We start from the raw sequence: 56,237 nt of genomic DNA, 5'->3' as shown, positions 1-56,237 counted from the left end.
AGCCATCCGGACAGGGCCAGCATCAGGCCACCTCCCGCCGGCGGCGGCGCACTTCGCGCCGCCGCAGCAGCACGATCACCAGGCACAGCGTGAGCGCAGTGGCGATGCCCAGCCCCTGCATGATGTGGTGGATCACCAAGCTGTAGCGTCCGGTGCTGGGGTCGTAATTGCAGCACAACAGGATGAAGTGATCGACAATGTTGCCGATCTGGCCGCGCGAGGCATCGACCAGCGCCAAGCGCAGCGTCTCGGGCGCGAATTTCACGCCGAACAGGTACTGGGTCACGCGACCGCTGGGCGACAGAAGCACGATGCCGGCGTCATGGTCGTATTGGCCATTGCGGACATCGTGGAAATAACGAAAACCGATGCTTCGCATCACGGCCTCGATGGCCTGGCGGGAGCCGGTCAGGTAGTGCCAGTTTTCTGCCGAGGCACCCCGGTGGTTTTGCGTATCTTCGCGCTGCGCCATCCGTGCGGTGTCGACCGTGTCGGACGGATTGATGCTGACCAGCACCACGTTGAACTCCCGGCCGGGCGCCAAACCGCTTTTCGCGACCGCGTGCGCCACTCCCGCGCGCACCACACTGCACAAATTCGTGCAGCTGAAGTATCCGGGCACCAGCAGGGTGGGTTTGTCCTTCACCAGGTCGCCCAGGTGCACGAGGCGTCCACTTGTTTCCCGAAACGTCGTCTGCAGCGGAATTTGCGACCCGAGCTTCTGGTCGAATCCAACCTTGTCGAGCAGCCCCGGCGGTGCGCGCAAGGTGGTGGGCGCACCGGCCCGGGCCGAGGCGACGACGCATGCCAGCATCGCGATCGCAAGCAACATGCATGTCGATGGCTTCATGGCTGCGTCTCCGGCGTGCTGGTGGCGGCAGCGGGGCCTGGCCGGTGGTCCGGGGCATGGGATCGCGTGTAGAGCTGCATGGCGCGTGCAATCGGTATTCGCGCGAAGTCGTGCGAGCTATCGAGCCACGCGTATTGCGACAGCAGAAACTTCTTCTGTGCGCGCTCCGCCGCGATGTCGGCTTGCGGATGCGGTTGCAGTTGGGGCTCGGGCGGTACCAGACCCGGCTCGTCAACCACCTGCGCATGATGTGGCAGCACCCCATGATGGAGGACCACATGAAGGATGCCGATCGCGACCAGCACGAACAACGCGATGACTCCCATGGCGACAAGTATGCGACGCGTGTTCGCGGCCGAAGGTTCGTATCCGAACGGGCTTTCAGGCATGACCAACCTCCTCGCGCGCCAGGTTTGCGGCTGGCAGTCGTTGCACGCGCAACTGGCCCAGGTACAGGCAAAGCCAAAGTCCGCCGACTCCCACCGGCGCCAGCAGGTCAGTCCAGCGCAATGCGAACCCGGCGACGCGGAAACCGGGCACCACCAGCCACAGCGCATCGACCAGGTTGGCTGCCAGGAGCATGCCGGCGATCGTGCCCAGCCATGCCCGACTTCGCTTTGCCGGTTTCGACAGCAGGACCACGAAGGGAATCAGGAAATGGAACGCGATCAGGAACCACGCCACCACGCGCCAGCTGGTCAGGGTGCGCGGGATGTACCACACATTTTCGGCCGGCAGGTCGGCGATCCAGATCGTGAGGTATTGCATGAAGACCAGGTACGACCAGCCCAACACGAACATCAGCAGCAGGTTGCCCAGATCCGGCAGAAGTTGCGAGTGTGGCGCGTCCTTCGCATCCATCCCGAGCAGGGTGGCCAGCGTCGCCAGCGCCATCGCGGCCAGCATCCAGCCAGTGGCGACCAGCATGCCGAACGTGGTCGAGTGCCAGTGCGGCAACAGCGACGACAACCAGTCCGTGCTCGCCATCAGCGTGGTGAGCGCAAACACGATCAGGCCCGGCGCCGCGATGCGCGCGAGTCGCCGGTTGTCGCGCACGCCGCGCGTGAACAACCACAGGAACAGCAGCCAAAACAGGAAGTACACCACGCTACGGATGACGAAGAATGTGGCGTCGAGATACCAGCTCTGCTTGCGCAGCAGCTCGTCATGCGCCAGCGCTTCGGCATGGGTCCATGCGTAGAGCACGTGCATGCCCAGCAGAACGGGCAGCGCCAGCAGCGCCATCAAGGGGAGGGTGCGGGCCGCTGCGAGCACCTGCGGGCGAATGAAGAAACCCCACGCGCCGCCGCTCAGCGGATGCACCATCGCCAGCGCCAGGCTACCCACCGACAACCCGGTGAAGAAAACGAAGGCGAACAGATAGGACAGCAAGGCCTGCTGCGGTGCGGCCTGTCCCAGCCACAGGCATGCCAGCAACGCCAGCACGCCCACGATCGGCGCCAGCCATTCCTTTCCGCGCGGCATCCAGGGCTTCATCGGGTGGCCTCGCCAAGCATCTGCAAGTCGCGCGGGGTCAGCTTCGACGCCGGCGCGTGCTGGCTAAGTTGCAGCGCACGGATGTAGGCGACGATGGCCCAGCGGTCGTGCGGTGATACCCGATCGGCATACGGGTACATGACGCCGTAACCATGGGTGATCACCTGGTAGAAGTGGCTGTCCGGTGCATTGCGCAGGCGTGCGGTATGGTAGCTGGGCGGTGCGGGAAACCCGCGCCGCGCGATCATCCCGTCGCCATCGCCCGCACGGCTGTGGCACGGCGCGCAATAGATGTTGAAACGGTCGTGCCCGCGCTGGAGCAAGGCAGGCGTGATCGGCAAGGGATTCGCAAAGCCCGGTGCTGCCGTCGCGCCACCTTGGGCCAGCGGCTTGCCCTGCGTGTCCACACCGCTGACCGGACCGGCAGGCGGTACCAGCGCCACGACGCCACGCTGTCCACTGCTTGCTCCCGCCCACGCGCCAGCGGAGTAGGCCACGGTGCCGCGCACCTGCGGCCTCGACGCACTGCCGTCAGGGAACAGCGAACTGGCGGTATGCGGCTTCTGCTTGGGCTGGTCATACATCTCATGCATGCCGCTCTCGCAGCCCGCCAGCAGCAACGCGAGAAGCACGGCCAAGGTCGGCGCGAGCCGGCCGGCGGGGAGCATCCACAGGCGCACGTTCACGACGCCACCTCGCTGATGGACACCGGGCCCAGTGACTCGAGGAAGGCGCGGCAGCCCAGCAAGTGGAAGCGCGGATCGTCCGCATGGATCAGCAGGAAGAAACGGTCGCTGCTGGCGCGTTCGAAGGCAGGCACGCCGAACAGCGGGTGGTGTAATCGCGGCAAACCATTGCCCAGCAGCATCGCACCCACCCCGAAGATGGCCGCCCACAGAATGGTCATTTCCAGTGCTGGCGGAATGAACGCCGGCCAGCTGAAGTTGGGGCGACCGCCCACATTGATCGGATAGTCGATCACCGCCGAATACCATTCCAGCAGGTAAGTGCCGGCGCCCCCCAGGATGCCGCCCAGCAGGGTCCAGAACGGTACATGCACGCGAGGTTTGTCCAGCGCTTCGGCCAAGCCGTCAATCGGGTACGGCGAATAGGCGTCCACGCGCGTGTACTTGCCCTCATGGCGAGAGCGCAGGGCGGCGCCGCGCAGTTGCTCCGCGTCGGTGAATTCCGCCAGCAGGCCGACCATGTGCCCTTCGCTCATGAAGACACCTCGTTACGCCGATGCGCCAGCTTGCGCAGTTCATGCATCGACAACATCGGCATCAAGCGCGAGAACGCCAGGTAGAGCGAAAGGAACAGACCCACCGAGCCGAGCAGGAAACCGATGTCCCACAAGGTCGGGTAGAACATGCCCCACGACGAGGGGACGAAGTCCTCGTACAGGCTGCTGACGATGAGCATGAAGCGTTCCAGCCACATGCCGTACAACACGCCCAGCGCGATGACGAATACCGCCACGTGATTGCGGCGGATGCGCTCGAACCACAAGAGCTGGATCTGCAGCACGTTGAATACCATCGTGCTCCAGAAGACCCATGCGTACGGCCCGAAGAAGCGGTTGAGCTCCATCGTCACCTCGTACTTGTCCATGCTGTAGAACGCGGTGAATATCTCCGACGCGTAGCTGTAGTCGACCCACAGGCCAGCTGCCAGCATCAGCTTGGCAACGTTGACGATGTGGCGGTCGTTCACGTAGGCCTGCAAACTGAACAGGCGGCGCATGGGAATGGCCAGCACCAGCACCATGGCGAAGCCGGAGAGCAGGGCGCCGGCGATGAAGAACGGCGGGAAGATCGTCGAATGCCAGCCCGGCAGCAGCCCCTCGGAGAAGTCCAGCGCCACCATCGAGTGCACCGAAAACACCAGCGGCACCGACAGGCCCGCCAGCATCAGTGTCACGCTTTCCATGCGACGCCAGTGCTGCGCCTCGCCGCGCCAACCCAGCGCGAACAAGCCGTAGAAGATCGCCCGCGCACGCGTGGCCGCGCGATCGCGCAGCGTCGCCAGGTCCGGGATCAGGCCCACGTACAGGAACAGGATCGATACCAGCAGGTAGGCAATGATCGCCCAGAAATCCCATTCCAGCGCACTGCGCCACTGCGGCCACACGTTCATCTTGTCCGGATATGGAAACAGCCAGTAGAAGAACCACGGCCGGCCCAGGTGCAGGATGGGGAAGATGCCTGACACCGCAACCGCGAACACCGTCATCGACTCGGCCAGCCGGTTGATCGAGCCGCGCCACGGCTGGCGCGTCACGTACATCGCGGCGGAGACGAAGGTGCCGCCCATGCCGATGGCGATCCACCAGACGTAGTCGGTGATCGCGAACGCCCACGCCACCGGAATATTGAGTCCCCAGATGCCCACGCCCCTGTACAGCAGCCAGATGATGCCGACCAGCAGCACACCGGACAGAAGCAGCGAGGCGGCAAAGCTGGACAACCAGCGCCAACCCAGCGGCAACTCCAGCACCACCGCGCTGATCCGTCGGCTGACGGACGCCGGAGTTTCGCCCGGTGCAATCACCGGGGGCAGGGCGGGGTGGTCGCTGCGCGTGCTCATGCCGACTCGTCCTCCAGCGCCGGATTCGGATTGCGCACCCGCGCCAGATACGTGGTGCGCGGACGCGTGCCCAGTTCGTTGAGCATCGCGTAGTTGCGCGGGGAAGCCTTGGCCCGGGCTACCCGGGACTGTTTGTCGCTGATGTCGCCGAAGCGGATCGCCTGCGCCGGGCACACCGCTTGGCACGCCGTGACCACCTCGCCGTCGCGGATGCGCCGACCTTCCTTGTCAGCCTGGACGTGCGCGTTTTCCACGCGCTGGATGCAGTAGGTGCATTTTTCCATCACGCCGCGCCGGCGCACGCTGACTTCCGGATTGCGCTGCGCCTTCAGCGATTCGGTGGTCTTGTCCGCGTATTGCAGGAAATTGAAGCGCCGTACCTTGTACGGACAATTATTGGAACAGAAGCGCGTGCCCACGCAGCGGTTGTAGACCTGCAGGTTGAGCCCTTCGCTGTCGTGGACCGTGGCGCCGACCGGGCACACCACCTCGCACGGGGCGTGTTCGCACATCATGCAAGGCACGGGCTGGGCGTAACTGCGCGGGTCGTCCGCACCACCCTCGAAATACCTGTCGACACGTATCCACTGCATCTCGCGACCGCGCTGCACCTGGTCCTTGCCGACGACAGGAATGTTGTTCTCCGCCTGGCAGGCAATCGTGCAGGCGTTGCAGCCGATGCAGGAGTTGAGATCGATGCTCATGCCCCACGCGTACTCGCCGGGCGGGTAGTCCTTGTACAGGCTCGGTGGTGGCTCGGGGTAGCGGTCTTTGGCGGTTGCAAAGGCGGGGTCGCGCAGGTAGTCGTCCAGCGCGCCCACGCGCAACAGGTCGCGGCCTTCCATGTTGAAATGATGCTGCGTACTGGCCAGCGCATGGCGCTCGCCGGTCTTGCGCAGGCGCAACCCGCTGGCATTCCATGGCGATGTCGAGGTGCGCAGCCGGTACGCGTTGAAGCCCTGGTTATCGCCGACATGGCCTGCGGCACGACGTCCGTAGCCAAGATGCAAGGTAACACTGCGCGCAGCCTGGCCCGGCATGATCCACACCGGCACCCGCAGCTTGCGGCCGCCCAGTTCCAGTTCGACCATATCGCCGTTGGCCAGCGCCTTGCGTTCGGCCAGCGCGGGACTGATCAGCGCCGCGTTGTCCCACGTGAGGAGGGTCATCGGCTTGGGCAATTCCTGCAGCCAGCCGTTGTTGGCCCAGCGCCCGTCGCCGATGGTGGGGTCAGGACGGAACAGGAGTTCCAGCGCTTCGGGATCCTGGTGGATGCTGGCCGGCCTGTCCGGGCGCGCCGGCGATGTCGGCGCAGAGCCTGTGTTGCCGGTAGATTGCGAGATCACGCCCGCCTGCAATGCCTGCTCCCATGTCTTGCGTTCCGGCAACACGTCTTGCCACTGGCGACGCACCAGTGCGTGGCCGTCGCTGAGATCATCGCCCACCAGCATGGCCAGCAACTCGTGTGCGCTGCGCCCGCCGTACAGCGGCGAAATCAGCGGTTGCGCGAGGCTCGGCGTGCCGTCGAAAGCGCGCGCGTCGCTCCACGACTCCAGCGCGTGCGCCATGGGCAGGTGCCATTCGGCGAGTCGGCCGGTCTCGTCGCGATACAGGCCCAGGTGTAGCAAGTGCGGCACCTTGGCCAGGGCTTGATCGAACGCGAAGTCGACCGGCGCGTCGTATGCCGGATTGGCGTCGAGCACCACCAGGGTGTCCACGATGCCGGACTGCATCGCCGCCACCAGGTCGCCGAGGCTGCCTTCGGGTCCGGGCGATTTCTCCACCGGGTCGAGGTAATCGATGGTGCGACCGATGTTGCCCAGCGCGCTGTTCATCGCGTGGCCAAGCGCATGCATCCATGCCGGCTGGGTGGCGCCCACCACCACCAGTGACGCCCCGAGCTGTGCCCGCAGGTCGACGACCAATGCATCAAGCCAGCGTCTTTGCTGCTTGTCCAACGGCATCGCCGATTGCGCGGTTTGTCCGCCCGCGTCAGCATCGAGTCGGCTGGCGAGCGCCTGCGCGAACCCTTGCAGCCTGGCCGACTCCAGCGCGAGGCGGTGATCGGCCATGCTGCCGGTGAGCGTCGGCGTGGATTCGATCGCGTAGAGCCGGGCCATGTGCTTGCCGGTATCCTCCGGTGAGCGAGCGGCGGCGTAGTCGCGCGCATAACGCACCCCTGCGGCCGGGTCGACGAGGAAGTCCGCGTCCAGCGCCAGCACGACGCGGGCGCGATCCAGGTGCAGGCGCGCGCTGCTGCCTAGCGCATCCGCGGGCCCCGCTGGTTCGTGTACATGCCAGCGGGCGGCGGGAAATTTCTTCAGCAGGGCATCGAGTTGCGCCGACAAGGTCGGCGAGGTCACGGTGCCGGTGAGCAGCCGGAGGCCTGCGCCGCCATCAACGTCGAGATGGTTGGCGCGCGCCATCCATGCCGCCGCGAAATCGTCCCAGGTGGCGGTGACCTTGCGGTGCATCACCGCTTGCGAACGGTCGGGGTCCCACAATTGCAAGACGGCGGCCTGGGCGAAAATGTCGGTGGCACCCAGGCTGGCGGGATGGCGGGGATTGCCTTCGATCTTGGTGGGACGTCCGGAGTTGTTCTCCACCAGCAGGCCTTGCCCGTACCCCTGACGGGTCAGCGTGGTGGCGAAAAAGCGAGGCAGGCCGCCGACCTGTCCGGGTTGGCCATGCACGAAAGGCACGATTTCGGTCTGCGGCGGCCGGCTGCACGCCGCCAGTCCGGCCAGCGCCAGCGACGCGCCCAAAAGCTTCAGGAAACCGCGTCGATCGAGCTCCAACGTCTGCGCCAACTGCGGATGCTGGTTGCGCAGCCAATGCTGGAATCCCTCGTTGTCCGACAGCTCCTCCAGCGAGCGCCAGAATACCGGGCCACGCGCATTCGCCAGCCGCTTCCGCGCGGCTTCGGCATCGAATGCAGGCCGCGGCGGACCCAGCCGGGCGGCGTCGGCGGCTTGGCGGGCGAGCTTGTCTAGCGGTGACATAGGGAGCAGTCCGTCATGCGTCGTGTGTCGATGTGGTACTCCTTCACCAGCCTCTGTCCGAGCGCCGCCTGGTCTTTCGCGTGCCAATGCAGGTTGAACACCTCGCTCTTCGGACGCAGTTGCTTCGCGGGGTCGCGGTGGCAATCCAGACACCACTGCATGGTCAGCGGCGCGGCTTGCCGGGTCAGCGGCATGGTGTCGATCTGGCCATGGCAACTGGCGCAGCCCACGCCTTTGGCAATGTGGATGCTGTGGTTGAAGTACACGAAGTCAGGCAATTTGTAGATGCGTTTCCAATGCAGCGGTACCCCGCTGCGAAATGCGCTGACCAGGGGTTGCAGGGCAGGCTGGTCGGTGTACAGCTGCGAATGGCAGGTCATGCACGTCGACAGCGCCGGGATGCCGGCGAAGGACGATGTCTCGACACTCGTGTGGCAATACACGCAGTTGATCCCGTCGTCACCCACATGATGCTTGTGGCTGAACGGCACTGGCTGTTCCAGCACATGACCGGTGGTGGGCGCAGCAACCACTGCTCGCCAGATCATCACTCCGACGAAGACGGACCCTGCGACCACCAGCAGCCACAATTGCAGATAGAAGCCGAAACGCGAATGAAATAGCTGAGCCACGGTCCCTGTCCGTGATGATTCCGCCGCATATTTATCCCGGCCGCGTGCATCGCGCGTCAAGAAACCACAACGGGGAACGGCCGACATTCGACTGCCGCCGTGCCGGATGCGGGGTATCGGCGAAAACGATCAGCAGTATGCAGTTGGTGTCACCGGTCGACGCTGCGCGCGCGTGCGGAGCTCAAATCAATGTCACCGTTGCACCGCTACGCATCGGCACGGGTCGCCTGCGACTGCCCGGCACCCGGCGTGTCACGCCGCTCGGCAATACGCTGATTCAGCGCTTCGCCTCATTGTCCTTGTCATGCTCACACATCGCATGCCCACACTTGCAGCCCGCGTCGGAATCGGAAAGGGGCGACTCGACGCGCTTTCGGCAGTACTCGCTGCAATAAGCTTCGTCGTGTGACACTTTGCAGCGACAAACTGGATGCGCGCATTGCGGATTGGTTGAGTCATTCATGGCAGCTCTCCGGCGATGGATGTGCCCGTGAATGAGAGCCCAGCGAGAGCGAAGCGCATGTGACGGGCCTCCGGGGACAGCATGAGGCATGGACCCTTGCCGTGGTGCTTGAGCCCATCAGTCCGGAAAAGCTCTCAGAACACGCTGGAGCGCTGAACAGGTCCGCCGCTCTGCCGAATGGACTTCCGAAGTCCGGCATTCTCCCGTGCTGCCCTCGTGATGCTGAAAGCCGCAAGCGCGAGGTCTCGTTTGCGGCACATCAAGCTGGACCCGCTGATACGTGCCACCGCTGCTTCGAGAAAACCGTTCCCGGAACCCGGGCGCGACCTTAAGACAATCGCGGATGGCAAACCGCCTTCGCTCGAGTATCGAAGCGCGACGCAAGATCCGCCTGGGTTCCACGCGAGTTTCATGTCACCAGGGTTAGGTTCGTTGACCCCAACGTTGTGGAGAACCCGATGGACGCCATCACCTTGCTCAAAAGCGATCATGACACCGTGGAGGCGCTGCTGGATGATCTGTCCAGCACCACCACCCGCGCCTTGAAGAAGCGCGCCGAGCTGCTCGACAAGATCCGGATCGAGTTGAAGGCGCACACCACGATCGAAGAGGAGATTTTCTATCCGGCATTCAAGGACAAGGGCGACAAGTCGGACGATGACCAGATGTACTTCGAGGCGCTGGAAGAACACCGTGCGGCAGGCGACCTGGTGTTGCCGGATCTGCTGGGAACGGCTGTCGGAAGCGAGAAGTTTTCAGGCCGCGCAAAGGTCTTGAAGGAACTCGTCAAGCACCATGCCGACGAGGAAGAGAAGGAAATGTTTCCGCGCGCCAGAAAGTTGATGAGCAAGGCGGAGCTGTCGGCGCTGGGCGAGAAGATGACGGCCCGAAAGGAGGAACTGGTCAGGAAGCTGAAGAAGGCCGACTGAGCAGACATTCGGGATCTTGCCGAGCGTGATCCGCAGGCAAGGCCAGACAGCGCTGCTTCGGTTCCCCCGAAGGGCTCGAAGCGGGCGACGCCCGGGAACATTGCCAGGCCACGCGAAGCGTGCGTCAGCAAACCGCGCAGGATGGTTTTGCGCGGCCCTTCACGTCAGGTCGGCGCGCGCCATGGGACCCGTCGATTCGCCTTGCCGCGCACGCGGAATGCCAGGCTGATTCGCGGTCCCACCGGCGTTCGCTGCTTGGGAATGGCGTGATCGTAGTGCAGCTGCGTGTCCCAGCTCATCAGCAACACGCTGCCTGCCTCCAGTTCGAGTTGAAGGACGCGGCGCGGTGGCCGTTTGGCGCGTATCGTCATGAGACGGGTGGCGCCGAGCGAGAGCAGAGCGATCGGCTGGCCGCGCACGATTTCGGACAGCTTGTCGTTGTGTGGCGCCACGCTGTCTCGTTGATCGCGGTAGAGATTGAGGCCGATGCTGTCAAACGGAGCGTTCGCCACCGCCCTCACTACGTCCAGCGCGTCACGCAGCACCGGCGGCAGCGTGGGATCGGTAATGCTGAAGGCGGCCCGCAACCTCGGCACTTCGACCTCGCGTTCGTACATCTGCCGTGTGCCGCCTTGCCAGGCGACGCCAGCATGCAGCTCACCGAACCAGCGAGTCGCGTCGTCGGCGGCAATCACGTCGGACGTGAGCGTGATGCGCCCGCTTGCGTCATCGAGCAGGCACTGCGATCCGCGGCCGAACAAGTTCAACTGGGCCATGCCGGAGCACCACCGCTCATGTGAACAAATGCAGTCGCCACGTTCAAGAATTCAGTTCCCTGGCACTGGCTTCCAGTTCCATGCGTCGGGCCCGCCAAGCCTCGGCGGTTTGTGCCTTGATGAACAGTGAGATGATCTCCGGATGTGCTTGCCGGGCCTGCCTCTCGATACGGTCGATGCAGGCTTCGATCTGGGGAGTGGTCAGCGCGTCCTCGAACTCCGCGCTCAGCGCGGCAACCACTTGGCTCGGTCCCATCTGCACCGTCAGCACACCATTGGCGCAGCGCACGCCGGCATCGGCGGCAGCGACGGCGAGGATCGCTTCGCTTACCACGGGATGGGCTGTTTCACCGATCAGAAGACCTTTGGTTTCCCGCGCCAGCAACATCGCGGACACAGCCAGCACGCCGGCAATGCCGATCGAGGCGACACCGTCCAGGACTGGCTGGTCGAGCAGTTGCGCACCGATGAGACCGGCCAGCGCGATCAACAGGCCCAGCAGCGCCGCGCTGTCTTCCAGCAACACGGTGAACGTGGTCGGGTCCTTGCTCAGGCGGAACGCCTCGAAATAGCCCAAGCGCCCCTTGCGCACACGAAATTCGCGCAGTGCCACGAACCAGGACGCTCCTTCGAAGATGAACGACACCGCCAGCACCAGGTAATTGATCAGCGATCGTTCGATTGCCTCGGGATGGCGAATATGCACGACGCCCTGGTAGAACGACACGCCCGCGCCCATCGCCAGCACCAGCAGGGCAACGATAAAGCTCCAGAAATAGAGTTCGCGACCGTGCCCGAATGGGTGGGTTCGATCCGGCGGCAAGCCGGCGCGGCGCAAACCGTACAGCAGCAGCAGTTCGTTGACCGTGTCGACCAGCGAATGCACGCCTTCGCTGATCATGGCCGAGCTGCCAGAGACTCCGGCGGCCACGAATTTGGCAATGGCGATCAACAGATTTCCGGCCAGTGCGGCGTATACCACTTTGTGCGACGCGGACGCAGGCATCGGTCAATCCTTCACGTACAGTTTCTGGCAGCGCGGGCAGAAGAAGCTGCGCCGGTGGGTCCTGCCCAGGTGCGCGCGTTGCAGCGGAATATCGTGGCGCGGGCAGCGGCCCCGGTTGTGCACAAGCCAGTGCCTGGCCAACACATGGGCTTTTCGCCACGCCAGGAATTCGAACGCGTAGACACGCGCCTGCGCCACCAACTCGCGCAGCTTGTACGGCGACAGCGCACCGATTGTCGATAGTGGATGAATGCGGGTCCGGAACAACACCTCGTTCTTGATGATGTTCCCTACGCCGGCGAACACACCCTGGTCGAGCAGCGCGTCGCAAACGAGCGAGTCCGGCATGCGGCGCAGCTTTGCGAGTGCCAGCCTCGGCTCCCAGCGATCCGACATCACATCTCCGCGCCAGTCGTACAGGACATCGAGGTTACCCTCGAGCAGTCGCACCGAACAGTTGTAGAAGTTCAATTCGCCAGCGTCGAAACCGAGATGGAGCCGCGGCGTGATTCCCCGCGCCTCGTCGATACGGTAGCTGCCGAACATCAGCAGGTGGATGCGGATGGCCAGTTCATCCGGGAGCTCGATGAGAAATTGCTTGCCAAAGCTGCGTAATGCCAACAGACGCTGGCCGAATAGTCGTCGCATGTCGATTCTCGCATTGCCTTCGGCGTGAAGGATGGTGCGTCCGGCAAACGAAGCGGTTGCTTCGCGCAGGATGACGATGGAAGGGCCTTCCGGCATCGATGGTTTCCATGCAGCGACGGTTAGCTATTTTGCAATGCAGGACGACGACAAGGAGTGAAGCGGATCAGCTTGCGACCAGGTCGAGCCGTTCGATCAGGTCGAGGCCGTTCTCAGCGGCGTGGCCCCTGGCCGTGTTGTCGAAGATGCACCAACGCTGGACATCGTGGGCGGGGCGCGTCAGTCGGCGCGCGAGGCATCGCAGCGCGGCGTCGGGATAGGCGTCATGGTAAACGCGTGGAGAACCATGCAGACGGAAGTATTCGACACCGCGCGCGCCGGCCGGAACAGCTGCGCGCGGACAACATGCCGGGTCGGCGGCTACCCGCGTGATACCGCGTTCACGCAGCGCGCGCCCCACCGCCGCGCAAAACCAGGACGGATGGCGCGGTTCGCAGACCACCTTGCCCGGGTGCAGCTGTGCCAGCTTGTCAAAAAATGTCAGTGCTCGCGTGGGTGCATAGGCCAGACTGGGCGGTAGTTGCAGCAAGAGGCATCCCAGTTTCGCCTGCAGCTCCTCGACCTGATCCAGAAACCGCGGCAGCAGCTGGTCATCGGGGCAAAGGCGGGCGTCGTGGCTGATCGCACGCGGCATCTTCACGGCGAAGCGGAATTCGGGCGGCACGCTGGCGGCCCAGCGCCGCCACGTGGCCGCCCGGTGCGGGCGGTAGAAGGAGGAGTTGACCTCGACGCAATTGAACCGCCCGGCGTAGCGCTCCAGATGATTGTTTCCAGCGGGGAAGCGCGAGGTTACCGCAGCGGGAATGGACCAGCCCGCGCAACCTACGAACACGGATCCGCGCAAGACTTTCGGAGTCATGGGCAACCTGATCGGGCCACGGAACTCCATGCAGAATGGCGACGTCGTGGTGAGACAGTCGTGAACCTGGTCACCGGAGCCCGTGTCACGCAACTGATCGAACGGCCGCGAATCTTGACGGAATCCTCATCGTCATTTCACCCGGCGCACCGCACGCTTTCCCCCGACCACCCCAGTTGGAGAAATCCTATGTCCGCCCACGACCGCAAAGATTCCGCGCATCCGGATCGCAAAGACGACGTCGCCCCACAGGAGACCCCGGAGAAGCGCCATCAACGCAAGGAGAAGGAGAGCGAAAACCAGGACGAGGCGCTGGAAGAGACTTTCCCGGCGAGTGATCCGGTTTCGCCGTTCATTCCGGCCAAGGTTCCGGAAGCCGACTAGACGATCGCGTCGAGCCGGTCGCACGCACGACTCTCGTTAGAAGGGGCGACAGTGTCAGGGCTGAAGCTTGCTGCGAAGTTTGACCGCGTCGAAGGGAGCCTTCACCTTGACGTCGTTGTCGAAATAGCAGTAGATGTCACGCGATTTGCGAGGCGGCGGCCGGTGGCGGCTGGCGCGACGGACGTTGCTTCGCGGTTGCATGCCGCGCGCCCAGAGCCGGATCCGTTGCGCCCAGTCGCCGAGCGCCTGATCAGTGTAGCCACTCGCGTAGAGTTGCCTGTCGCCGTGCAGCCGCATGTAGACAAAGCCGGCCGTGATGTCGTGCATTTGCGGCCACCGGGACGCGGCGTCCGAGATGACCAGCGCGACTCCGTGTCGGCGCAGGAGACTGACGAACTCGGGATTCTGGAAACTTTCGTGACGGATCTCGACGGCGTGCCGAAGCCTGCGGTTTCGCCCTGACGCGAGGTCACCGACACGTTTGAGGTGATCGTCGTGGGCGCCGGCCATGGCGAATGCAGCCGCGCTGTTCTTGGGCAGGGAACTCAGGAACGCCTCGAACAACCCCTGGTCGTATTTCAGGGATGGAGGAAATTGCCACAGGATCGGGCCGAGCTTCCGGCGCAGCTCGAGTACGCCCGATGCGAGGAAATTGGCCAGCGGCTTTTCGACGTCGCGCAGGCGTCGGATGTGGGTAATGAAGCGCGGTGCCTTCACAGCAAAGACAAAGTCGCTCGGTGTATCGCGATACCACTGGCGCCAGCTTTCGGGGCGTTGCAGTGAATAGAACGAACCGTTGATCTCGATGCCGTTGAGCTGACGCGATGCGTAATGCAATTCCAGCCGTTGCGGCAGGTCCTGGGGGTAGAACTTGCCGCGCCACGGCGGATAGCGCCAGCCAGAGATGCCAATGCGCAATTTGGCCATGCATTCACCACATCTGCCGATCGGTCGCGCTCGACCCTACCGACCTGGTTGTCGCCTGAAGATGAAGGATGGCGCCGGCGACGACCGGGGCCACGGTCGAAGGCGCGGACGCGTTCTGCGCGGGGGCCCTTCAATCGGCAGGTTCGGCCTGGCGTTCCGGCTTCGGCGGTTCGCCGCGCGCGACCGACAGGGCATGCGTGAGCTCCGCCCCCACCAGCACGATTATCGATGCGTAGTACACCCAGGTGAGCAGCACCACCAACGCGCCAGCGGGCCCGTAGGCACCTCCCACGCTGGCATGCTGGAAATGCAGGTCGATCGCGTACCTGCCCCCCATGAACAACGCAGTGGTCAGCAACGCGCCGCGCCAGGCATCCTTCCACGCGATCTGCGCATCCGGCAGTACCCGATACATCGTGCCGAACGCGATGACAAATACCACCGCCGTGATGGTCCTCTCGACGGCGCTCCAGATCCACGAGTCGGCCGGTACGAAGATTCCGATCAGTGTACTCACCACGAACGACACGATCAGCAAGAACGTGACGCCGATCAGCAGGGCGATGGCGCGTGCGCGGGCCCACAGCCACGCCGTGACCGCCTTGCCCGGCTTGGCTTCGACATCCCAGATGACGTTGAGCGCGTGCTGCAACTGGGCGAAGACGACCGACGCGCTGAAAACCGTGATCAGCAAACCCGCGACACCCGCAACGTTGCCGGCCGTTGGCGTCGATTTTGCGTTGTCCACTACCAGGTTGATTGCACCAGCAGCCTTCTCGCCCAGTACCCGGGCCAGTCCGTCGGTCAATTGCTGCTGCCACTCCGGCCGTAGCGCCGCCAAGAGCCACAGCATCAACACGATCAGCGGCGCAAACGACAAGGCAGAATAGAAAGCGATGGCAGCGGCGCGGGTCAGTAGTGCATCGTCGCCCACGCCGCTGATCGCCTTGCGGACTGCAACGGCAATTTGCGGCACTTGCATGGACTTTCCTCGGTGATCAATCGCCCCATCAGATCGAATCCATCGTGAACACAACGTCCGCGGACATCAGAGAGCCGGGACCGCCCCGGGTTCTTCTTGAGCACGCTGAACGTTCCGTTTCCTTGCAGATGCATCGCCCCGACTTCGGCGAGCCTGGTCACTTCGGACGAGCGCCGCTTGCCTCTGAATTCCTTCTCGGCGATGTGTTCGCGGCGCATGCTTCTTGTTTGCACGTCCGTCGCCCGTCATCGGTACCGGTGGCGCGTCGGTCAATCGGAAGACCAAGGCAAGCGATAGGTAGTCAAGCAGGTAATTCCAGCACACCAGCGTTGCGCTCAGGGCTCCGGCAATATCCCGGATCGCGTGTCGCCGGCATGAGGAATGTTCGAGCTTTGAGCCGAGATTCTCACGCGCCGGGTGGCGGACTCGTGAACAGCCGCGGTTCGCGGTGCGTTCGTTTCCCGTACACCACCGTTTGGCCCTCCCGGCTGCCGGGCACCTCCTGACACGACGATGTCGTAGCGGGTTGCGCTGGTCTGCCGGGGCAGCGGGGGTGCCGGGGCGCGGATTCTACAGCGTCGGCGGATAGGGATGTTGTTTCAGGAGTTTCGCCAGATGCGCAGCATTGCCTGCCAGTGTCTTGATCGTGTCTGCCAGCGGTTTGGGTGTTCGCTCAAGGTCGATATAATTGACGTCACTCATGGCTTCACCGACCCAGTATGCAGAGCTGCCTGCCGGTATGGTGAAGCCAACGTCGGCAAGCCCCTGATAGAGCTCGGCGGTGACATGATGCGCGCCGTCCTCGTTGCCGACCACGGCGACGATCGCCACGCGGCCAAAGGTCGGGTAGCGTCCCTGCTTGTCGATTTCGCCGAGAAACGCATCCATTCGCTCCAGTATCCGCTGCGCCAGACTCGACGCGTGCCCCATCCAGATCGGGGTGGCGAGCACGAGGATATCGGCATTCAGGATGCTTTCGCGCAGCGCCGGCCACTGGTCACCCTTGCCCTCGTCGGCCTTCACCCCCGGCTTGATTTCGTGATCGACTGCCCGTGTGCTCGAGGTCTCGATATCGTGCTTGTGCAAGGCGCGCAAAAGTTGGTCCAGAAGCTTCTGGGTGGACGACTTCTGTTCACCCGGCTTCAGCGTGCAATTGACGCCGAATGCTTTCAGGCGAAGGTTCCCGGTTGCCGCATGCTTGCTCATGTGGATCCTCCGAAGAATTGTCCATCGTCGCTTCTTCGCCGTCATGGTCAGATGAAACATGGGCAGCACGGTTATCGGGCAGGGCGACCGGACACCGGTTGCCCCCACCGGCTGCGCCATCGTGCGCCTGTTCGTCGAGCTTGCCGGTGCCGAGCAGCCCTGTTTCTATTGCCACTGAAAGCGGATCGACGCCACTGCCTGTGGCGGCATCTCGACCTCGATCACCGTTTGGCCATCCTTTTCGCTGGCCTTGATCGCCTCGGTCTTCAATTCTGATACTTCCTGTAGTTCGGCCACTTTGGCGGCATCGAGGTATTCCGGCTTGCCCATCTGCTCCCAGCGACGCTTCGCGTTGGCGTGTTCCAGGTCGATGCGCTGGATGGTGGCGGAGGTCACCGTTTTCGCCCCCTTGATCGTGAACGTCACTGTTTCGGTGGCGATCGGATGACGGGGCAGGGCGAAGTTGTTCAGGATGACGGTGGCGTTGTTCCCGTCGCGCACCAGCCACGCATCCACGGTTTCATGGGTGCCTTCGACCGGCATCGACTCGGTACCCAGCGCGTGCAGTATTTCGTAGGTGCGATAGGCCGGTTTGGCGATGCCGTGGATGTTCATCAGCCCGAAGCCGCCCTGGAACGGTACCGACGGAAAATAGTTTTCCTCGAAGATGTCGGAGAACGTCCAGTAGCTGTAGCCCTGCACCAGGCCATTCTGTTCAAGCACGGTTTTCATGATGAATGCGGCGGCATAGGGATCGTCGTGCATGAAGTCGCGCGGATTGGACGAGGTGCACCACTCGGTGTAGTAGACCGGCAGGTCGCCAGCCTGCTTGCGTACTTCGCGTGCCTCGTCACGCAGCGCGCTGCGTTTGCTTGCGGCCAGTTGGGCTTCGGTGTCGTCACCGGGCTTGCCGAAGTCGTCGGTGGGGTAGTGGTGCGTGCTTATGAAGTCCACCGGCAGGTCGTTGTTCTTGCAGAACGCCAGAAAATCTTCCACCCAGGCGTTGTCCGCCGTAGCCGGGCCGCCGACCTTGAGCTGGTCGTCGATGTTCTTGATCGCCTCGACGGTATAGCGATAAAGGGGAAAGTAGTCTTCCTGCTTGCCGCTGCCAAAGGCAGTGAGGTTCGGTTCGTTCCAGACTTCGAAGAACCACCGGCGCACTTCGTCCACGCCGTAGCGCTCGACCCAGTGGGTGACGAGCTTTTCGATGAGCACGGACCATTGCGACAGATCCCGTGGCGGACTCACGTTGGCGCGATAGTGGAACTGCAGCTGTCCGGACGACGACAGGCACGACGGCATGAAGCTCAGTTCGACGAAGGGCTTCATGCCGATCGAGAGCAGGAAGTCGATGATCTGATCGGCGTTGAAGAACGAGTAGATGAACTTGCCGCCCTGTTCGATCAGGGTCCCCATGTCGTCGCACAGGATGCCGTGGAAGCGTACGTGACGCATGCCCAGTTCATCGTGTGCACGCTTCAGTTGCGCCTGCCAGTCGGCGCGCAGCGCCAGGGTGGCGTGGCCGCTGCCGACGGTGTGTTCCCAGAAATGGGGAAGATCAGTGACCTGACCGGCGAGATTGCCGCTGAAGCTTGCAGCCATGGTGAGGAATCCTGTTGCACTGACGGAAAGGCAATCGCTGCAATGGATGTCATCTGGCAAGCGAGGTACACGCACTCACCGTGGCACGGGCGGGACCACACACCGCAGCGCAAAGACGAAGTATGTGCGCGTCCGCGTCTAGAACGGGTGAGCGCAGAAACTTGCGCTTGCCGGTTGCGGCGGCGGTGTCCGGTCAGCCCTCCAGGTGCCCCTGTTCGCCAAGGTCGCGGGGTTCGTCGTCCAGCATGCCGCGCGCAAAATCGAAGGCTCGTGCAACGAAATTGTCGGCAGCCTCCCACCAGGCGGCATCACGCACGCGAATGCGCAGCACCATCAGGTTGGGGTCGTGGCGACCTTCCGGGAAGAAAATCTTCTGTGCCGGCGTCCACAGCTCCTCGATGGTGTCGTCGTCACGGTCCATGCGCGCGCGGCCGCGCACCGAGACATAACGATGCTCGCCGGGATGGGCGTAGGCGAGATTGGCCGCGGCGTCGTCGGTGAGGTCCTCGACCTTGTGGCTCTTGGCGGCGGTGAAGAACAGCAGTTCCCCGTTGGCATCCAGTTTCAGAGTCTGGATGGGCCGGCTGAGCAGTGAACCGTCGCTGGTGCGGGTGGTGAGCATCGCCACCTCGATGTCCTTGATCAGTTCGCCCAGCTTGTGCAGGTCGGTGTTATCCGGCGCCTGATTTTTCATCGGTGTGCTCCAGTCGTTGAAAGCCGCAGGATCGCGCGCGGCACCTCAAGACCGGATGAACTCGTGGCGTTTTCGCACAACCGTGACTGAATCAGCCGGCTTGCTTCCACTCGCGCACCGCCTCGGCGAAAGCAAGGCAATCGGCGAAACGGTTGTACAGCGGCGCGGGCGAGATGCGGATCACATCGGGTTCGCGCCAATCGCCGATGATGCCGTGGGCCATCAGGTAGTCGAACAGTGCGCGGCCGCGTTCGCGGCCCTCGATCACGCGTATCGAAAGCTGCGCGCCGCGGCGTGCAGGCTCGGCTGGCGTGACTACCTGGAGGACCTCGGCCAACTCGGTCTGCACCAGGTAATCGAGATAGCCGGTGAGCTTCAGCGACTTCTGGTGCAAGGCGTCCATGCCGGCGCGACGAAAGACCTCCAGCGACACGCGCAGCGGTGCCAGCGCCAGGATCGGCGGGTTGGACAACTGCCAGCCATCGGCGCCGGGCGTGGGCTGGAACTGCGGGCCCATCTGGAAACGGGTGGTCTTGTCGTGGCCCCACCAACCGGCAAAGCGCGGCAGCATGGCCGTGGCATGGCGTTCGTGCACGAAGGCGCCGCCCACGGCGCCGGGGCCGCTGTTGAGGTATTTGTAGCTGCACCAGATGGCGAAATCGGCATCGCTGTCGTGCAGTTGCAGTGGCAGGTTGCCGACCGCGTGGGCGAGGTCGAAGCCAACCACGCAGCCATGCTGGTGGCCGAGTGCCGTGATCGCCTTCAGGTCGAAGGCCTGGCCGGTGCGATATTGCACGCCGGGCAGCATCACCAGCGCGATACGCGAGCCGTGCTCGGCCAGTGCACGCTCGATGGCTGCCATCGACACCACGCCGTTCGGTTCGTCCGCTTCAAGCTCGATCAGCGCACTGGCCGGATCGAACCCGTGGAAGCGCACCTGCGATTCCACCGCATAGCGGTCGGTGGGGAACGCGCCGGCCTCGATCAGGATCGCCGGACGCTCGGCCGTGGGACGGTAGAAGCTCACCATCATCAGGTGCAGGTTCACGCCCAGCGTGTTCATCGCCACCACTTCGGCAGGCTGCGCGCCGACCACGGCGGCGAGATCGTCGCGTACGAACTCGTGGTAATCCATCCACGGCAGGCGACCTTTGAAGTGACCTTCCACCCCCAGTTCGCCCCAGTAATCCAGTTCGGCGTTGACCGCCTCGCGCACCGCACGCGGCTGCAGGCCCAGCGAGTTGCCGCAGAAATACACGCTGTCGTGGCCTTCGTGCGGCGGGATCAGGAACTCGTCGCGGAATGCACGCAGCGGATCGGCGGCGTCCTGGGCGGTGGCCCAGGCGGAAGTGGCTTCAAAATTTGCGGACATCGGATTTCCCTTCGTGCTGGTCGGCCATCATTCCGTGCCGGGGTGGGCCATGCGGAAGAGCCGGCGGGCAGAGCCCGCCCTACGATTGCGGTGTAGGGCAGGCTCTGCCCGCCGGCCTTTTGCGCGGCACGCAACGCCGGCGCTGGAGCGAGCGGACGGCGGCCTATTTCAGTTGTGCGGCGAGCGCGGCGCAGCCCTTGTCGAACGCCGCCTGCCATGCAGCGCCGGCCAGGCTCTTGCTGGGTCGCATGCAGCGCAGCTGGATCGCGTAACCGAGCTTGAACCAGTAGTGCTCGGTGTAGTTGAACTCCGTGCCGTTTTCCTGCGCCGTGTAGATATTGCTGTTCGGCTCGGGAGGCACTGGCGATTCCTTGTAGCCGGGCAAGGCCAGCCCCTTGGCGGTACCTTCGGCCATGAATTGATGGAAGCTGCTGATGTCGGGCACCTGCTTCACGGTCACGGTGACGCGGGCCAGGCTGGTCTTGCCGGTGGGCGAGGGGTCGGGCACCTGGAACACCTGCGCCTCCGGATCGCCCTGGGTCTGCATGATCGGCAGCCAGGTGCTCGGCGTGTCGAAGGTGATGGTGCCGCCGGCCATGCTGACTTCGGCGGCGTGTGCTGCGCCGGCCAGGGCCACGGCGGCAAAGGCGACCGTGAGGATGGTCTTGCGAACGAAATTCATGCGGACTCCGGTGCAGAAGGGTCAGGGGCGAAGCGATGTTTGGGAAGGCCCAGCCATTCCAGCGCCGTGCCGTGGAACAGGCGTGCACGCCCTGTGTCATCCAGGCCCAGGGCCTCGATGCCGCTACCGGGTTCCTGCTCGCCCAGCGGGAAAGGATAGTCGGTGCCGAGCATGACCTGTTCGACGCCGGTCACATCCAGCAGATAGCGCAGCGCGTCGTCGTCGTGCACGCAGGAATCGAAATAGAAGCGCTTGAGGTATTCGCGCGGGTTGCGCGGGTTGTCGGTGGCGACCAGATCCGGGCGCATCTTGAAGCCGTGCTCGATGCGCCCGATGGTGAACGGGAAGCTGCCGCCGCCGTGGGCCAGCATCACGCGCAGCTTCGGCAACCGCTCCATGACGCCGCCGAAGGCCAGGCAACAGGCAGCGCGCGATTGTTCGGCGGGCATGCCGACCAGCCAGGGCATCCAGTACTTGGGCATGCTGGCCATGCCCATCATGTCCCACGGGTGCACCAGGATCGCCGCGCCGAGGTCAGCCGCAGCCTCGAAAAACGGGAACAGCTCGGGCGCGTCCAGGTTCCAGTCGCCGCAATGCGAGCCGATCTGAACGCCTTGCAGGCCCAGCTCGTCGATGCAGCGTTCGAGTTCGCGGATCGCCAGCTGCGGTGCCTGCAGCGGTACCGTGCCGATGCCGGCGTAGTGGCGGGGAAAGTCGCGACACATGCCGGCCATGTGGTCGTTCAGGTGGCGGTGCAGTTCCAGCGCCTGATGGCCCGGCGCCCAGTAGGAGAACAGCACCGGCACGGTGGAGATCACCTGCACGTCGACGCCGAATCGGGCGTAGTCGTCGATCCGTGTCTGAGCGTCGAATGCCGAATCCCAGACTTCACGGAAGAACTTGCTGTCCTTGTAGATCCGGTGGCGACCGTCGCTGTGGGTCATCACCGGAAAGCGGTCGTCACCGTATTTTGCCGCCAGATTCGGCCAGTCGCGGGGCAGGATGTGCGCGTGTGTATCGATCTTGAGCATCCGTGCAGTGTAAAACCTCCGGGCGCAGACGTCGCCTGTGGTCGCAAACGGTCAATTGCGGTCAGGCCGCCTGCAAAGCGGAGTCCGCGCGGAGTTCCTCTTCGCTGCGCCGCAACACGTGGGCGAGTGTGTCGACATTGTCGACCAGACGATCGCTCAGGCGAGCCAGCAGCTCGACCGCGGATGCGTCCGCCGTCTCTTGTGCCCGACTCACCAGCAGCCGCTGCCGCGCGCGCAGGTCGGGGATCGGGGCAAGCGGTTTGCGCGTGCGCAGCGCGATCGCGATCGCCTGCAGGGCGCTGGAGCAGTCTTCGATGAAATCGCAAAAGCCGGTTTGCCTGGACAGGTCGGCAAGCTCGTCGAGCGTGGCCTCCAGGGTCATCGCGGTACGCGCCAACCGATTGCCGTTGGCAAACAGGTTGCGCGAAAGTTTCAGCAAGGCCATCGGCGTGGCCGGTTCGCTGCGCATGCGCTCGATCGAAGCCTGCGCATTGATGCGCGCGGTTCGTGCCGCGCTGCGGGCATGGCGGCGGTCATCGCCGGCCGGGTCGATCAGGGTGCGCAGATACGCCGCATAGGCGTCGAGCATCTCGCCCAGCGCACTGCGCACATGGCTGCGCTCCCACGTGGGCCATGCCACGTAAGCCAGCATGGCCACGCCGCATCCCATGGCGGTGTTGATCACGCGGTCGAGCACGGCAGCCCCGGAATCGACCCCTTCGAACGAAAGCAGGATCACCACGGTACCGGTGAGCGCAGCCACCGCGATGCCGTAGTGCGCGGTCGCCAGGTAGCGGAACGCCATGCACAGGAGCGCCATCAGCGCCAGATGCGCCCAAGGTTGGTCGGGAGTGACGTAGAGCAGGATCGTGGTGAGCACCAGGCCGAGCACCGTGCCGAGGACGCGCAGCAAGCCGATGTTGAACGTGGCCGCGAAATCCGCGCGGAGCACGATGGCGGCGGTCATGGGCAGCCAGTAGCCATGCGGCAATTCCAGGAGTCGCGATATCAGCAGTGAAGCGCTGAGGCATACCGCCATGCGCACGGCATGCCGAAAGGCGACCGATCGCGGCGTGAGGCTGGCGCGCAAGGTTGCCCGGATGGCAGTGCTGCGCAGCACCGGCGGCAGCCGGGTTTCCGCGGCGCTGGCGCGCAGCTCGCCGCGGCTGCCGGCCCAGTCGGCATTGCGAACCGCGGCGGCGAGTTGGCCGATCAAGGCGTGGATGTGCGTGGGGCGAATGGCCGCCGCTTCCGCATGCGGGGCGGGTGCGCCATGTTGCTCCCGGAGCGAGGCCAGCAGTGCGGCAGCACGCTCCGGCGCGTCTCCACTTTCCAGTGCGTCGGCGATGGCTTCGAGCACGCCGCCGACAGCGTTGCGGAATTGGGACTGGCTGTCTCGCGCGCCCTCCAGTTCGGTCATGGCCGTCAATGCCAGCCGAATGCGTTCGGCCAGTTCCAGCAACACGCCAAATGCCTCCATGGCGCGGCCGTGGGCATGGTGGCGTCCCAGCAGGGTTTGTTGCAGGCCGGTCATCGCCTCGCTCATGGCAGGCGCCTCGGCTGCGTCATCGGTAGTTTTCCGCCCCAAGGTCGCCAGCCCGCGGTACACCTCGGCCAGCGCACGGCGCTCGGGCAGGAAGCGTTGCAGCGGCCACGCCGCCAGCGAAAAACTGGCCAGCAGCAGGCCGCCACAGAAAATCAGGGTGGCCGCGCCGAGCGCGCCGGTCAGGTTGGTCGGAGTGGAGGCCGTCACCACCAGCAGAATCATGCTGGTCATGCCGACCCGGGCGGTATCCGTGCCGAACACCACCAGCAGGCCACCGAAGAAACCGCAGGCCATCGTCGCTGCCAGCATGGGCAGCATCTGTCCGCCAATCAGGAACCCGACCAGCGAGGCCAATGCGGCGGCCAGTGACGTCAGCAGCAATTGCCGCAGGCGCTGTCGATATGGTCCCGGTTGATCGGCGAACATCGTGTTCAACGCGCCAGCGGCCACCCCCAGCCCGATTGCTGTATGGTCCATCGCCAGCCCGACCCCCAGCGGCAGCACCACCGCGGCGCTGTTGCGCATGACCACCCGCCACGGCACGTCCGGCCGCTTGATGCGGATCAGGCTCTCGATCGCATGGCTGCGCAGCGAATAGCTGTCGTTGGAGGGCATGCTGCTTGGCTACCTCGCGCGGGCTGCGCGCTCCTGCCTGTCCAGGTCAGGCGCGCCCGGCAAACTCGCCCGTCAGCGTGTTCACCCACACCTTTTCGTCGTTGCTGATGTACTCGGGCACCTGCACCTCGATCCCGGTGTTGAGTTTGGCCGGCTTGTTGCGCTTGGTGGCGCTGGAACCCTTCATTTCCGGCGCAGTGTCGACCACGGTCAGCATCACGCTGGTGGGCACCTGCAGTCCGACCGGGGCATCGTCGATCAACTGCACGTAGTAGCCCTCGAGGTCTTCCACGATGTAGCCGGCGTTGTCGCCGACCAGTTCGGGCGACAGCGGATACTGCGTGTAATCCTCCGCGTCCATGAAGATGAAGCTGTCGCCGTCCATGTACGAGAAGTTCGCGGCGCGGCGCACCAGATCCATTTCGCGCAGGTCATCGTCAGCGCGCAGGCTGAGATCGAACTTGCGCCCGCCGGGAATCGAATACAGGGTGAAACGGAACGTGACATTGCCGCCGCGCGCACTGGGCGAGCTGCGCTCGATATCGCGCACCTGGTAGACGGTGCCGTCGTGTTCGACCACGTTACCTTTCTTGATGTCGGAAGCTTTCATAGGCCAGGGGTGAGAAGTGAGAAGTGAGAAGTGAGAGAGGAGGCGTGACGTGAAGCGGCATGAGGCGAGTTTTCTCTCACTTCTCACTCCTCTCCACTCATTCCTCGTTATTTCGCCGCCAACCGCACCGCGCCATCCAGCCGGATCGTCTCTCCGTTGATGTAACGGTTGCCGAGGATGAAGGCCACGGTGCTGGCGTACTCGCCAGGCTGGCCGAGTCGCGACGGGAACGGGATCGAGGAGGACAGCGACTCCTGCACGGCCTCCGGCATGCCGTCGACCATCGGGGTCCAGAAAATGCCCGGCGCGATGGTGGCTACGCGGATGCCGAAGCGGGCCAGTTCGCGCGCCATCGGCAAGGTCATGCCGACCACGCCGCCCTTGGAGGCGGAATAGGCAGCCTGGCCAATCTGGCCTTCGTACGCAGCGACCGAGGCGGTGTTGATGATCACGCCGCGCTCGCCGTCCTCACCGGCCTCGTTGTTCTGCATCAGTGCGGCGCCGGCCTTGGCGACGTTGAAGCTGCCGACCAGGTTCACCATCACGGTGCCGGAGAAGGTGGCCAGTGGCATCGGACCCTGCTTGCCCAGCACGCGACCGGCGCCGAGGATGCCGGCGCAGTTGATCACCACGTTGAGGCCGCCCATCCCGTGATGCGCAGCGGCGACGTTGGTGGTTACACCATCTTCGGAAGTCACGTCGGTGCGGAGGAAGCGCGCGGCATCGCCCAGTTCCTTCGCGGCGGCTTGACCTTTTTCGTCGTTGACGTCGAACAGCGTGACCTGGCCGCCGTGGGCGACAAAATGCTGTGCCACCGCGTGGCCGAGACCGGAGGCGCCGCCGGTGATGATCGCCTTGACCTGGTTGAGCTGCATGGAGAGTCCTCGGAAAGTCGGTGCAGAAAGGCCGCCATGTTAGCTGACCGGCGCAGCAGGTGGTTGCCGGATGAGCCTGGCAACCGTCGTTGCGGCCGATTCACGTGGTGTTCGGGCGGGAGCGGTCAAGTTGTCGTCGGATCGTCGGACGGCCGGATCTTCCGGCCTGGCCTTGACGGGTTGGCTCATCCATCCACTTGGAGGGGACATGGCATGAAGAGATTTCTGGGTATTGCTGTTTCGTGTGGCGTGACCCTGATGCTTGCCAGCGGCGCAGTGCTGGCGAAAGACCATGATCAGGATCATGACCATGACCATGGCCGTCATGCGCAGAGCCGTGATCACCGGGACGAGGGGCATGATCGTGATCATGACCGTGATTGGTATGTGCGTAGCGATGAGAGACACGGCAAAGGCCACGGCCATTACAAGAATTGGCACGATCGCGGAAGGCACGAAGGTTGGTACCGGCGCGGCGGTTACCTGCCGGTGGAGTATCGGACCCGGTACGTGGTGACCGATTGGCGCTATCGCCATCTGCGCGAGCCGCCACGCGGCTATCACTGGGTGCGCAGCGACAATGGTGACTTCCTGCTGGTGGCGATCACCACCGGGCTCATCGTCGACTTGCTGCTCAACCAGTAGGCGAGCCTCGGGCCTGGTTTGAGTCGGCGTGCGCCGTCCGCTCAGCGCAGCAAGGCGCGCATCGCCGGGGTGTCGGCCAACTCCGGAAACGGCGTTACCCTCGGCGGCGGTGTCGTGGCTGGCTGCAGCGTTTTTTGCCACACGCCGACATCCCACCATTGCCCCAGCTTGTAGCCACACTGGCGCCACACGCCGGCGGGGCTGAAACCCATGGTTTCATGCATCGCGACGCTGACCGTGCCGGGCAGGGTGATCACGCCGACGGCCTGGGTGATGCCTTGCAGCTGCATTGCATCAAGCAGTGCGCCATAAAGCCGGCGCGCGATGCCGCGGCGATGTGCGTCGGCACGCACGTAGATCGAGGTTTCGGCGATCCAGTCGTAGGCGGCGCGTTCGCGGAAGCGGCCGGCGTAGGCGTAAGCCAATACCTCGCCGGACTCCTCCCACACCAGCCAGGGGTAGTGTTGCAGGCGGGCACGGATGCGCTCGCGCATGGCGGGGGCGCCGGGCAGGACCGTTTCGAAGGTGGCCGTGCCGTGGCTCACCGCCGGGGCGTAGATCGCGTGGATGGCTTCGGCATCATCGAGGCTGGCGGTGCGGATCATGGGTGGCGGGGCCTCAACATGTTTCGTACTTCCAGTTGCGTTTCTTGCCTTCGGCCAGCCATTCCAGCGTGGTGGCGAGGCGTTTCCGGCGGGTGGCGTCGGTCTTCGCTTCGGTGATCCAGTCGACGTATTCACGTTGTGCGCCGGGCGGGAATCCGGCCCACGTCTTGCGCGCGGCGGCGTGCATCCGTTTGGCCAGCAGTGCGGAAAGGTCGTCGGGTAGCGCCGGTGCGGGTTTCGCATCAGCCTTGCCGCGAACCTTTTTCACGCCGGCTTCGTTCAGGGCCATGGCCTTCTTCAGGTACACCGCGAGCTGCTTGTCCGAAGGCAGATCCTTCAGCGTGGCGAGCTTGCCGAACTGGCCCATGCCGTCCTCGTCGCTGCCGCCGGTGACCTCCCGCGACAGCCAGAAGCCGAAACTGCAGTGCTGCCTGAACGCCGCCATCATGCACATCGGCGCGGCCCTGTAGCTGAAGAAAGGCATGCCCCACTTGATGCCTTCCTCGACGTCGGGACAGGCCTGGTGCACCCGTGCCCGCAGGTGCTCCAGGATCGGTTGCGCGAACTCGGCGGATTTTGCGATATACGCGTCGATACGGGGATCGTGGCCGGGCATGGCGTAGCCTCACAGGTCGCGGATGAAATAACGGTCGCAGCCATGATGGCCGGTACCGCCCATCGCGCTGCACAAGGCGGTGAACCCGCTGCGTTTGTAGAGTGTCTGTGCGGCGTCCATGCCGGTCAGCGTTTCCAGGTAGCAGCGCTTGAAGCCGTGCGCGCGGGCGGCATCGAGGCAACGCTGGATCATGGCATTGCCTGCGCCGATACCGCGCGCGACCGGCAGGAAGTACATCTTGCGCAGCTCGCAGACATCGGCCTCGCCGCCCTCAAGCGGAGCGACCCCGCCGCCACCCACCACCACGCCGTCGCGCTCGACCACGAAGTAGCTGCTGGCGGGCCGCGCATACGCCTGGAACATTGCGTCCACCTCGGTGTCGTGGATCGCGAAGCCGGGGCCATCGGCGCCGAACTCGGGCATCACGGTGCGGATGATCCTGGCGACGGTTTCATTGTCGCGAGGCTCGATCGGGCGGATCAGGAAGGCTGCTGGCATGGATGGAGAGTGGTGGGGTGGGGCGACTGATTATTCCATCCCGCGATCTGCGCGCCAGTGACTTTCGGCAGGCTGCAGTCGCTGATGTCAGGGCGCGCCGATCAGGCTGCCGTGCGCGCGCGGGTGACCCGGCTGGCAGTTTCCTTGTGCAACTGGGCCGCCAGCCAGGCGCCGGTGGCAATCAGCAGGTCGAGGTCGACGCCGGTTTGCATGCCCATGCCGTGCAGCATGTAGACCACGTCCTCACTGGCCACGTTGCCGGTAGCGCCCTTGGCATACGGGCAGCCGCCGGTGCCGGAGACGGAACTGTCGATCACGCGCACGCCTTCCTCCAGGCAGGCGAGGATGTTCGCCAGCGCCTGGCCATAGGTGTCGTGGAAGTGCACAGCCAGCGCGTCCATCGGTACTTCCTGCGCCACCGCGTGCAGCATCGCGCGCGCCTTGGCCGGGGTACCGACGCCGATGGTGTCGCCCAGCGAGACTTCGTAGCAGCCGATCTCATGCAGGCGTCGGGCCACGCGCACCACATCGCTCAGCGGCACCGCGCCCTGGTAGGGGCAACCCAGCACGGTGGAGACGTAACCGCGTACGCGCACGCCATCGGCCTTCGCCTGTTCCATCACCGGGACAAAGCGCTCGATCGACTCATCGATCGAGGCGTTGATGTTCTTGCGGTTGAACGCTTCGGAGGCGGCGCTGAATACGGCGATGTCGGTCGCGCCCACCTCGCGTGCACGCTGGTAGCCCTGCAGATTCGGCACCAGCACCGGGTAGCTCACGCCGGGCAGCTTGCGGATGCCGCGGAACACCTCGGCCGCATCGGCCAGTTGCGGCACCCACTTCGGGCTGACGAAGCTGGTTGCCTCGATGGTTTGCAGGCCGGCGGCGGACAGCCGGTCGATCAGCGCGATTTTCACCTCGGCAGGCAGCAGCGCTTTCTCGTTCTGCAGGCCGTCGCGGGCGCCGACTTCGACGATGCGAACGTGGTTGGAGAGGGTCATCAGGAGCTCCGGCAGGGAGGTGGCGCGACGTAGGGCGGGCTTCGCCCGCCGGGTGTTCACGATCCATCGTGGCGTAGGGCGGGCTTTGCCCGCCGGCTTTTCAACGAACCATCCCGTCAAGCGCGGCGGGCAGAGCCCGCCCTACGCATCCGAGGTGAACTTCACCAGCACGGCATCGGCTTCGACAAAATCGCCTTGCGTGGCGTTGATGCTTTCGATGGTGCCGGCGCGCGGTGCCTTCAAGGCCAGCTCCATTTTCATCGCTTCCATCACCAGCAGCTCCTGGCCTTGTTCGACGCTGTCGCCGACCTTGGCCTTGACCAGCACGATGCGGCCGGGCATGGGCGCAGCCAGCTGGTTGCCACCGGCGGCGTCGCTGGATTCCCAGGCAAATGCGATCGCGCGGGCGAAGCTGTAGCGCTGGCCGCTGGCATCGTGCAGCAGGACATGGGCGGCGTCGCTGCGCAAGGCGATGCGGCGTGCCTCGCCGCCAAAGCGCGCGCTCAGGTTGTCGTCGCGCAGGCGCGCGCCCGCCACGTCGCATTCGGTTTCGCCGTGGCGCAGTCGATAGTTGCCGGCGTGACCGCGAGCCTCGACTTCGAAGCGTTGCTCGCGCCAGGTGAGCGCCACGATGCGCTTGCCGGGGTGACCGATGCGCCACGCGTCGGCGCGGGCCCACGGTGAGTGCGGGTCGGAGGAGTTGCTGGCGACATGTGCTTCGTCGTTCAGCAGTGCCGCCGTGGCCGCCGCGAACAACACGTCGTCGGTCGGCTCGGCGTCGCCGATGAGGAATTCGTCGAGATGGCGGTCCAGGTAGCCGGTGTCGATGCGTGCCTCGACGATGGCCGGGTGCCGAGCCAGCCTTTCGAGGAATCCGATGTTCGATTTCGGCCCGATGATTTCGCTGGCGGCCAGCGCTTTGCGCAAGCGTTGCAGGGCCTGCACGCGATCCACGTCCCACACGATCAGCTTGGCGATCATCGGGTCGTAGAAGATCGTCACGGTGTCGCCCTCGATCACGCCGCCGTCCAGGCGCACGTGCTCCGACGCGGGCGGCAACCGCAAGGTCTGCAGCTTGCCGGAGCCGGGCAGGAAGTTCTGGTCGGGGTCCTCGGCGTACAGGCGCACCTCGATCGCGTGGCCATGCGCGCGCACCTGATCCTGCCGCAGCGGCAAGGGCTGGCCTGCGGCAATGCGCAGCTGCCATTCGACCAGATCCAGCCCCAGCGTCATTTCGGTGACTGGATGTTCCACCTGCAGGCGTGTGTTCATCTCCATGAAGAAGAACTCGCCATCCTGCGCGACGATGAACTCGACCGTGCCGGCACCGACGTAATCGACCGCCTTGGCGGCCGCCACCGCCGCTTCGCCCATGGTCTTGCGGCGGCCCTCGTCGAGGAACGGCGAGGGCGTTTCCTCCAGCACTTTCTGGTAGCGGCGCTGTGACGAGCATTCGCGCTCGTTGAGATGGATCACGTTGCCGCGGGAGTCGCCGAATACCTGGAACTCGATGTGGCGGGGATGTTCGACGTAGCGCTCCAGGATCATCCGCGCGTCGCCGAAGGAACTGGTCGCCTCGCGTTGGGCCGAAGCAAGCGCCTCGGCGAACTCGGCGGCGGCGCGAACGATGCGCATGCCCTTGCCACCGCCACCGGCTGCCGGTTTGATCATCAGCGGGAAGCCGGTCTTGCCGGCCTGTTCGGCGAGGAAGGCAGCGTCCTGGTTTTCGCCGTGATAGCCAGGCACCAGCGGCACCGCATGCTTTTCCATCAAGGCCTTGGCTTCGGCCTTGGAACCCATCGCCTCGATGCTTTCCGGTTTCGGCCCGATGAAGGTGATGCCGGCATCGGTGCAGGCGCGCGCGAAGCCGGTGTTCTCGGAGAGGAAGCCGTAGCCGGGATGGATCGCCTGCGCACCGGCCTTTTTCGCTACCTCCAGGATCGCGTCGCCGCGCAAGTAGGAGTCGGCCGGCCGCGGGCCGCCGATCGGCCAGGCCTCGTCGGCCAGCCGCACGTGCTGCGCGTCACGGTCGGCCTCGGAGTACACCGCGATGGTGTGGATGCCGAGGCGGCGACAGGTGCGGATCACGCGGCAGGCGATTTCTCCACGGTTGGCTATCAGTACGCGTTCGAACATGGAAATCCTTGAAACCGTTCATGCCGATGGATATCGGCCAAAGCTAGCAGATCACGCGGCAGGTGCCGCTCATTCGCCGCCGCCGACCCACCGTGGTGCGCGCTTGTCGAGAAACGCGGCCAGGCCATGCTGACCTTCCGGTGACACGCGCAGGCGGGCGATCAGCTGCGCGTTGATCTGGTCGATGCGCTCGGCCTGCTCCACGTCGGTACCCGCGACGCGCAACGCCAGTTGCTTGGCTTCGCGCTGGGCCAGCGGGCCAGCCTTGCCGAGCAGATGCAACTGGCGTTCGACAGCGTCGTCCAACGCATCGGCGGCCAGCGCCGCGTGCAACAGGCCGATGCGCGCCGCGGTGGCAGCATCGAACACTTCGCCGCTGATGAACAGTCGCCGTGCTTCGCGCAGGCCGATGGCGGCGACGACGTAAGGCGAGATCACCGCCGGCACCAGCCCCAGCTTCACTTCGGACAGCGCGAACTTGGCGGTGTCGACACCGAAGGCGACGTCGCAGCAGGCGATCAACCCGACGCCACCGCCATAGGCGGCACCGTTGACGCGTGCGATGGTGGGCTTGGACACGAACTGCAGGGTGCGCATCAACCGCGCCAGACGCAGCGAATCCTCACGGTTTTCCCGCTCACTGGCGCCGGCCATGCCGCGCATCCAGTTCAGGTCGGCGCCGGCCGAGAAGCAACTGCCGTTGCCAGTGAGCACCACGGCGCGCACGTCGGGGTCGGCATCGGCTTGCAGCAGCGCGTCGGTGAGGGCGGCGATCAAGGCGTCGTCGAACGCGTTGTGGATCTTCGGTCGGTTCAGGCTGAGCCAGGCAACGGGGCCGCGGCGTTCGCTGAGGATGGAATCGGTCATGGGCTGTGCTCGGAAGTCGCTGTCAACGCACCATCATAACGGTGACCTCGGGAACCGAGGCGTCGCGGCGACGACTGTTCGTTGCGAAGAGGCCCTTGCGCCAGGCCGGGCAAAGCGGGGATGATGCAGGGATAGGAATCGTTCTCAATTGGAGTCAATCATGTCCCGCCGTTTGATCGAGTTGTTTGCCATTGTCGGAGTTGCCGCTGCGGCAGTTGCCGGGAGCACCTTCGCCATGGCGGCGCAGTCGTCCTCGTCAGCGGACAGCCAGCAGGCCGCGTTGCTCAAGGAGGTCACCGCGCTGAAGGCGCAGGTTGCCCAATTGCAGCAGCAACACCCGGCGCCGGAGCTGGGCCAGCAAATGCTGGAATTGCAGATCCGCCACGACCGGTTGTGGTGGGCGGGCGAGTCGGGCAACTGGACCCTGGCCTACTTCATGGTGGGTGAACTGGGCGAAGCCTTGCGTGGCATAGAGCAGACCAATGGCGATGCGGCGGAGATGCAGCCGGACAAATTGTCCGAAGTCATGCCCTCGATCATGAATCCGGCGATCAAGGAGGTGCAGGCGGCGCTGGCCAAGCAGGACAAGGCAGCCTTCGCCAAGGCCTACGACAGATTGTCCGCATCGTGCACCGCTTGTCATCAAGTGGCCGGCAACACCTTTCTGATCATGCAGCGGCCACGCACCCGTTTGCTGGACAACCTGCGCTATGCGCCGGCGGGCAAGTAAGCGATACCGCGGATGAACCACCGGGATGGTCGCGCTTGTTGACACAAATGCGAACCATTACTATTCACAAACCTGATCCGGATGTCGCCATGAAACGTTTGCTGATTGCGGCCCTGTTCGCCCTGCCCATGGTGGTACTGGCGAGCGAAGTGCCGACATACACCTTGACCATAAAAAACCACCGCTATGAGCCGACCACGCTGCGGGTGCCGGCCGATACCAAGATCAAGATCAAGGTGGTGAACCAGGATTCGACGCCGGAGGAGTTCGAGAGCAATGACTTCAATCGCGAGAAGATCGTCATGCCTCACGGCACCATCACCGTGTTCGTCGGCCCCTTGAAGGCCGGCGAGTACAAGTTTTTCGGCGATTTCCACCAGGACACCGCCCAGGGCATCTTGATAGCGGAGTAGGTCCATGTGGGGTATCGCGCTACTGGTCTTTCGTGAAGTTCTCGAGGCGGCATTGATCGTCACCGTGGTCGCGGCTGCGACGCGCGGCGTCGCCAGGCGCGGCTGGTTCATCGGCGGCGGCATCGGACTGGGCGTGCTCGGCGCCGTGCTGGTGGCCATGTTTGCCGGGGTGATTTCCGCCGCGGCCAGTGGCGTGGGTCAGGAATTGTTCAACGCCTGCGTGCTGTTTGCCGCGGTGCTGATGATCGGTTGGCACGTGATCTGGATGTCCAGCCACGGCCGCGAACTGGCGCAGCACATGAAGGCGGTGGGCGGCGCGGTGCAGACCGGCGCCAGCTCGCTGACCCTGCTGCTGGCGGTGGTGGCGCTGGCGGTGCTGCGCGAAGGCTCGGAAATCGTGTTGTTCCTGTACGGCATGGTGGCGGGCGGCGCCGACGGCCTGGTTCGGGGTCTGGCCATCGGCCTGGCTGGTGGCACCACGGTGGGCTTTCTGCTGTATTTCGGCTTGCTGCGCATTCCGCTGCGCTATTTCTTCACGGCCACCAACTGGATGCTGGTGCTGCTGGCCGCCGGGCTTGCTTCCAGCGCGGCGCGCTACCTGGTCCAGGCCAACCTTCTGCCCGAACTCGGCGGCCAGGTGTGGGACAGCTCGTGGTTGCTTTCCGACGGATCGGTATTCGGCAAGATCCTGCACATCCTGATCGGCTACGATGCGCAGCCGTCCGGTATCCAGCTGGTGTTCTACGCGGTGGTGGTAATCGCCCTGGTGCTCGGCATGCGGCTGTTCGGGGGCGCGTCACGGCGCGCTTCCGGGCACAAGGCAGGCGGGGCCTCCGCGATCAAGCTCGACGCAGCTGCCTGATTCGACCAGGAACGCAGGCGTAGCCCACCGGGGCGGCGTCGAATACCAAAACCCCGGCCCGCAGGAGCGGGCGCCTTGGAAGCGGCGTCTCGTCAAAGGACGGCGGCGCGGTCAGTGCAGTTCTGGGTTTGCTGGTGGATTCGTGGGTTGGTTGGACGATTTCGACGTCGCCTTGGCATTCCCCTTTCCAGCCGGCGTCAACGTACCCACCGTCACGGTTCGATGGCCGGGACGCCAGGCAAACTTGGGGTCGTAGGGATTTTTGCTTGAGACCAGTTGGCGGTAGGCGATGGAGCCATCGACCGAGCCGGCGCCAAGGATCTCGTCGGCACCGGTGGCGACGTGTCGGAGCGCCGAGCCCGCGGTATTGGCCGGGCTGGCCGATACTGACCCGATCTGTGTACCGCCGACTCGGAGGTTGCCGGCCAGTGAACCCACGCGGGTTCCGGTCTTGCCGGCCCGTACCATCGCCCAGCGTGCCTTGGCGCGCACCAGGGCGGTTTCATCGCCGTAGACCGGTCGCAACTGACCGAAGATCGCGTTGGCCTGCTTGAACTGGGCATCAGTCAGTTTCGAGTTGATCAGGTTGCCTGCCGCCGCGTAAGTCTTGTCGCCTCGTTCGGCTGCCAGCACGAACCACGCGAGCGCTCGCGGCATGTCGACAGGCACGCCCTGGCCGCGGGCATACATCACGCCCAGATTGTATTCCGCGGGTTTGTAGGCCCACGACGCCGAGACCTTGTACATCTCGACCGCGAAACGGTATTCCTTTTTCTGGAAGGCTCGTACTGCCACCGCAAAGAAATGCTCGCCCGGGCGCGCGTCGTCCTCGACCGAGGTGAACTGGTGTTTGGTCATGCGATTGAAGTTGTGCGCCGAATCGTAGATGGGCGCCTCCGGCGCGGCGGGTGCTACCGGGGAGGATGCTGACTCGGTCTGCGCCATGCCGGCGCATGGCATGGCGAGCAGCAGGCACGCAAGCGCAAACGGGGTGAGAGCAGGACGAGCAATCATGGGATTCTCCTCTAGCAACTGCATCGCCAATGCCCTGAAACCTACGCCTCGCTGGCCTGGCGGGTCAACGGCGGTTGCCAGCGGGTGGATCCGTTAGGCGGTCTTGCGTACAAGCGTGAATTGCCGCGCTTCGGGGCCCGCCGCGCACGAAAAAGGCCGGCTTGCGCCGGCCTTTCCCTTCAACCCGGATCGCGTGAGCGGCTTACGCCAGCTCGCGGATCTTCGCGTTGAGGCGGCTCTTGTGACGAGCGGCCTTGTTCTTGTGGATCAGACCACGGGCGGCGTAGCGATCCATCACCGGCTGGGCGGCGGTGAAGGCGGCAACGGCGGCTGCCTTGTCCTTGGCCTCGATGGCCTTGACGACCTTCTTCAGGGCGGTGCGGACCATGGAACGTGCGCTGATGTTGCGCAGGCGGCGCTGTTCGGACTGGCGCGCGCGCTTCTTCGCGGACTTGATGTTGGCCAAGGTAGAACTCCGGAATGCAGTGTTGTGGGTGGAAAAAGACGCCAATTATGCGGTCGATTCACCGCTGCGTCAATCATTTAGGGCCTTGTTTCGGGTCTGGTCGCCGCGGGCGGGAGATCGCGACGGCGGCGAGGTCCTCATTCTGCCACATTGCGGGCTGTCCTCCTGCCCGTGGCGACTGTCAAACTATGCGCCGTACCCGATTGCCGGCCGCCAAGGTAACCCGTTCCCGATGAAGTCCCCCAGCATGTTCCGCGGGCTGCTCTCGTTCAGCAGCATGACCATGGTTTCACGCGTGCTTGGGCTGATTCGTGACATGTCGATAAACATCGTGTTCGGCGCCACCGGCGCCACCGATGCGTTCTGGGTGGCATTCCGAATCCCCAATTTCATGCGTCGGCTGTTTGCCGAGGGCTCGTTCACCACGGCGTTCGTGCCGGTATTCACCGAGGTGAAGGAAACCGGCACGCACGAGGACCTGCGGCGGCTGATGTCTCGCGTCTCCGGCACCCTCGGCGCGGTGTTGCTGGTGATCACCGCGCTGGGGCTGATCTTTGCGCCGCAGCTGGCCACCGTGTTCGAGCCCGGCGCCCTGGACCAGCCCCACAAGTTCGACCTCACCATCGACCTGTTGCGTCTGACCTTCCCGTTCCTGCTGTTCGTCTCGCTGACCGCGCTGGCGGCCGGCGCGCTGAACAGCTTCCATCGCTTCGCCTTGCCGGCATTGGTACCGGTGATCCTCAACCTGTGCATGATTGCCGGCGCGTTGTGGCTGGCGCCCCGCCTGCAGGTGCCGATCATGGCGATGGGCTGGGCCGTGCTGCTGGCGGGCGTGCTGCAGCTGGCGTTCCTGTTGCCCGCGCTGCGCAAGCTCGATCTGCTGGTCTGGCCGCGCTGGGGTTGGACTCACCCTCCGGTGCGCCGGATCCTGCGCTTGATGGTGCCGACCCTGTTCGGTTCGTCGGTGATGCAGGTGAACCTGCTGCTCGATACGGTGATCCTTTCGCTGCTGGTGACCGGGTCGCAGAGCTGGTTCTCGTTGTCGACGCGCTTCCTCGAGTTGCCGCTGGGCGTCTTCGGCGTGGCGCTGGGCACGGTGATCCTGCCGTCGCTGTCGCGCCACCATGTGGGTACCGACCATCTTGGTTTCTCGAAGGCGCTGGATTGGGGCTTGCGCGTCACCTGGCTGATCGCGCTGCCCGCGATGCTGGCCATGCTGTTGCTGGCCGGGCCGATCGTGTCCACCTTGTTCCAGCACGGCCGCTTCAACGCGTTCGACACGCACATGTCCACCTTGTCGATCCTGGCCCTGTGCTGCGGACTGCCGGCCTACGCGCTGGTCAAGGTGCTGTTGCCGGCCTTCTACGCGAGGCAGGACACCAAAACGCCGGTGCGGGCGGGCGTGATAGCGATGATTGCCAGCATGGTGTTCAATGGCATCTTCATCGTGTTGCTGTTCGAGCTGTGGGCGCCGCCCGCGCTGCAACAGCAAGCTTGGCTGCAAGCCATCGGACAGGTGCCGGGTCTGCACCTGGGTCTGGCCATCGCCAGCGCCTTGTCCAGCTATGTCAATTTCCTGCTGCTGTGGCACTGGCTGAAAAAGGCCGGGGTCTACGAGCGTCAGCCCGGCTGGGCGAGGCATTGGGGCCGGTTGTTGCTGGCCTGCGCCGCGATGGTGCTGGTGCTGGGGTTCGGGCGCTGGTTGTGGCCGGATTGGTCCGGCGTGCCGGTCGCCACCCGGGTGTGGCGGCTGGCCGTGCTGGTGCTGGCCGGTGGTTTGAGCTACGCCGCGACCTTGTTCGCCGCAGGCTTGCGGCCGCGTGACCTGCGTGGCGGATGAGCGTGCGCAAGCCGCTTTGGCATGGCCGCTCGCCCGTTATACTCAGGCGATGATGAGACTTTCCAGGGATGTTGCCGGCCCCTGTCTGGCGCCGCGCGGCAGCGTGATTGCGATCGGCGCATTCGACGGCCTGCATCGGGGGCACCAGGCGTTGCTGGCCCAGGTGGGCGAGCGCGCACGCGCGCTGGAATGCAGCCCCGTCGTGGTGAGTTTCGAGCCGCTGCCGCGTGCGTTCTTCTCGACCGAGCCGCTGCCACGTCTGTCCAGTGTGCGCGACAAGTTGCGCGGCTTTGCCGCGGCCGGCATGGAGCACGCCTTGCTGCTGCGCTTCAATCGGGCCTTGACGATGATGTCTGCCGAGGACTTCGTGCGGCGTGTGCTGGTGCAGCGGCTGGCAGCGCGCGAGGTTTGGGTCGGCGCGGATTTTCGCTTCGGCCACAAACGTGCCGGCGATGTGGCGCTGCTGGAACGGATGGGGGCGGAACTGGGCTTCACGGCCTGCACCATGCCGGAGATCCAGTTGCACGGAGCGCGCGTGTCGGCCAGCCGGGTGCGGGCGCTGCTGGCGGCAGGCGAGTTCGCCGGTGCCGAACCGCTGCTGGGTCGCCCTTTCGTCATCGACGGCAAGGTGGAGTACGGCAATCAGCTCGGTCGCACGTTGGGTTATCCCACGGCAAATATCCCTCTGCACAAACGGGTCAGCCCGGTGCACGGGATATTCGCGGTGCGCGTGGGCCTGGGCGAGAGCGAATGCAGCTGGCCGGGCGTGGCCAGCCTGGGCGTGCGCCCGACCGTGAACCAGGTCAGCCAGCCCTTGCTGGAAGTCCATCTGTTCGATTTCGAGGGCGACCTGTACGGCCAGCGCATGGCGGTGGAATTCGTGGCCAAGCTGCGCGATGAGAAGAAATTCGACGGACTGGACCCGTTGAAGGCGCAGATGGCGCTGGATTCGAGCATGGCGCGTGAGGTGCTGGGCATGAATCCGCGGCTGGCAGGGGCTTAACAGGTTTCGGGGGTAACGCAAAAATTCGGCGATGCGAGGACAAATTCCAGGCCATTCACGGGTCGATGAAGACTCCCCTGGCCGCATCAGCAAACGGCCGGGCGGCGGCAGGCCGCCACACCTCAAGTATTCCGGTACGTCCCCGTATCGTTTAACGTTGCACTCTTTGTCTGCCGATATTCGGTGGGCGCGTCAATTCAGGTAACGGCAACTGGCAATGACCCACGACTACAAGAGCACGATCAACCTGCCGCAGACGGATTTTCCGATGCGCGGCGACCTGCCCAAGCGCGAGCCGCAGTGGCTGGCGGAGTGGGAGCGGGTGGATCGGTATGCGCAGATCCAGCAGAAGACCGCGGGGCGCGACAGCGTTTTCGTGCTGCACGACGGTCCGCCCTATGCCAATGGCGCGATCCACATCGGTCATGCGGTCAACAAGATTCTCAAGGACGTCACGGTCAAGTCGAAGCTGCTGTCCGGTCATCGTGCGCCGTATGTACCGGGCTGGGATTGCCACGGTCTGCCGATCGAGATCGCGGTCGAGAAGAAGTTCGGCAAGCCCGGCGCCAAGCTCGATGCCGCGGAGTTTCGCCAGAAGTGTCGCGAATACGCGGCCGAGCAGGTCGACACGCAGCGCAACGACTTCAAGCGCCTGGGCGTGCTGGGCGACTGGCAGAAGCCGTATCGCACCATGGATTTCAGTTACGAGGCCGACATGTTGCGCGCGCTGGCGCGGATCGTGGCCAATGGCCATGTGATGCGTGGCGCCAAGCCGGTGTACTGGTGCTTCGACTGTGCGTCGGCACTGGCCGAGGCGGAAATCGAGTACGGCAACAAGGTCTCGCCGGCGGTTGACGTGGCCTACGATGCGGTCGATGGCAAGGCGCTGGCGGCAAAGTTCGGCGTGGATGCGGGCGACGCCATCGTCGCCATCCCGATCTGGACCACCACGCCGTGGACCCTGCCGGAAAGCCAGGCGGTGTCGCTGGGGCCGGACCTGGAATACGCGTTGATCGAAGGTCCGGCGCGCGACGGTCGCCGCGTGCTGTTGGTGGTCGCCAGCGCGTTGGCAGAGCAGGTGCGCGCACGCTATTCCGTTTCCCTCCAAGCGGGGGGCGCAACTGATTTCCTTCCCCCGCAAGCTGGGGGCGCAACTGATTTCCTTCCCCCGCAAGCGGGGGAAGGTGCCCAACGGGCGGATGGGGGCGCCCCGGCGCTGGGCCACGCACTCGGCCAGGCGCTGGAACACACCCGCCTGCGGCACCCCTTCTACGAGCGCGAAGTGTCCGTGATCCTCGGTGATCACGTTTCCGCCGAAGACGGTACCGGTGCGGTACACACCGCCCCCGACCACGGCGTCGAGGATTTCGTGGTCGGCAACCAGTACGGCATCGGCCTGCTCAACTATGTCGGTCCGCGCGGCGCCTATCGCGCCGACACCCCGCTTGCCGGCGACGTCGAGCTGGGCAACATGCATATCTGGAAGGCCAACGACGCGCTGGTCGACGTGTTGCGCGAGCGTGGCGTGCTGCTCGCGTTCGCGAAGATCGAACACAGCTATCCCAACTGCTGGCGCCACAAGACGCCGGTGATCTATCGCACCACGCCGCAGTGGTTCATCTCGATGGAGCAGGCGGATCTGCGCAAGACCGCGCTGGCCTCGATCAAGGACGTGCGCTGGGTGCCGGGCTGGGGTGAGGAACGCATTGCCGGCATGGTGGCGGGCCGTCCGGACTGGTGCATCTCGCGCCAACGCACCTGGGGCGTGCCGATCGCGCTGTTCGTGCACAAGGCCACGCAGGAACCGCACCCGGATTCCGTCGCGCTGCTCGAACAGGTCGCAAAGAGGGTGGAACAGGGCGGTATCGATGCGTGGTTCACGCTGGAGCCTGCCGAACTGCTCGGCGACCAGGCTGACGACTACGAGAAAGTCAGCGATGTGCTGGACGTGTGGTTCGATTCGGGCGTGACGCACTACGCCGTGATCGGCCAGCGCCCGGAACTGCAGCAGGGCGATGCGTCGGCCTACAAGGTGATGTACCTGGAAGGTTCCGACCAGCATCGCGGCTGGTTCCAGTCCTCGTTGCTGACCTCGTCCGCGATCCACGGTCGCGCACCCTACGACGACGTGCTGACGCACGGCTTCGCGGTGGATGCGAACGGCCGCAAGATGTCCAAGTCGCTGGGCAACGTGGTGGCGCCGCAGAAGGTGATGGATACGCTCGGCGCCGACGTGCTGCGCCTGTGGGTCACCTCGGCTGACTACCGCAACGAGATGTCCGTTTCCGACGAGATTCTCAAGCGCGTGTCCGATACCTACCGGCGCATCCGCAACACCGCGAAGTTCCTGCTCGGCAACCTGCACGGGTTTGATCCGGCCACGCAGCTGCTGCCGGTGGAAGACAGCTTGTTGCTCGACCAATGGGCCGTGCAGCAGGCACATGACGTGCAGCAGGCCGTCCTCGCAGCCTATGAACGCTACGACTTTCCCGAAGTGGTGGCGCGCATCCAGAACTTCTGCACCAACGAGCTGGGTGCGCTGTATCTGGACATCACCAAGGACCGGCTCTACACCATGCCGACGGACAGCCATGGCCGCCGCAGCGCGCAGAGCGCGATGTACCGCATCACCGAGGCGCTGGTGCGCTGGCTGGCGCCGGTGCTCAGCTTCACCGCCGAGGAAATCTGGCAGGCGATGCCGGGCGAGCGCGGCGAGAGCGTGTTGTTCGAGACCTGGTACGACGGCCTGGCATCTTGCCAGGGTTCGCCCGAACAGCGTCGCTACTGGGCCGACCTGCTGGCGATCCGCGACACTGCCTCGCGCGTGCTCGAAGGCATGCGCAAGGCGGACAAGATCGGCGCTGCGCTGGAGGCGAAGGTGGTCGTCCACGCCGACGACGCCTTGCGCGCGCGCTACGCGGAGAGTGCCGACGAGCTGCGCTTCTTCTTCATCACCTCCGAGCTGGATCTGGCACCGCTTGATCCGCGTTCCGACGATGTCGCCAGGGTCGAGCTGGACGGCGCCGAAGCCTGGGTCTCCGCCTCGGTCAGCGACGCGGCCAAGTGCGTGCGCTGCTGGCATCGACGCGATGACGTGGGTAGCCACCCGGGGCATCCGGAGCTGTGCGGTCGCTGCGTCGGCAATGTCGAGGGGCCGGGCGAAGATCGGCGCTGGTTCTGATGGGGTGTTTCGACGAGCCGGCGGGCAGAGCCCGCCCTGTCGCGAACGACGCTCTCGCAGGGCGGGCTCCGCCCGCCGCCTATCCGCGCTCCGCAACCATTGAACATTTCATCACCGAGCACCGCACGGCATGAACCCCAAGCCCAACGCACTGACCTGGCTGTCCCTGTCCGCCGTCGTCATCGTGCTCGACCAGCTCAGCAAATGGTGGGCGCTGCACGCATTGCAGCCTGCGGGCATGCCGCATGAGGTGATTCCCGGCTTCCTGAACTGGACGCTGGCGTTCAACCGCGGCGCCGCCTTCAGTTTTCTGGCCGATGGCGCAGGCTGGCAGCGCTGGTTCTTCGTCGTGCTGGCGGTGGTGATCAGTGCGGTGCTGGTGGTGTGGCTGGCGCGCACGCCGCGGCGCGACTGGCGCACCGCCGCGCCACTGGGCTTCATCATCGGCGGGGCGATCGGCAACCTGATCGACCGCCTGCATGCGGCCCAGGTCACCGACTTCATCCAGGTGTACTTCCGCCAGTGGAGCTATCCGGTGTTCAACCTGGCCGACTGCGCCATCACGGTGGGCGCTGTCATGCTGATCGCCTTCGGCCTGTTTGCCGGCAAGTCCGGGGATGGCGTGCGATAATGCGCCGCGTGGCATGTCGGCTGCGGAGGCATATCGTGAATCAACTTGATCTGATCAAGGAAGCGCTCAAGCTCGATGCGCGCGAGCGCGCGGACATGGCTGGTCGGCTGCTGGAAAGCCTGGACGACCTCTCTGCGGACGAGGTGGAGTGCCTTTGGCTGGATGAAGCGCAGCGCCGTGATGCGGCTGTTGAGGAGGGGAAGCTCTCTTCGGCTCCGGCACGACAGGTTATTGACGATTTGAAGGCAGCGTTTGGATGAGTTTGGTGGCTTCGTTCAATCGCCTCGCCGAGGCCGAGTTGCGCGAAGCGGTGCACTATTACGAATCGGAAGCGCCTGGTCTTGGGCGAAGGTTTCTGTCAGTCGTCGAAACCGTCCTGGCGGAGATATTGGAACATCCATTTGTCGGGTCGCCATTGCGCGGTGACGTCCGGCGCAGAAGCGCAGGGCGCTTTCCGTATCAACTGTTGTATCGGGTGGCTGGCGATGAGGTTCGAATCCTTGCCATCATGCACAAACGCCGGCGGCCCCTGTACTGGGCCGATCGCGGCTGAATGAGGTAGTCATGGACATCCTGCTCGCCAATCCCCGAGGTTTCTGCGCCGGCGTCGATCGCGCGATCGCGATCGTCGAGCGTGCGCTGGAATCCTACGGCGCGCCGATTTACGTGCGGCATGAGGTGGTGCACAACCGCTACGTGGTCGACAAGCTGCGCGCCGACGGCGCGGTGTTCGTCGAGGAGCTGCACGAAGTGCCCGATGGCGCCACGGTGATCTTCAGCGCGCACGGCGTGTCCCAGGCGGTGCGCGAGGAAGCGGAGCACCGCGATCTGAAAGTCTTCGACGCCACCTGTCCGCTGGTGACCAAGGTGCACATGGAAGTGGCTCGGCTGGGCCGGATCGGCCGCAGCGTGGTCTTGATCGGCCACGCCGGTCACCCGGAGGTCGAGGGCACCATGGGACAGTGGAATCCGGCCAATTCTGGCGAGATCCTGCTGGTCGAATCGCTGGAATCGGTCGAACGACTGCACCCGAAATTTCCCGATCTGCTGTCGTACGTCACCCAGACCACGCTGTCGGTCGACGACACCAAGGCGATCATCGACGCCTTGCGCGCGAAATATCCGGGCATCGAGGGTCCGCGCAAGGACGATATCTGCTACGCCACGCAAAACCGACAGGACGCGGTGCGCCGGCTTGCCGATGCGGTCGACCTGATGCTGGTGGTGGGTTCGGTCAACAGCTCCAATTCCAACCGCCTGCGCGAGCTGGCCGAAAAGCAGGGTGTGCGCTCGTTCCTGATCGACGGCGCCGAACATATCGAGCAAGGCTGGCTCGAGGGCGTCAAGCGCATCGGCCTGACCGCCGGTGCCTCCGCGCCCGACAAGCTCGTGCGTGAGGTGATCGCCCGCTTGCAGTCGTGGGGCGCGGGTGATGTGCATGAGCTCGACGGCGAACGGGAAACCATCACCTTTGCCCTGCCGAAGGAATTGCGCGTCGTGCCCGACAAGCCGTCCGTCAGCCTCTGATCAGCGCCTCGTCGGGCCGCCGACTCAAGCGCCAGCGAGCACGTAGGGCGGGTTCCGCCCGCCGCACCTTCAGGTCACACCAAGTCCTCGAATGCACGCGCCGGCCGCCACCGGCGCTGGCCAAACGAGAGCCGGCGGGCAGAGCCCGCCCTACGCGGCGGCGCCGGGCACGGCTTGGGAAACTTGGGCGCTGGTCGTAGGGCGGGCTATGCCCGCCGCAAGACCTCAGGCAACGCAACTGCTGGGGTTGCAGCGCCTCTCGCGGCGAGTGCCTTGCGCTGCCATGGCGTGCACCGTAAAATCATCGGCTCTTTGCCGGAATAGCTCAGTTGGTAGAGCGGCGCATTCGTAATGCGTAGGTCGTAGGTTCGATTCCTATTTCCGGCACCAGATACTTGCAATGACAACGGCCCGGTCCATCGACCGGGCCGTTGTCGTCTGTGGAGGGCTCAACCCGCTTCGGCGTCCAGCAGTGCCCATGCCACGCTCTTGCCGGCACGCATGGGTACACAGGTGGCGGTCCCGAGCGCGAAGTCGGCCGGTACCGTCCAGGGGCGCTTCTCCAGAATGAGGCGTCCGCTGTTTCGAGGCAGCCGATAAAAGTCCGGGCCATGAAAGCTTGCGAAGGCCTCCAGACGGTCCAGCTTGCCGGCTTGTTCGAAGGCTTCGGCATACAACTCGATGGCAGCATGGGCCGTGTACACGCCGGCGCAACCGCAGGCGGATTCTTTCGCTTGGCGTGGGTGCGGTGCACTGTCGGTGCCCAGGAAAAAGCGCGGATTGCCGCTGGTGGCTGCCTGCACCAGCGCGGCACGATGCGTTTCGCGCTTGAGGATCGGCAGGCAGTAGTGGTGAGGGTTGATGCCGCCTTCGAAGATCGCGTTGCGGTTCAGCAGGAGGTGATGAGCCGTGATGGTCGCCGCCAGGTTGGCGGGTCCGGCGCTCACGAAATCGACTGCGTCGCGTGTGGTGATGTGCTCCAGCACCATGCGCAGACCGGGAAAGCGCGCCTGCAGCGGCATCAGGTGACGCTCGATGAACACGCGTTCGCGGTCGAAGATGTCGATCGCCGGATCGGTCACTTCGCCATGCAGGAGCAGTGGCATATCCAGCCGTTCCATCGCTTCCAGCACCTTGTGCACGCGGGCAAGGTCGCGCACGCCGTCCTGCGAGTTGGTGGTGGCGCCAGCCGGGTAGTACTTGACGGCAAACACGCTGTCGCTGGCCTTGGCGCGCTCGATCTCCTCCACCGGCGTGGCTTCGGTGAGGTACAGCGTCATCAGCGGCTGAAAGCCGGTGTCTGGCGGCAGGCTGGCGAGGATGCGTTGGCGGTAGTCCTCCGCCTGCGCCACCGTCGTCACAGGGGGTTTCAGGTTTGGCATCACGATGGCGCGAGTAAATCGGCGAGCGGTATCGGTGACGACGGAAGCCAGCGTGTCCCCGTCGCGCAGGTGCACATGCCAGTCGTCGGGGCGGCAGATCTCCAGGCGCGCGGCGGTCATCGGACACCGCCTGTGTCGGGAAGGGCGGTTGCCCATGATCCGGTGCAAGGCCGGGGGACAAGTTGGCAAACAGGCATGCAGGGCTCCGGCGGGTGAGGGCGGCAGGGCGGTGTGCAACGACATGCGCGCCGATGTGTCGATCGGCTCCCAGCGTCGCGCGCCCGATCCGCCTATTATCGCCCGACAGCGGTGGTCGCGCTGCCAATACGTGATCGCGATCACTTTTTCGGTGTACTCGGCGCCGCTTGTCGGCGAATCACTACCGCTTGTCGGCTGGGGGCTGGTGCTGGCCGGCATGATGGGTAGAGTGCATGCAGGGGTATCAGGGAGAATTCCATGCAAGTCCTGTCGCGTCAGCGAGGCATCTCGTTGATTGAGGTGATGATGGCGGTGCTGATCTTCAGCATCGGCCTGATCGGTCTGGCCAGCCTGATGGTGATGGCCACGCGCTCCAACCATGCCGCCTACCTGCGTACCCAGGTGGTGTTCCTTGCCAACAGCATGGCGGGGCGGATGAGCGCGAACCCGGCCGCGGTGTGGACAGGCGACTACAACAGCACGGCTTATCCGGTTGCGGCAGGTACTGTCGGTTGCGCTTCGGGCTCGGCCTGCGATGCAGCGCAGCTGGCCACCCACGACCAGCGGCTGTGGAGCAATCAGTTGCGTGCATTCCTGCCGAACCCTGCGGCGACCATCGATTGCAGTGGCGTCGGCAGCGCGGGCTACGATCCCACCTCTCAACTGGCCATGCGGCCGCCCTACGGTGGTACCTGCAAGATGCAGATCACATGGAACGAGCAGCAGGCTGGCGACAAGAACAATCGGCAAAGTGCGTTGCAGACGTTTTCCTGGGAGTTCCAGCCGTGATGGCCTACCGCATGCTGCCGCGTCGTCAACGCGGCTTCACCTTGATCGAGTTGATGGTGGCAATGGTGCTCGGCCTGCTGGTGGCTGCCGGCATCGTCACCGTGTTCGCCTCGACCTCCAGCAGCAACAAGGCACAGAATCAGTTGGCGCAATTGCAGGAAGCCGGCCGTTTTGCGGTGACCCGGATCGGTACCGATTTGCGCATGGCCAATGGGCAGTACTGTTCCAATACGGGTGGTGTGGCCAAGGTGGGCGCCGGTGGCAACGCGCTTGACCACATCCGTGCGCCCAAGGTGTACGCGAAGCAACTGATCGGTGCCGTCGGGGCTGCCAGTGGTGCGTTGGGCGACGTCAGCACGGCCTGGAGCGCCGGCTCGTATCCATCCGCTCCCACCGCGCCGTATTCGATGCCCTCATTCCTGTTCATGCGCGGCTACGAATGCACGCTGACCGGGTGCACGCCAGTTGACCCGCACACGCCGATCAGCACCATCCCGGCGATGGGCACGGCGCTTGGCAACCGTGTGAAGGGAGCCGACGTGCTCACCGTGCGCTACGTCAATCCGTCCAGTGGGTGGGCCATCGGGGGCGCCGGCAGCAGCCTTGCAACCAGCGGCAGCGTCGGCACGGTGACGTCGATTACATTGAATCCGCAAACCGGCGAGCCGCCGCTGACCAATGCCACCAATGGTGATTTGTTCATGCTGGCCGACTGCTCCAATGCACAGATTTTCCCGGCCACGTTCGCCTCGCCCACGATCACCCCGGTGGCCAATACCACCAGCGGTTTCGGCACGGGCGCGGCCAACTTGCCGGTTGCCCAGCAGCCGGAATCGGTGCCCAAGGTCTTCGATGTCAATCGCGATTTCCAGACCGTTACTTACTACCTGCGCCTGGTCAGCGTGAACAACGATGGCAAGGCGCCATTTACCGGTGCGCTGGTGCGACGCGTCAACGGCGGCCTCAAGTCTGATGGTGTCACGCCGGCTCAACCAGGCGCGTCCGAGGATGAGCTGGTGCGCGGCGTGGAGCGGCTGGACTTCCGATATGGTGTGCAGGATGCCGACGGCAAGACCAGTTTTCTCACTGCCGCAGAAGTCGACGCATCCACCGATTGCCCGCCGGGCGAGCTGGATGCTGTCACCGGCACTGGCTGCTTGTGGCGGGGCATTCAGAGCATCGAGGTCAGCCTGTTGATGGATGGCCAGACCCCGCTTTACACGCTCACCGGCAACCAGCTCGATTACAGCTACAGCGCGGACGGCAGTGGCGTCAAACCCATCAGCGCGCATGCCATCACGCCCAGCGACCAGGGCTTCCCCGATCCGCTGCTTCGGCGCGAATTCAACGTGTTGATCCCTGTACGCAACTACAACCCCTGATGTCGTGGTGGTGCCGCTTGTGGGCACCGCCGCGCGATGAGTGACCGGAGCAAGCCATGTTCATCCCGCAAAGCCGTTCCACCATGCCAGCGAACACGCGCGCCCAGCGCGGCGCGGTACTGGTGGTGGCGCTGATCTTCCTGATCCTGCTGACGATTTTGGCGATCAGCGCTTCGGGACGCTCGTTGCTGCAGGAGCGCATGGCCGGTGGCTTGCACAACGCGCAGCAGGCAGAAATGAGTGCGCAGACGGCGCTGCGTGGTGCCGAATGGAAGCTGTGGACAAGCACCAGCAACATCACGGCGCCGCTCACTTGCGGGACCGGCATTTTTACCGACTGCTACATCTTTGACCCGGCCAATCCGATTACCAACGTGGTGAACTTTCGCACCCAGCAGGGTTGGGTCACGGCCGGATCAACCGAGTACAAGGGTTACAGCGGTACGGGTTACACCAGCACCACTACCGGGCACCTGGCCGACAACCCGCGCTACATCATTGAGGATCTGGGCGTCGAATTGCCCCCGGGAATCAGTGGTGGCCTGCATGAATCTGGCGTCACCGGCAGCACCGGCACCGGAACAGCCAGCACCAGTCGGCATATCTACCGTATTACCGCGCGCGCCACGGGTGGCAGCGCCAATACCGTACGCGTGATGGAAAGCACCTTCGCGGCCAAGAGCAATTGAGCCAGAGCACGATGAGTCGGAGTATCCAGGTCATGTTGAACCAGCGACTGTTGAAGTCCCGCCCGAGCCTGCTCGCCTGCGCGTTCGCGCTCACGCTTGCGGCCGGCATGTCAGTGCCGGTGCCGGCGCTCGCCGCGACGCCACTCAATATTGTGGAACTTAGCCCGACGCCTCCGAATGTGACCCAGGCCGTGCCACCGAACATCGTGGTGACGTTCGACGATTCCGGGTCCATGGCCAGTAACTACATGGGCGACCAGCGTCCGTTCGATGGCGGCAGTTGGAGTGGACCCTGGCGCTGTGCCGGCTTGATCGATCCTCGAGTCACGGCGTCCAACAACATCCTGTCCAAGGCCATGAACGGCGTGTACTACAACCCGAATGTGGTGTACACGCCGCCGGTCAATGCCGATGGAACGACGTTTCCGAATGCCGATGCGACATTGGCCGCGGTATCGCTGGACGGTATCGGCATCAACCGGCCGCTCAACCCGGTGACAGTCGACACCACCGCCTCGTATCGCAACAACCCCAGTGGCACCACAGATCCGACCGGCTTGACCGATCTGACCGGCGTGCTCACTTACACGCCGAAAACCGGTTACTACTACACCGGAACCGGTAGCTGGAGCACAAGCCAGAAACCCAGCTATTGGGTGAGTCAGGGCAGCTGGGCTTATGGCGCTTATCCTTCAGGCGGCAGTGGTTGGTACGCGACCAGCAACAGCAAGAGCAGCTACACCAGTGGCTCCTATCCCGCACCTACCGCGGGCACGGACAATCGCTGGAAGTGCGGTTACGGCAACTCACCGTTGGATGGCGTGAGCACTGATCCTGATGGCAACACCTATCCGAATGGTGGCCCGTACTACTATCGATACAAGTCCGGCGCTCCGACGATCACCGTCGACAGCTTCGGCAATCCGGATGCGGGCGGCCTGACCAATCTGTACACGGCCAGCAACTGGGAGGCGGTGGCCGTCCCCAACACGACCGTCACGATCGACGGGAAGTCGGTGAATCAGTGGCAGAACTTCGCCAACTGGTATGCGTATTACCGCACCCGCAACCTGATGACGCGTACGGCGCTGTCCCGTGTGTTCGGATCGCTCGGTTCGGCGACGAGTTCGGGGGGCTTTGGCAACAGCATCCGCATTGCATGGCAGAACATCAACGACGTCAATTTCAAGCTGCCCAGCAATGCCATCATCACCAGCCTGATTGATGCAGCCGGCTGTGCTTCGAGCACGGCCGACCCGAAAGTCATCCAGAGATCCGGCGCGGTCAAGGTCTCGCCGGATTGCTACCGTAGCGCGTTCTTCAACTGGATCTTCCAGGTCGATGCCAATGGTGGCACGCCCAACCGGGCATCGACCATCCGGGCTGGAAAGTTTTTCGAACGCGGTTACGGCAATACCGGCGGAACTGGCGATCTCCAAGATCCGTATTGGGACCCGCCCAAGGTTTCCGGCGCCGATGGCCTGGAGCTGGTGTGCCGGCAGAACTATCACATGCTGGTGACGGACGGTTACTGGAACGAAGGCGACCCGACGTTGCCCACGCCTTTCCAGACTTCGCAGTCCGCCGTCACGGGCAACTTGCCTGACGGTACCGTTTATTCAGCAAGCACAGCCGAGTCACAGGTGTACTGGGATGTGCAAGGCAGCACATACACGTCATCGCTGGCCAACATCGCTTTCAACTACTGGGCGACGAACCTGCGTCCTGATCTGTACAACCCGGGCAATGGCAAGATCGTTCCGCCCTACATGCCCGATACCACCACGGGCGTGGTGAGCGGCGCCACGTCGCCCGCGTTGGAGAAGTATTTCAATCCGCTGAACGACCCCGCCAACTGGCCGCATCTGGTTCAGTACATGGTGACCTTGGGCGTGCCCGGCAATCTGACCCACTCGGACGATGCTGATTGTACGGACCCGACCAATGACTTGTGCCTGCTTCGACGTGGACAGACCAATTCCAGCGGCAGCACGGGCTGGCCTCGACCGAGCAACAACAGCAAGGCTTCGATCGACGACACGTGGCACGCCGCGATCAACAGCCGCGGTGCCTATTTCAACGCCGCCAACCCGCAAAACCTGGTCGATCAGCTGACCAACATTCTCACCAACATCAGTGCGCGCAATGTGCCGGCGACGACGAGTGCCCTGAACACCAGTGTGCTGGTACAAGGTGCGCTGGGTTTCACGGCGGGTTACAGCTCGGGTGACTGGAGCGGCGTGTTCCAGGCGATTACAGCCAACGCCGATGGCACCGTGTCCGGCCTTCAGTGGGACGCGGGAGTCATTCTCACCGACGCCACCAAGACCCCGCCGACCAACCGCCAGATTCTCAGCTCCAAGGAAAAGGCCGACGGCAGTTTCGATGTAGGCACGCCGTTCCGTACCTTCGCCTCTGATCTGGACAACCTCACGGCAAGCACGGGCAGCACCTACCTCAGCGCGCAGGCCTTGCTCAGCGGCCTGCCTGCAAGCACCGGCAGTACCGATACCGGGCAGGCTCGAGTGGACTATCTGCGCGGCTCGCGTGCCCTGGAGGGCTCGACTTATCGCACACGCAGCAGCCTGCTCGGCGCCATCATCAACTCGCAGGCACTGTTTGTCGGTGCGCCGTCCAGTGGTTACCGCAACTACTGGCCGGCGGGTTCGCCCGAAGCGACGGCCATGCAGAACGACAGCACCACCTGTGTTCTGTCCGCGCCGACGCTGTCCACCTGTCACAGCTATGAGGCATTCGCCAGCATCTACAAGAATCGCGTGCCGGCGGTGTACGTGGGCGCGAATGACGGCATGCTGCATGCGTTCAATGCCCAGGTGGTCATGAATACGGCAACTCCACCCGTAGCGGTACCGGGCACGAACGCGGGCAAGGAAATGTTCGCCTACGTTCCGCGTACGGTCTATCCGGCATTGGGCAATCTGACGGCGAAGACGAATTTCAAGTTCGCCCCGACCGTAGATGCCACCCCGGTGACGCGCGACGTGTATTTCAGTACGGCCACCACCACGCCTGCGGTAACCAGCGAGGGTTGGCATACGATTCTTGTAGGTGGGCTGCGTCTTGGTGGTCGAGGCGTGTATGCGCTCGACATTACCGATCCGACCACAGTCACCGAGGCGAATGCGAACCAGAAGGTATTGTGGGAATTCAATTCGGATTCTCCGGCCGTGTCTGGCAAGGGTGACCCGGCCGATCTCGGCTACACGTTCGGCCAACCGAACATAGGCCGCCTGGCCAACGGCAAATGGGTGGTGCTGGTGCCGGGCGGGTATTTCCCCGACTGCAGCAAGTCCGATCGCCCGCCAAATTGCGTGACACTGGCGGCTGCTTCCAAGGGCTACAGCGCACTGTTCGTACTCGATGCGCAGACCGGTGCCCTGATTCGCGAGCTGAAGACGCTCACCACAATCAGCGGCGTCACCAGTGGTGGCTTGTCGTCGGTGGTGCTGGGTGACTACAACAACGACCAGATCGACGATGTGGCGTTTGCAGGCGACCTGCAGGGCAACCTGTGGCGCTTTGATCTGACCGATCCCAATCCGGCCAACTGGCAGGCGCATGTGACGCTCGCGTTCAAGCCGGCAACCCAGGGTGCGCAGCCGATCACGGTCATGCCGCGGCTGTTCCCGGATCCGGCCACCAATCGCTTTATCGTGGTGTTCGGTACCGGCAAGTACCTGGGCGCAGAGGACAACACCAGTACCAGTGCGTTGACCCAGTCGATCTACGGTATCCGCGACAAGCTGGATAGTGGCGGCACGCCGATCACTGCCGTGAAGTCCCAGCTCCAGAAGCAGACGCTTTACCAGGCCACCTCATCCAATGGTGTCAACACCGTTCGCGGCTTGACCGACAATACCCTGACTGCAACCCAGAATGGTTGGTATATCGACCTGGATCTGTCTGCTGCGCCGGGCGAGAGAGTGGTAGTGACGGCGGGCGCCTTGTTCAACACGAACCGCGCCATCATCACGACCTTGATCCCGGGTAGTCAGGATCCTTGCAGCGCAACGGTTGGTGGCGCGCTGATGGTGCTGAATGCCGCCAACGGCGGTTCCGGTGGCGGGTTGTCCGGGCCTGGTGGTCCCACCGGCGGCTGGGCATCGGGTGTGAGCACGGTCGGTGGACTGGTGAACAACCCGCCAACGGGCGGCTCGGTGCCGGTGGCCTCCGTGATCGGTGGTGGCAAGCTGCTGATTCCCGGCCTGCAGATGCAGGGCGGCGGCAACCTCAACATCGATGATGCAATCTGGCGTCGGCGTGGCTGGCGGGAGCTGAACAATGACCAGTGACGACAAACGGAGACAACGAACGATGGGACGTGTGCGTGGTTTCACCTTGCTGGAGTTGATGATCGTATTGGTGATCATCGCGATCCTTGCGGCCATCGCAATTCCGGCGTACAACCGCTACGCGTTCCGGGCGCATCGGGTGGACGGGCAGGAGCTGTTGCTGCGCGTTGCCAATGCACAGGAGCGCTATTACTCCACCAACAACGCATACGGCAGTCTCACTGACGTGGGCTATAACAATCCGACTTCGGAGAAGGGCTATTACACGGCGTCCGTCGCGTTTCCGGCCGGCAGCGCCTCGCAGGCGTTCGTGGCCACGGCCACGCCCGTAGGCGGCCAGGCTCAGGATGTATGCGGTCCGCTGACGATCGACAATGCGGGCAACAAGACGCCTGGCCCCGCCTCAGCCTCGTCCAACAGTAACGGCAGCTGCTGGTGAACGTCATGATCGGAATTCCCTCCCGTTCGCGCGGCTTCAGCCTGCTGGAATTGATGATCACGATCACCGTGATGGCGATCCTGCTGGCGATCGCCGTGCCCAGCTTCCGCGACGTTATCCATCGCAACCAGGTGAGTTCGGGCAGCAATGCCTTGCTGGCCAGCGTGAACTACGCCCGCAGCGAAGCGATCACGCGTGGCCAGCTGGTGTCGATGTGCCCCGGCGACAAGACATCCGGATGTACCTCGGGAGGCACGGTGTACGACCAGGGCTGGATCGTCTACACCTATCCGGCCGGCGCGGCTTCGGCGAACAAGGCTTATGCGGCCGCCAGCTCGATCCTGTTGCGCAGCACCGATCCGCAAACCAATGTGTCGATCCAGGCGAAGGACGGCACTATCGTCACCTTCGGCCAGCAAGGCCAGCTCAAACCCGCCACGCCACTGGTGTTTGCCACCTGCTACCGCAGTGGCAGCAGCGGTACCGGCACCATCACCACCAAGGTGCCGGGTGTCGAGCTGGACGTGAATGGGTCTGGCAGCGTGACCACCAAGGCGGCGACGACCTGCAGCCCCTGATCGCGGCAGGTGAGCGCTCGCAAGCATGTTGCTCGAACATGCCTTGGTGCGTCTCCATCGCGGAGACCGCTTGGGGCTACTGACGACGAGGGCCTTCGGCCAACGGGCTGCCGACGCTCAGGAAGCTTGCCTCAAATCGGCGCGGTCATCGGCCGCGCTGATTGCATTCGCTCACGCAGGCCACCGTGGCGCTGGATCGGGCGTTGCAGGGCAGCGCGCAGTGCCGGTTCGGTGCACCACAGCTCGGCGCGATCGCGTGCGCGGGAAACGCCGGTGTAGACCAGTTCGCGGCAGAGCAGGCGGTTGTCGGGATCAGGTGGCAGCACCACCGCCACATCGCGGTATTCCGAGCCCTGGCTGCGGTGGATGGTGATCGCCCACGCGCTCTCGTGGGTGGGCAGGGCGCGCGGCGAATAGCTGCGCAGGCCGGCGTTGCCCTCCCGGTCACTGACTTCAAACCACACGCGCAGGCCTTGCGCACCCTGCAACGCGATGCCCACATCGCCGTTGAACAGGCCGCGGGTGTAGTCGTTGCGAGTGATGATTACCGGGCGGCCCTGGTACCAGGCCTGGCGAAAGTCGAGGTCGAAGCGTGCGGCGAGCCGACGCGTGAGCAGCGTATTGATGCCTTGCGCGCCAAACGGACCATCGCGCAGCGCACACAGTATTTGCAACTGGCGCAGTGACGGAATGGCGTCGGTGGCCTCGATACCTGGCGCGAGCAGGGACTGCAGCACGTCGAGGTGATCGGCAATCCAGTGATCCACACAATGAAGCAGTTGCCGAGGGTCGGCACAATCGCGCATCTGCAGATCGCCGTCGGCATGTTCGGTCAACAGCTTGTCGAGCCACGCCGGCTCGGGTGCGTCGCGCAACGCTTCGATGCCATGCTGCAGGCCACTGCCGGCGCGCCAGCTGTGAGTCAGCGTGATCACGTGACCGGCCAGTGCGCCAAGGCTCTCGCCAACCGCTGGCGTTTCCTGCAGCAAGGGCGTGAGCAGGGTGGCGAGCGCTGCCGGCATCTGGTTGCCCGGCGCGCCGGCGACGATGTCGGCGAGTACCGAGCCGGCGTCCACCGAGGCGAGCTGGCCGGGGTCGCCTAGCAGGATCAGCACGGTTTCGGGGCGCAGTGCATCGAGCAGTTGCCGCATCATCGCCAGATCCACCATCGACGCTTCGTCGACCACCACGATGTCGGCTGCCAGCGGATGGTGCGGGCCGTGGCGAAAGCTGTTGTCGTGCGGCTGGTAGCCGAGCAGGCGATGCAGTGTGCGTGCATCGGCATGCGGGATGTGCTGCAGCAGGTCCCGCGTAGGGCGGGCTCCGCCCGCCGGCTCTTGTTTGGGGGTCGCGTGGCGCTGGGCGGCGGGCAGAGCCCGCCCTACGGTTTCGACGGGCTGGGTGGCGGGCAGAGCCCGCCCTACGGTTTCGACGGGCTGGGCGGCGGGCGGAGCCAGCCCTACGGTTTCGGCGGGCTGGGCGGCGGGCGGAGCCCGCCCTACGGTTTCGACGGGCTGGGTGGCGGGCGGAGCCCGCCCTACGGTGGGGGGCAGGGTGTCTTGCAGGTCGGCTTTGCCTTTGGCGATGGCCTGGGCCAGGCGTTGCGCGGCTTTGCCGGTGGGTGCGGCCAGGGCGATCGATGGCTGGGCGGGCAGGCCGCAGGCCTGCGCATGGCGCAGCAGCATCAGCAGCATGCGCACCACGGTCGTGGTCTTGCCGGTGCCCGGGCCGCCGGTGAGCACGAACAGCCGTGTGCCGGGCACGGCGGCTACCGCCGCGCGTTGCCAGTCGGTGGGGCCGGCCGGCATGCCGGCGAACAGGGCATCGAGGTCGACGGCGAGCGTGTCGCTGGGAACCGGCAGGCTGCGCGCGGCGCAGCGTTGCAGGATGGCCGTGGCGAGTGTTGCCTCGTGTTGCCAGTTGCGCCACAGGTAGAAGCGCTTGCGTGCATCCAGCACGAACGGCGTGAAGGTGGAACCTTCACCTACCCAGGGGTGCTGGCGCAGTGTATCGAGCGCGTCAGCGTCGAAGCGGGTGCCGCTGTCGGGTTCATCCAGCAGTGCGCAGGCGTGTCCGTGTCCTTCGGCCCGACTGGCGGCCCGCACTGCCGCGGCCAGCAGTGCCGAGCCGGTGCGCTCTTGCACCCACTGCGCCAGGCGCTGGTCGATCGCCCGCTCATCGGGAGTAGGAGAAGATGAGGGAAGCCCATTCATGCCGCGGCCTCCTCGGCACCGGCAAAGGCGTCATCGAGTGCCTCGATCAGGGCGGGCGGCCAGGATTTGCGCCATACACCCAGTTCCTTGCCAAGCCCCAGTACGCGAACGAACAGGTAGCGGCTGTCGCCAAGGTGGCGTTCGGCGGTATAGCCGTCCATTCGCTGGCGCAGGTAGCGGTGCAGCGCGACGGTGTAGATCAGTGCCTGCAGCGGATAGTGGTGTTCGGCCATGGCGGCGTCCAGTGTGGTGCCGCGGTAGTCGTCGAGGCTTGAGCCGAGCCAGTTGGTCTTGTAGTCGAGTACGTGGAAGCGTCCGTTCCAGGTCAGGATCAGGTCGGCGAAGCCAGTGAGCATGCCATTGAGCGTCGCTGTGCTCAGGCCTGCCG

The 56,237-nt window shown here is 64.5% G+C and carries 54 protein-coding genes and 1 tRNA gene (2 of these 55 running past the window's edge); 20 read left to right on the top strand and 35 right to left on the bottom strand.

The annotated features are described in order from the left end of the window. The 9 genes in view from coxB to AC0L58_RS10130 are tightly spaced (each overlapping or abutting the next) and all read right to left on the bottom strand, a layout consistent with a single transcriptional unit that may run on beyond the window. Positions 1-23, bottom strand: partial view of a cytochrome c oxidase subunit II gene (gene coxB, locus AC0L58_RS10170; protein WP_473683005.1) — the beginning only. It extends 955 nt beyond the left edge of the window; 23 of the gene's 978 nt are visible here — the first part of the coding sequence; the start codon lies at positions 21-23; its stop codon lies beyond the left edge, outside the window. After that, positions 23-850, bottom strand: a complete 828-nt coding sequence (locus tag AC0L58_RS10165) for an SCO family protein (protein ID WP_473683003.1) — start codon at positions 848-850, stop codon at positions 23-25. Before AC0L58_RS10165 ends, coxB begins: the two co-directional genes overlap by 1 nt. Beyond that, complete coding sequence (locus AC0L58_RS10160) at positions 847-1,239, bottom strand: hypothetical protein (protein ID WP_473683001.1); 393 nt, start codon at positions 1,237-1,239, stop codon at positions 847-849. Before AC0L58_RS10160 ends, AC0L58_RS10165 begins: the two co-directional genes overlap by 4 nt. After that, positions 1,232-2,347 carry a hypothetical protein gene (locus tag AC0L58_RS10155; protein WP_473683000.1) on the bottom strand — a complete coding sequence of 372 codons (1,116 nt, stop codon included), beginning with the start codon at positions 2,345-2,347 and terminating at the stop codon, positions 1,232-1,234. Before AC0L58_RS10155 ends, AC0L58_RS10160 begins: the two co-directional genes overlap by 8 nt. Further along, positions 2,344-3,033 (bottom strand): c-type cytochrome, encoded by a 690-nt coding sequence (locus AC0L58_RS10150; protein WP_473682998.1) that lies wholly within the window; start codon positions 3,031-3,033, stop codon positions 2,344-2,346. Before AC0L58_RS10150 ends, AC0L58_RS10155 begins: the two co-directional genes overlap by 4 nt. After that, positions 3,030-3,569, bottom strand: a complete 540-nt coding sequence (locus tag AC0L58_RS10145) for a DUF3341 domain-containing protein (RefSeq protein WP_473682996.1) — start codon at positions 3,567-3,569, stop codon at positions 3,030-3,032. Before AC0L58_RS10145 ends, AC0L58_RS10150 begins: the two co-directional genes overlap by 4 nt. Next, entirely contained in the window at positions 3,566-4,933 is a 1,368-nt protein-coding gene (gene nrfD, locus AC0L58_RS10140) for an NrfD/PsrC family molybdoenzyme membrane anchor subunit (protein WP_473682994.1), read from the bottom strand. Before nrfD ends, AC0L58_RS10145 begins: the two co-directional genes overlap by 4 nt. Next, positions 4,930-7,935 (bottom strand): TAT-variant-translocated molybdopterin oxidoreductase, encoded by a 3,006-nt coding sequence (locus AC0L58_RS10135; protein WP_473682992.1) that lies wholly within the window; start codon positions 7,933-7,935, stop codon positions 4,930-4,932. The genes nrfD and AC0L58_RS10135 overlap by 4 nt, the downstream gene beginning before the upstream one ends. After that, positions 7,923-8,567 carry a cytochrome c3 family protein gene (locus AC0L58_RS10130; protein WP_473682990.1) on the bottom strand — a complete coding sequence of 215 codons (645 nt, stop codon included), beginning with the start codon at positions 8,565-8,567 and terminating at the stop codon, positions 7,923-7,925. Before AC0L58_RS10130 ends, AC0L58_RS10135 begins: the two co-directional genes overlap by 13 nt. Before the next feature lie 921 nt (positions 8,568-9,488). Here AC0L58_RS10130 and AC0L58_RS10125 point away from each other — a divergent pair. Beyond that, positions 9,489-9,959, top strand: coding sequence for a hemerythrin domain-containing protein (locus tag AC0L58_RS10125; RefSeq protein ID WP_473682988.1), 471 nt, complete (start codon positions 9,489-9,491; stop codon positions 9,957-9,959). Positions 9,960-10,123: 164 nt separating this feature from the next. Here AC0L58_RS10125 and AC0L58_RS10120 read toward each other — a convergent pair whose 3' ends face one another. From AC0L58_RS10120 to AC0L58_RS10105, 4 genes are all read right to left on the bottom strand, one after another. Further along, the gene (locus AC0L58_RS10120; RefSeq protein ID WP_473682986.1) at positions 10,124-10,735 is read right to left on the bottom strand and encodes an alpha-ketoglutarate-dependent dioxygenase AlkB; all 612 of its coding nucleotides are present in this window, start codon (positions 10,733-10,735) and stop codon (positions 10,124-10,126) included. Between the two features lie 43 nt (positions 10,736-10,778). Next, positions 10,779-11,741: a cation diffusion facilitator family transporter gene (locus AC0L58_RS10115; RefSeq protein ID WP_473682984.1), complete on the bottom strand. Its 963-nt coding sequence runs from the start codon at positions 11,739-11,741 to the stop codon at positions 10,779-10,781. 3 nt (positions 11,742-11,744) lie between these two features. Then, entirely contained in the window at positions 11,745-12,485 is a 741-nt protein-coding gene (locus AC0L58_RS10110; protein ID WP_473682982.1) for a DNA-formamidopyrimidine glycosylase family protein, read from the bottom strand. Between the two features lie 67 nt (positions 12,486-12,552). Beyond that, on the bottom strand, positions 12,553-13,311 hold the full coding sequence (locus AC0L58_RS10105; protein ID WP_473688688.1) for a DUF72 domain-containing protein: 759 nt from the start codon (positions 13,309-13,311) through the stop codon (positions 12,553-12,555). Between the two features lie 54 nt (positions 13,312-13,365). On the opposite strand from AC0L58_RS10105, the gene AC0L58_RS10100 reads away from it, so the two are divergent. After that, a complete protein-coding gene (locus tag AC0L58_RS10100; RefSeq protein ID WP_473682981.1) occupies positions 13,366-13,689 on the top strand; it encodes a hypothetical protein in 324 nt (107 codons plus the stop codon). A gap of 54 nt (positions 13,690-13,743) precedes the next feature. Here the strand turns inward: AC0L58_RS10100 and AC0L58_RS10095 are convergent, their stop codons facing one another. The 11 genes from AC0L58_RS10095 to AC0L58_RS10045 all read right to left on the bottom strand — a co-directional run bounded on the left by AC0L58_RS10095 (position 13,744) and on the right by AC0L58_RS10045 (position 25,831). Beyond that, the gene (locus AC0L58_RS10095; RefSeq protein WP_473682980.1) at positions 13,744-14,616 is read right to left on the bottom strand and encodes a DUF72 domain-containing protein; all 873 of its coding nucleotides are present in this window, start codon (positions 14,614-14,616) and stop codon (positions 13,744-13,746) included. A gap of 130 nt (positions 14,617-14,746) precedes the next feature. Continuing rightward, positions 14,747-15,598 (bottom strand): YihY/virulence factor BrkB family protein, encoded by an 852-nt coding sequence (locus tag AC0L58_RS10090; protein WP_473682978.1) that lies wholly within the window; start codon positions 15,596-15,598, stop codon positions 14,747-14,749. Positions 15,599-16,168: 570 nt separating this feature from the next. After that, positions 16,169-16,924 carry a flavodoxin family protein gene (locus tag AC0L58_RS10085; RefSeq protein ID WP_473682976.1) on the bottom strand — a complete coding sequence of 252 codons (756 nt, stop codon included), beginning with the start codon at positions 16,922-16,924 and terminating at the stop codon, positions 16,169-16,171. 45 nt (positions 16,925-16,969) lie between these two features. After that, a complete protein-coding gene (locus AC0L58_RS10080) occupies positions 16,970-18,406 on the bottom strand; it encodes a GH39 family glycosyl hydrolase (RefSeq protein ID WP_473682974.1) in 1,437 nt (478 codons plus the stop codon). Between the two features lie 193 nt (positions 18,407-18,599). Then, positions 18,600-19,100, bottom strand: a complete 501-nt coding sequence (locus tag AC0L58_RS10075) for a pyridoxamine 5'-phosphate oxidase family protein (RefSeq protein WP_473682972.1) — start codon at positions 19,098-19,100, stop codon at positions 18,600-18,602. A 91-nt stretch (positions 19,101-19,191) separates the two neighbouring features. Continuing rightward, a complete protein-coding gene (gene kynU / locus AC0L58_RS10070; RefSeq protein WP_473682971.1) occupies positions 19,192-20,472 on the bottom strand; it encodes a kynureninase in 1,281 nt (426 codons plus the stop codon). A gap of 163 nt (positions 20,473-20,635) precedes the next feature. Then, positions 20,636-21,154, bottom strand: a complete 519-nt coding sequence (locus AC0L58_RS10065; protein WP_473682969.1) for a hypothetical protein — start codon at positions 21,152-21,154, stop codon at positions 20,636-20,638. Then, on the bottom strand, positions 21,151-22,185 hold the full coding sequence (locus tag AC0L58_RS10060) for an amidohydrolase family protein (protein WP_473682967.1): 1,035 nt from the start codon (positions 22,183-22,185) through the stop codon (positions 21,151-21,153). The genes AC0L58_RS10065 and AC0L58_RS10060 overlap by 4 nt, the downstream gene beginning before the upstream one ends. A 61-nt stretch (positions 22,186-22,246) precedes the next feature. After that, positions 22,247-24,346, bottom strand: coding sequence for an FUSC family protein (locus AC0L58_RS10055; protein ID WP_473682966.1), 2,100 nt, complete (start codon positions 24,344-24,346; stop codon positions 22,247-22,249). A 46-nt stretch (positions 24,347-24,392) separates the two neighbouring features. Continuing rightward, positions 24,393-24,956 carry an elongation factor P-like protein EfpL gene (efpL, locus tag AC0L58_RS10050; protein ID WP_473682964.1) on the bottom strand — a complete coding sequence of 188 codons (564 nt, stop codon included), beginning with the start codon at positions 24,954-24,956 and terminating at the stop codon, positions 24,393-24,395. A 107-nt stretch (positions 24,957-25,063) separates the two neighbouring features. Further along, the gene (locus tag AC0L58_RS10045; protein WP_473682963.1) at positions 25,064-25,831 is read right to left on the bottom strand and encodes an SDR family NAD(P)-dependent oxidoreductase; all 768 of its coding nucleotides are present in this window, start codon (positions 25,829-25,831) and stop codon (positions 25,064-25,066) included. A gap of 213 nt (positions 25,832-26,044) precedes the next feature. Here AC0L58_RS10045 and AC0L58_RS10040 point away from each other — a divergent pair, with 213 nt between their 5' ends. Next, positions 26,045-26,476, top strand: coding sequence for an RcnB family protein (locus tag AC0L58_RS10040; protein WP_473682961.1), 432 nt, complete (start codon positions 26,045-26,047; stop codon positions 26,474-26,476). Between the two features lie 41 nt (positions 26,477-26,517). Here the strand turns inward: AC0L58_RS10040 and AC0L58_RS10035 are convergent, their stop codons facing one another. The 6 genes from AC0L58_RS10035 to AC0L58_RS10010 all read right to left on the bottom strand — a co-directional run bounded on the left by AC0L58_RS10035 (position 26,518) and on the right by AC0L58_RS10010 (position 32,199). Continuing rightward, positions 26,518-27,081: a GNAT family N-acetyltransferase gene (locus AC0L58_RS10035; RefSeq protein WP_473682959.1), complete on the bottom strand. Its 564-nt coding sequence runs from the start codon at positions 27,079-27,081 to the stop codon at positions 26,518-26,520. 13 nt (positions 27,082-27,094) lie between these two features. Further along, positions 27,095-27,697: a YdeI/OmpD-associated family protein gene (locus AC0L58_RS10030; protein WP_473682957.1), complete on the bottom strand. Its 603-nt coding sequence runs from the start codon at positions 27,695-27,697 to the stop codon at positions 27,095-27,097. A gap of 9 nt (positions 27,698-27,706) precedes the next feature. Then, positions 27,707-28,195, bottom strand: coding sequence for a GNAT family N-acetyltransferase (locus AC0L58_RS10025; protein ID WP_473682955.1), 489 nt, complete (start codon positions 28,193-28,195; stop codon positions 27,707-27,709). A 101-nt stretch (positions 28,196-28,296) separates the two neighbouring features. Beyond that, positions 28,297-29,196 (bottom strand): hydroxymethylglutaryl-CoA lyase, encoded by a 900-nt coding sequence (locus tag AC0L58_RS10020; RefSeq protein ID WP_473682953.1) that lies wholly within the window; start codon positions 29,194-29,196, stop codon positions 28,297-28,299. Between the two features lie 141 nt (positions 29,197-29,337). Continuing rightward, positions 29,338-31,332 (bottom strand): acetyl/propionyl/methylcrotonyl-CoA carboxylase subunit alpha, encoded by a 1,995-nt coding sequence (locus AC0L58_RS10015; RefSeq protein WP_473682951.1) that lies wholly within the window; start codon positions 31,330-31,332, stop codon positions 29,338-29,340. A gap of 69 nt (positions 31,333-31,401) precedes the next feature. Continuing rightward, a complete protein-coding gene (locus AC0L58_RS10010) occupies positions 31,402-32,199 on the bottom strand; it encodes an enoyl-CoA hydratase-related protein (protein ID WP_473682949.1) in 798 nt (265 codons plus the stop codon). Positions 32,200-32,359: 160 nt separating this feature from the next. Between AC0L58_RS10010 and AC0L58_RS10005 the strand changes: the two genes are divergently transcribed. The 3 genes from AC0L58_RS10005 (at position 32,360) to AC0L58_RS09995 (ending at position 34,204) form a co-directional block, all read left to right on the top strand. Continuing rightward, positions 32,360-32,929, top strand: coding sequence for a hypothetical protein (locus tag AC0L58_RS10005; protein WP_473682948.1), 570 nt, complete (start codon positions 32,360-32,362; stop codon positions 32,927-32,929). 89 nt (positions 32,930-33,018) lie between these two features. Then, positions 33,019-33,342 carry a cupredoxin domain-containing protein gene (locus AC0L58_RS10000; RefSeq protein WP_473682947.1) on the top strand — a complete coding sequence of 108 codons (324 nt, stop codon included), beginning with the start codon at positions 33,019-33,021 and terminating at the stop codon, positions 33,340-33,342. Between the two features lie 4 nt (positions 33,343-33,346). After that, positions 33,347-34,204, top strand: a complete 858-nt coding sequence (locus AC0L58_RS09995; RefSeq protein WP_473682946.1) for an FTR1 family iron permease — start codon at positions 33,347-33,349, stop codon at positions 34,202-34,204. A 111-nt stretch (positions 34,205-34,315) separates the two neighbouring features. On the opposite strand, the gene AC0L58_RS09990 is transcribed toward AC0L58_RS09995, so the two are convergent. Continuing rightward, entirely contained in the window at positions 34,316-35,242 is a 927-nt protein-coding gene (locus AC0L58_RS09990; protein WP_473688686.1) for a tetratricopeptide repeat protein, read from the bottom strand. 178 nt (positions 35,243-35,420) lie between these two features. Further along, positions 35,421-35,684: a 30S ribosomal protein S20 gene (gene rpsT, locus AC0L58_RS09985; protein WP_007804840.1), complete on the bottom strand. Its 264-nt coding sequence runs from the start codon at positions 35,682-35,684 to the stop codon at positions 35,421-35,423. 232 nt (positions 35,685-35,916) lie between these two features. Here rpsT and murJ point away from each other — a divergent pair, with 232 nt between their 5' ends. The 8 genes from murJ (at position 35,917) to AC0L58_RS09945 (ending at position 44,256) form a co-directional block, all read left to right on the top strand. Continuing rightward, complete coding sequence (gene murJ, locus AC0L58_RS09980; protein ID WP_473682945.1) at positions 35,917-37,524, top strand: murein biosynthesis integral membrane protein MurJ; 1,608 nt, start codon at positions 35,917-35,919, stop codon at positions 37,522-37,524. Between the two features lie 49 nt (positions 37,525-37,573). Next, positions 37,574-38,527 carry a bifunctional riboflavin kinase/FAD synthetase gene (locus AC0L58_RS09975; RefSeq protein ID WP_473682943.1) on the top strand — a complete coding sequence of 318 codons (954 nt, stop codon included), beginning with the start codon at positions 37,574-37,576 and terminating at the stop codon, positions 38,525-38,527. A gap of 217 nt (positions 38,528-38,744) precedes the next feature. After that, the gene (locus tag AC0L58_RS09970) at positions 38,745-41,708 is read left to right on the top strand and encodes an isoleucine--tRNA ligase (RefSeq protein WP_473682941.1); all 2,964 of its coding nucleotides are present in this window, start codon (positions 38,745-38,747) and stop codon (positions 41,706-41,708) included. Positions 41,709-41,838: 130 nt separating this feature from the next. Beyond that, positions 41,839-42,339 (top strand): signal peptidase II, encoded by a 501-nt coding sequence (lspA, locus tag AC0L58_RS09965; RefSeq protein WP_473682939.1) that lies wholly within the window; start codon positions 41,839-41,841, stop codon positions 42,337-42,339. A gap of 35 nt (positions 42,340-42,374) precedes the next feature. After that, a complete protein-coding gene (locus AC0L58_RS09960; RefSeq protein ID WP_473682937.1) occupies positions 42,375-42,599 on the top strand; it encodes an addiction module protein in 225 nt (74 codons plus the stop codon). Beyond that, complete coding sequence (locus AC0L58_RS09955; RefSeq protein WP_473682935.1) at positions 42,596-42,892, top strand: type II toxin-antitoxin system RelE/ParE family toxin; 297 nt, start codon at positions 42,596-42,598, stop codon at positions 42,890-42,892. The genes AC0L58_RS09960 and AC0L58_RS09955 overlap by 4 nt, the downstream gene beginning before the upstream one ends. 11 nt (positions 42,893-42,903) lie before the next feature. Further along, positions 42,904-43,866, top strand: coding sequence for a 4-hydroxy-3-methylbut-2-enyl diphosphate reductase (gene ispH / locus AC0L58_RS09950; protein ID WP_473682933.1), 963 nt, complete (start codon positions 42,904-42,906; stop codon positions 43,864-43,866). 314 nt (positions 43,867-44,180) lie between these two features. Further along, positions 44,181-44,256, top strand: a tRNA-Thr gene (locus AC0L58_RS09945). Between the two features lie 59 nt (positions 44,257-44,315). On the opposite strand, the gene pyrC is transcribed toward AC0L58_RS09945, so the two are convergent. Beyond that, positions 44,316-45,368 carry a dihydroorotase gene (gene pyrC, locus AC0L58_RS09940; RefSeq protein ID WP_473682931.1) on the bottom strand — a complete coding sequence of 351 codons (1,053 nt, stop codon included), beginning with the start codon at positions 45,366-45,368 and terminating at the stop codon, positions 44,316-44,318. A gap of 336 nt (positions 45,369-45,704) precedes the next feature. Here pyrC and pilV point away from each other — a divergent pair, with 336 nt between their 5' ends. The 6 genes from pilV to AC0L58_RS09910 are packed head-to-tail and all read left to right on the top strand — an operon-like array spanning position 45,705 to position 53,636. Continuing rightward, a complete protein-coding gene (gene pilV / locus AC0L58_RS09935) occupies positions 45,705-46,235 on the top strand; it encodes a type IV pilus modification protein PilV (RefSeq protein WP_473682929.1) in 531 nt (176 codons plus the stop codon). Beyond that, entirely contained in the window at positions 46,235-47,617 is a 1,383-nt protein-coding gene (locus AC0L58_RS09930; RefSeq protein WP_473688684.1) for a prepilin-type N-terminal cleavage/methylation domain-containing protein, read from the top strand. The genes pilV and AC0L58_RS09930 overlap by 1 nt, the downstream gene beginning before the upstream one ends. A 56-nt stretch (positions 47,618-47,673) precedes the next feature. Beyond that, positions 47,674-48,306, top strand: a complete 633-nt coding sequence (locus AC0L58_RS09925) for a pilus assembly PilX family protein (protein ID WP_473682927.1) — start codon at positions 47,674-47,676, stop codon at positions 48,304-48,306. Between the two features lie 11 nt (positions 48,307-48,317). After that, positions 48,318-52,619 carry a PilC/PilY family type IV pilus protein gene (locus AC0L58_RS09920; protein ID WP_473682925.1) on the top strand — a complete coding sequence of 1,434 codons (4,302 nt, stop codon included), beginning with the start codon at positions 48,318-48,320 and terminating at the stop codon, positions 52,617-52,619. Further along, a complete protein-coding gene (locus AC0L58_RS09915) occupies positions 52,609-53,058 on the top strand; it encodes a type IV pilin protein (RefSeq protein WP_473682923.1) in 450 nt (149 codons plus the stop codon). Before AC0L58_RS09920 ends, AC0L58_RS09915 begins: the two co-directional genes overlap by 11 nt. Positions 53,059-53,063: 5 nt before the next feature. Next, positions 53,064-53,636, top strand: a complete 573-nt coding sequence (locus AC0L58_RS09910; protein ID WP_473682921.1) for a GspH/FimT family pseudopilin — start codon at positions 53,064-53,066, stop codon at positions 53,634-53,636. 131 nt (positions 53,637-53,767) lie between these two features. Here AC0L58_RS09910 and recD read toward each other — a convergent pair whose 3' ends face one another. Both recD and AC0L58_RS09900 read right to left on the bottom strand, forming a co-directional pair. Next, complete coding sequence (recD, locus tag AC0L58_RS09905) at positions 53,768-55,849, bottom strand: exodeoxyribonuclease V subunit alpha (RefSeq protein WP_473682919.1); 2,082 nt, start codon at positions 55,847-55,849, stop codon at positions 53,768-53,770. Then, positions 55,846-56,237: the final stretch of a UvrD-helicase domain-containing protein gene (locus tag AC0L58_RS09900; protein ID WP_473682918.1), read on the bottom strand. Its footprint extends 3,190 nt past the window's final position; only the last 392 of its 3,582 coding nucleotides appear in the window; the start codon falls outside the window, past its right edge; its stop codon occupies positions 55,846-55,848. The genes recD and AC0L58_RS09900 overlap by 4 nt, the downstream gene beginning before the upstream one ends.

The sequence above is a fragment of the Rhodanobacter sp. G2-10 genome (assembly GCF_055809185.1).
This window is presented reverse-complemented; position numbering and strand designations above follow the sequence as displayed.

What these genes read in the sequence shown, in the direction of transcription:
- AC0L58_RS10165 (WP_473683003.1), bottom strand. Translation starts at nt 850, where the DNA reads ATGAAGCCATCGACATGCATGTTGCTTGCGATCGCGATGCTGGCATGC.
- AC0L58_RS10160 (WP_473683001.1), bottom strand. Translation starts at nt 1,239, where the DNA reads ATGCCTGAAAGCCCGTTCGGATACGAACCTTCGGCCGCGAACACGCGT.
- AC0L58_RS10155 (WP_473683000.1), bottom strand. Translation starts at nt 2,347, where the DNA reads ATGAAGCCCTGGATGCCGCGCGGAAAGGAATGGCTGGCGCCGATCGTG.
- AC0L58_RS10145 (WP_473682996.1), bottom strand. Translation starts at nt 3,569, where the DNA reads ATGAGCGAAGGGCACATGGTCGGCCTGCTGGCGGAATTCACCGACGCG.
- nrfD (WP_473682994.1), bottom strand. Translation starts at nt 4,933, where the DNA reads ATGAGCACGCGCAGCGACCACCCCGCCCTGCCCCCGGTGATTGCACCG.
- AC0L58_RS10135 (WP_473682992.1), bottom strand. Translation starts at nt 7,935, where the DNA reads ATGTCACCGCTAGACAAGCTCGCCCGCCAAGCCGCCGACGCCGCCCGG.
- AC0L58_RS10125 (WP_473682988.1), top strand. Translation starts at nt 9,489, where the DNA reads ATGGACGCCATCACCTTGCTCAAAAGCGATCATGACACCGTGGAGGCG.
- AC0L58_RS10120 (WP_473682986.1), bottom strand. Translation starts at nt 10,735, where the DNA reads ATGGCCCAGTTGAACTTGTTCGGCCGCGGATCGCAGTGCCTGCTCGAT.
- AC0L58_RS10115 (WP_473682984.1), bottom strand. Translation starts at nt 11,741, where the DNA reads ATGCCTGCGTCCGCGTCGCACAAAGTGGTATACGCCGCACTGGCCGGA.
- AC0L58_RS10110 (WP_473682982.1), bottom strand. Translation starts at nt 12,485, where the DNA reads ATGCCGGAAGGCCCTTCCATCGTCATCCTGCGCGAAGCAACCGCTTCG.
- AC0L58_RS10095 (WP_473682980.1), bottom strand. Translation starts at nt 14,616, where the DNA reads ATGGCCAAATTGCGCATTGGCATCTCTGGCTGGCGCTATCCGCCGTGG.
- AC0L58_RS10090 (WP_473682978.1), bottom strand. Translation starts at nt 15,598, where the DNA reads ATGCAAGTGCCGCAAATTGCCGTTGCAGTCCGCAAGGCGATCAGCGGC.
- AC0L58_RS10085 (WP_473682976.1), bottom strand. Translation starts at nt 16,924, where the DNA reads ATGGCGCAGCCGGTGGGGGCAACCGGTGTCCGGTCGCCCTGCCCGATA.
- AC0L58_RS10080 (WP_473682974.1), bottom strand. Translation starts at nt 18,406, where the DNA reads ATGGCTGCAAGCTTCAGCGGCAATCTCGCCGGTCAGGTCACTGATCTT.
- AC0L58_RS10075 (WP_473682972.1), bottom strand. Translation starts at nt 19,100, where the DNA reads ATGAAAAATCAGGCGCCGGATAACACCGACCTGCACAAGCTGGGCGAA.
- kynU (WP_473682971.1), bottom strand. Translation starts at nt 20,472, where the DNA reads ATGTCCGCAAATTTTGAAGCCACTTCCGCCTGGGCCACCGCCCAGGAC.
- AC0L58_RS10065 (WP_473682969.1), bottom strand. Translation starts at nt 21,154, where the DNA reads ATGAATTTCGTTCGCAAGACCATCCTCACGGTCGCCTTTGCCGCCGTG.
- AC0L58_RS10060 (WP_473682967.1), bottom strand. Translation starts at nt 22,185, where the DNA reads ATGCTCAAGATCGATACACACGCGCACATCCTGCCCCGCGACTGGCCG.
- AC0L58_RS10055 (WP_473682966.1), bottom strand. Translation starts at nt 24,346, where the DNA reads ATGCCCTCCAACGACAGCTATTCGCTGCGCAGCCATGCGATCGAGAGC.
- efpL (WP_473682964.1), bottom strand. Translation starts at nt 24,956, where the DNA reads ATGAAAGCTTCCGACATCAAGAAAGGTAACGTGGTCGAACACGACGGC.
- AC0L58_RS10045 (WP_473682963.1), bottom strand. Translation starts at nt 25,831, where the DNA reads ATGCAGCTCAACCAGGTCAAGGCGATCATCACCGGCGGCGCCTCCGGT.
- AC0L58_RS10040 (WP_473682961.1), top strand. Translation starts at nt 26,045, where the DNA reads ATGAAGAGATTTCTGGGTATTGCTGTTTCGTGTGGCGTGACCCTGATG.
- AC0L58_RS10035 (WP_473682959.1), bottom strand. Translation starts at nt 27,081, where the DNA reads ATGATCCGCACCGCCAGCCTCGATGATGCCGAAGCCATCCACGCGATC.
- AC0L58_RS10030 (WP_473682957.1), bottom strand. Translation starts at nt 27,697, where the DNA reads ATGCCCGGCCACGATCCCCGTATCGACGCGTATATCGCAAAATCCGCC.
- AC0L58_RS10025 (WP_473682955.1), bottom strand. Translation starts at nt 28,195, where the DNA reads ATGCCAGCAGCCTTCCTGATCCGCCCGATCGAGCCTCGCGACAATGAA.
- AC0L58_RS10020 (WP_473682953.1), bottom strand. Translation starts at nt 29,196, where the DNA reads ATGACCCTCTCCAACCACGTTCGCATCGTCGAAGTCGGCGCCCGCGAC.
- AC0L58_RS10015 (WP_473682951.1), bottom strand. Translation starts at nt 31,332, where the DNA reads ATGTTCGAACGCGTACTGATAGCCAACCGTGGAGAAATCGCCTGCCGC.
- AC0L58_RS10010 (WP_473682949.1), bottom strand. Translation starts at nt 32,199, where the DNA reads ATGACCGATTCCATCCTCAGCGAACGCCGCGGCCCCGTTGCCTGGCTC.
- AC0L58_RS10005 (WP_473682948.1), top strand. Translation starts at nt 32,360, where the DNA reads ATGTCCCGCCGTTTGATCGAGTTGTTTGCCATTGTCGGAGTTGCCGCT.
- AC0L58_RS10000 (WP_473682947.1), top strand. Translation starts at nt 33,019, where the DNA reads ATGAAACGTTTGCTGATTGCGGCCCTGTTCGCCCTGCCCATGGTGGTA.
- AC0L58_RS09995 (WP_473682946.1), top strand. Translation starts at nt 33,347, where the DNA reads ATGTGGGGTATCGCGCTACTGGTCTTTCGTGAAGTTCTCGAGGCGGCA.
- AC0L58_RS09990 (WP_473688686.1), bottom strand. Translation starts at nt 35,242, where the DNA reads ATGCAGTTGCTAGAGGAGAATCCCATGATTGCTCGTCCTGCTCTCACC.
- murJ (WP_473682945.1), top strand. Translation starts at nt 35,917, where the DNA reads ATGAAGTCCCCCAGCATGTTCCGCGGGCTGCTCTCGTTCAGCAGCATG.
- AC0L58_RS09975 (WP_473682943.1), top strand. Translation starts at nt 37,574, where the DNA reads ATGATGAGACTTTCCAGGGATGTTGCCGGCCCCTGTCTGGCGCCGCGC.
- AC0L58_RS09970 (WP_473682941.1), top strand. Translation starts at nt 38,745, where the DNA reads ATGACCCACGACTACAAGAGCACGATCAACCTGCCGCAGACGGATTTT.
- lspA (WP_473682939.1), top strand. Translation starts at nt 41,839, where the DNA reads ATGAACCCCAAGCCCAACGCACTGACCTGGCTGTCCCTGTCCGCCGTC.
- AC0L58_RS09955 (WP_473682935.1), top strand. Translation starts at nt 42,596, where the DNA reads ATGAGTTTGGTGGCTTCGTTCAATCGCCTCGCCGAGGCCGAGTTGCGC.
- ispH (WP_473682933.1), top strand. Translation starts at nt 42,904, where the DNA reads ATGGACATCCTGCTCGCCAATCCCCGAGGTTTCTGCGCCGGCGTCGAT.
- pyrC (WP_473682931.1), bottom strand. Translation starts at nt 45,368, where the DNA reads ATGACCGCCGCGCGCCTGGAGATCTGCCGCCCCGACGACTGGCATGTG.
- pilV (WP_473682929.1), top strand. Translation starts at nt 45,705, where the DNA reads ATGCAAGTCCTGTCGCGTCAGCGAGGCATCTCGTTGATTGAGGTGATG.
- AC0L58_RS09930 (WP_473688684.1), top strand. Translation starts at nt 46,235, where the DNA reads ATGGCCTACCGCATGCTGCCGCGTCGTCAACGCGGCTTCACCTTGATC.
- AC0L58_RS09925 (WP_473682927.1), top strand. Translation starts at nt 47,674, where the DNA reads ATGTTCATCCCGCAAAGCCGTTCCACCATGCCAGCGAACACGCGCGCC.
- AC0L58_RS09920 (WP_473682925.1), top strand. Translation starts at nt 48,318, where the DNA reads ATGAGTCGGAGTATCCAGGTCATGTTGAACCAGCGACTGTTGAAGTCC.
- AC0L58_RS09915 (WP_473682923.1), top strand. Translation starts at nt 52,609, where the DNA reads ATGACCAGTGACGACAAACGGAGACAACGAACGATGGGACGTGTGCGT.
- AC0L58_RS09910 (WP_473682921.1), top strand. Translation starts at nt 53,064, where the DNA reads ATGATCGGAATTCCCTCCCGTTCGCGCGGCTTCAGCCTGCTGGAATTG.
- recD (WP_473682919.1), bottom strand. Translation starts at nt 55,849, where the DNA reads ATGAATGGGCTTCCCTCATCTTCTCCTACTCCCGATGAGCGGGCGATC.